The 44,904-nt window shown below is 72.1% G+C and carries 49 protein-coding genes and 2 pseudogenes (1 of these 51 running past the window's edge); 27 read left to right on the forward strand and 24 right to left on the reverse strand.

The window, feature by feature from the left end; all coding sequences use genetic code 11:
• Both ACZ7HT_RS06395 and ACZ7HT_RS06400 read left to right on the forward strand, forming a co-directional pair.
• On the forward strand, window positions 1-261 hold the end of the coding sequence (locus ACZ7HT_RS06395; RefSeq protein WP_471161111.1) for a GlcG/HbpS family heme-binding protein. Its footprint begins 294 nt before the window's first position; 261 of the gene's 555 nt are visible here — the last part of the coding sequence; the start codon falls outside the window, past its left edge; it ends in the stop codon at window positions 259-261.
• Between the two features lie 105 nt (window positions 262-366).
• The gene (locus ACZ7HT_RS06400; protein WP_471160545.1) at window positions 367-804 is read left to right on the forward strand and encodes a glutaredoxin domain-containing protein; all 438 of its coding nucleotides are present in this window, start codon (window positions 367-369) and stop codon (window positions 802-804) included.
• On the opposite strand, the gene sigJ is transcribed toward ACZ7HT_RS06400, so the two are convergent.
• Window positions 755-1,753, reverse strand: coding sequence for an RNA polymerase sigma factor SigJ (gene sigJ, locus ACZ7HT_RS06405; protein ID WP_471160547.1), 999 nt, complete (start codon window positions 1,751-1,753; stop codon window positions 755-757). The two genes, ACZ7HT_RS06400 and sigJ, sit on opposite strands and share 50 nt — an antisense overlap.
• 148 nt (window positions 1,754-1,901) lie before the next feature.
• Between sigJ and ACZ7HT_RS06410 the strand changes: the two genes are divergently transcribed.
• Complete coding sequence (locus tag ACZ7HT_RS06410; protein ID WP_471160548.1) at window positions 1,902-2,318, forward strand: hypothetical protein; 417 nt, start codon at window positions 1,902-1,904, stop codon at window positions 2,316-2,318.
• A gap of 3 nt (window positions 2,319-2,321) precedes the next feature.
• On the opposite strand, the gene ACZ7HT_RS06415 is transcribed toward ACZ7HT_RS06410, so the two are convergent.
• On the reverse strand, window positions 2,322-3,287 hold the full coding sequence (locus tag ACZ7HT_RS06415) for an MBL fold metallo-hydrolase (protein ID WP_471160551.1): 966 nt from the start codon (window positions 3,285-3,287) through the stop codon (window positions 2,322-2,324).
• 217 nt (window positions 3,288-3,504) lie between these two features.
• Here ACZ7HT_RS06415 and ACZ7HT_RS06420 point away from each other — a divergent pair.
• Window positions 3,505-4,059 (forward strand): annotated as a pseudogene (locus ACZ7HT_RS06420) (GNAT family N-acetyltransferase).
• A 4-nt stretch (window positions 4,060-4,063) separates the two neighbouring features.
• On the opposite strand, the gene ACZ7HT_RS06425 reads toward ACZ7HT_RS06420, so the two are convergent.
• The 8 genes from ACZ7HT_RS06425 to ACZ7HT_RS06460 form a co-directional block, all read right to left on the reverse strand.
• Window positions 4,064-4,549, reverse strand: coding sequence for an SRPBCC family protein (locus ACZ7HT_RS06425; protein WP_471160554.1), 486 nt, complete (start codon window positions 4,547-4,549; stop codon window positions 4,064-4,066).
• Between the two features lie 94 nt (window positions 4,550-4,643).
• Window positions 4,644-5,030 carry a VOC family protein gene (locus tag ACZ7HT_RS06430; protein WP_471160556.1) on the reverse strand — a complete coding sequence of 129 codons (387 nt, stop codon included), beginning with the start codon at window positions 5,028-5,030 and terminating at the stop codon, window positions 4,644-4,646.
• Window positions 5,031-5,190: 160 nt separating this feature from the next.
• Window positions 5,191-5,814, reverse strand: coding sequence for a histidine phosphatase family protein (locus ACZ7HT_RS06435; protein ID WP_471160559.1), 624 nt, complete (start codon window positions 5,812-5,814; stop codon window positions 5,191-5,193).
• An 86-nt stretch (window positions 5,815-5,900) separates the two neighbouring features.
• The gene (locus tag ACZ7HT_RS06440) at window positions 5,901-7,127 is read right to left on the reverse strand and encodes a PP2C family protein-serine/threonine phosphatase (RefSeq protein ID WP_471160562.1); all 1,227 of its coding nucleotides are present in this window, start codon (window positions 7,125-7,127) and stop codon (window positions 5,901-5,903) included.
• 101 nt (window positions 7,128-7,228) lie between these two features.
• A complete protein-coding gene (locus tag ACZ7HT_RS06445; protein WP_471160564.1) occupies window positions 7,229-8,422 on the reverse strand; it encodes an MFS transporter in 1,194 nt (397 codons plus the stop codon).
• 294 nt (window positions 8,423-8,716) lie between these two features.
• Window positions 8,717-9,307, reverse strand: coding sequence for a hypothetical protein (locus ACZ7HT_RS06450; RefSeq protein WP_471160567.1), 591 nt, complete (start codon window positions 9,305-9,307; stop codon window positions 8,717-8,719).
• Between the two features lie 125 nt (window positions 9,308-9,432).
• On the reverse strand, window positions 9,433-10,008 hold the full coding sequence (locus ACZ7HT_RS06455; RefSeq protein ID WP_471160570.1) for a GNAT family N-acetyltransferase: 576 nt from the start codon (window positions 10,006-10,008) through the stop codon (window positions 9,433-9,435).
• A 40-nt stretch (window positions 10,009-10,048) separates the two neighbouring features.
• Window positions 10,049-10,471, reverse strand: coding sequence for a MerR family transcriptional regulator (locus tag ACZ7HT_RS06460; protein ID WP_471160573.1), 423 nt, complete (start codon window positions 10,469-10,471; stop codon window positions 10,049-10,051).
• A 55-nt stretch (window positions 10,472-10,526) separates the two neighbouring features.
• Between ACZ7HT_RS06460 and ACZ7HT_RS06465 the strand changes: the two genes are divergently transcribed.
• On the forward strand, window positions 10,527-11,495 hold the full coding sequence (locus tag ACZ7HT_RS06465) for an SDR family NAD(P)-dependent oxidoreductase (protein ID WP_471160576.1): 969 nt from the start codon (window positions 10,527-10,529) through the stop codon (window positions 11,493-11,495).
• Between the two features lie 17 nt (window positions 11,496-11,512).
• Here ACZ7HT_RS06465 and ACZ7HT_RS06470 read toward each other — a convergent pair whose 3' ends face one another.
• Both ACZ7HT_RS06470 and ACZ7HT_RS06475 read right to left on the reverse strand, forming a co-directional pair.
• Complete coding sequence (locus ACZ7HT_RS06470) at window positions 11,513-12,001, reverse strand: hypothetical protein (protein ID WP_471160579.1); 489 nt, start codon at window positions 11,999-12,001, stop codon at window positions 11,513-11,515.
• A gap of 149 nt (window positions 12,002-12,150) precedes the next feature.
• The gene (locus tag ACZ7HT_RS06475) at window positions 12,151-13,266 is read right to left on the reverse strand and encodes an ABC transporter substrate-binding protein (protein ID WP_471160581.1); all 1,116 of its coding nucleotides are present in this window, start codon (window positions 13,264-13,266) and stop codon (window positions 12,151-12,153) included.
• 215 nt (window positions 13,267-13,481) lie between these two features.
• Here ACZ7HT_RS06475 and ACZ7HT_RS06480 point away from each other — a divergent pair, with 215 nt between their 5' ends.
• The 3 genes from ACZ7HT_RS06480 (at window position 13,482) to ACZ7HT_RS06490 (ending at window position 14,955) form a co-directional block, all read left to right on the forward strand.
• Window positions 13,482-14,009, forward strand: a complete 528-nt coding sequence (locus tag ACZ7HT_RS06480) for a hypothetical protein (RefSeq protein WP_471160584.1) — start codon at window positions 13,482-13,484, stop codon at window positions 14,007-14,009.
• A gap of 281 nt (window positions 14,010-14,290) precedes the next feature.
• Window positions 14,291-14,458, forward strand: a complete 168-nt coding sequence (locus tag ACZ7HT_RS06485) for a hypothetical protein (protein WP_471160587.1) — start codon at window positions 14,291-14,293, stop codon at window positions 14,456-14,458.
• 44 nt (window positions 14,459-14,502) lie between these two features.
• Window positions 14,503-14,955 (forward strand): DUF5709 domain-containing protein, encoded by a 453-nt coding sequence (locus tag ACZ7HT_RS06490; RefSeq protein WP_471160590.1) that lies wholly within the window; start codon window positions 14,503-14,505, stop codon window positions 14,953-14,955.
• A 78-nt stretch (window positions 14,956-15,033) separates the two neighbouring features.
• Here ACZ7HT_RS06490 and ACZ7HT_RS06495 read toward each other — a convergent pair whose 3' ends face one another.
• On the reverse strand, window positions 15,034-16,200 hold the full coding sequence (locus tag ACZ7HT_RS06495) for a PucR family transcriptional regulator (RefSeq protein WP_471160593.1): 1,167 nt from the start codon (window positions 16,198-16,200) through the stop codon (window positions 15,034-15,036).
• A gap of 145 nt (window positions 16,201-16,345) precedes the next feature.
• Between ACZ7HT_RS06495 and ACZ7HT_RS06500 the strand changes: the two genes are divergently transcribed.
• The gene (locus ACZ7HT_RS06500) at window positions 16,346-17,833 is read left to right on the forward strand and encodes a long-chain-fatty-acid--CoA ligase (RefSeq protein WP_471160595.1); all 1,488 of its coding nucleotides are present in this window, start codon (window positions 16,346-16,348) and stop codon (window positions 17,831-17,833) included.
• A gap of 51 nt (window positions 17,834-17,884) precedes the next feature.
• Here the strand turns inward: ACZ7HT_RS06500 and ACZ7HT_RS06505 are convergent, their stop codons facing one another.
• Together ACZ7HT_RS06505 and ACZ7HT_RS06510 are read right to left on the reverse strand one after the other, a co-directional pair.
• Window positions 17,885-18,310, reverse strand: a complete 426-nt coding sequence (locus ACZ7HT_RS06505; protein ID WP_471160598.1) for a tautomerase family protein — start codon at window positions 18,308-18,310, stop codon at window positions 17,885-17,887.
• Between the two features lie 28 nt (window positions 18,311-18,338).
• Window positions 18,339-19,040, reverse strand: a complete 702-nt coding sequence (locus ACZ7HT_RS06510; protein ID WP_471160601.1) for an SDR family oxidoreductase — start codon at window positions 19,038-19,040, stop codon at window positions 18,339-18,341.
• A 93-nt stretch (window positions 19,041-19,133) separates the two neighbouring features.
• Between ACZ7HT_RS06510 and ACZ7HT_RS06515 the strand changes: the two genes are divergently transcribed.
• Window positions 19,134-19,616: a winged helix-turn-helix transcriptional regulator gene (locus tag ACZ7HT_RS06515; RefSeq protein WP_471160603.1), complete on the forward strand. Its 483-nt coding sequence runs from the start codon at window positions 19,134-19,136 to the stop codon at window positions 19,614-19,616.
• Window positions 19,617-19,650: 34 nt separating this feature from the next.
• Here the strand turns inward: ACZ7HT_RS06515 and ACZ7HT_RS06520 are convergent, their stop codons facing one another.
• The 4 genes from ACZ7HT_RS06520 to ACZ7HT_RS06535 all read right to left on the reverse strand — a co-directional run bounded on the left by ACZ7HT_RS06520 (window position 19,651) and on the right by ACZ7HT_RS06535 (window position 24,445).
• Complete coding sequence (locus ACZ7HT_RS06520; protein WP_471160606.1) at window positions 19,651-20,862, reverse strand: PucR-like N-terminal domain-containing protein; 1,212 nt, start codon at window positions 20,860-20,862, stop codon at window positions 19,651-19,653.
• 215 nt (window positions 20,863-21,077) lie between these two features.
• The gene (locus tag ACZ7HT_RS06525) at window positions 21,078-22,019 is read right to left on the reverse strand and encodes a hypothetical protein (protein WP_471160609.1); all 942 of its coding nucleotides are present in this window, start codon (window positions 22,017-22,019) and stop codon (window positions 21,078-21,080) included.
• A gap of 44 nt (window positions 22,020-22,063) precedes the next feature.
• On the reverse strand, window positions 22,064-23,695 hold the full coding sequence (locus ACZ7HT_RS06530) for a DUF6801 domain-containing protein (RefSeq protein ID WP_471160612.1): 1,632 nt from the start codon (window positions 23,693-23,695) through the stop codon (window positions 22,064-22,066).
• Window positions 23,696-23,815: 120 nt separating this feature from the next.
• Window positions 23,816-24,445 carry a hypothetical protein gene (locus tag ACZ7HT_RS06535; protein WP_471160615.1) on the reverse strand — a complete coding sequence of 210 codons (630 nt, stop codon included), beginning with the start codon at window positions 24,443-24,445 and terminating at the stop codon, window positions 23,816-23,818.
• Window positions 24,446-25,068: 623 nt separating this feature from the next.
• On the opposite strand from ACZ7HT_RS06535, the gene ACZ7HT_RS06540 reads away from it, so the two are divergent.
• From ACZ7HT_RS06540 to ACZ7HT_RS06600, 13 genes are read left to right on the forward strand one after another with little or no spacing between them, the layout of a single operon-like run.
• Window positions 25,069-26,079: an ABC transporter ATP-binding protein gene (locus tag ACZ7HT_RS06540; protein WP_471160618.1), complete on the forward strand. Its 1,011-nt coding sequence runs from the start codon at window positions 25,069-25,071 to the stop codon at window positions 26,077-26,079.
• Entirely contained in the window at window positions 26,076-26,840 is a 765-nt protein-coding gene (locus tag ACZ7HT_RS06545; protein ID WP_471160620.1) for an MlaE family ABC transporter permease, read from the forward strand. The genes ACZ7HT_RS06540 and ACZ7HT_RS06545 overlap by 4 nt, the downstream gene beginning before the upstream one ends.
• 5 nt (window positions 26,841-26,845) lie before the next feature.
• Window positions 26,846-27,652 carry an MlaE family ABC transporter permease gene (locus tag ACZ7HT_RS06550; RefSeq protein ID WP_073812955.1) on the forward strand — a complete coding sequence of 269 codons (807 nt, stop codon included), beginning with the start codon at window positions 26,846-26,848 and terminating at the stop codon, window positions 27,650-27,652.
• A gap of 1 nt (window position 27,653) precedes the next feature.
• Entirely contained in the window at window positions 27,654-28,907 is a 1,254-nt protein-coding gene (locus tag ACZ7HT_RS06555; RefSeq protein ID WP_471160624.1) for an MCE family protein, read from the forward strand.
• Window positions 28,904-29,959 carry an MCE family protein gene (locus ACZ7HT_RS06560; RefSeq protein WP_471160626.1) on the forward strand — a complete coding sequence of 352 codons (1,056 nt, stop codon included), beginning with the start codon at window positions 28,904-28,906 and terminating at the stop codon, window positions 29,957-29,959. The genes ACZ7HT_RS06555 and ACZ7HT_RS06560 overlap by 4 nt, the downstream gene beginning before the upstream one ends.
• Window positions 29,956-31,005 carry an MCE family protein gene (locus ACZ7HT_RS06565; protein WP_471160628.1) on the forward strand — a complete coding sequence of 350 codons (1,050 nt, stop codon included), beginning with the start codon at window positions 29,956-29,958 and terminating at the stop codon, window positions 31,003-31,005. Before ACZ7HT_RS06560 ends, ACZ7HT_RS06565 begins: the two co-directional genes overlap by 4 nt.
• A complete protein-coding gene (locus ACZ7HT_RS06570) occupies window positions 31,002-32,027 on the forward strand; it encodes an MCE family protein (protein WP_471160630.1) in 1,026 nt (341 codons plus the stop codon). Before ACZ7HT_RS06565 ends, ACZ7HT_RS06570 begins: the two co-directional genes overlap by 4 nt.
• Window positions 32,024-33,277, forward strand: a complete 1,254-nt coding sequence (locus tag ACZ7HT_RS06575) for an MCE family protein (protein ID WP_471160633.1) — start codon at window positions 32,024-32,026, stop codon at window positions 33,275-33,277. Before ACZ7HT_RS06570 ends, ACZ7HT_RS06575 begins: the two co-directional genes overlap by 4 nt.
• The gene (locus ACZ7HT_RS06580) at window positions 33,274-34,551 is read left to right on the forward strand and encodes an MCE family protein (protein ID WP_471160636.1); all 1,278 of its coding nucleotides are present in this window, start codon (window positions 33,274-33,276) and stop codon (window positions 34,549-34,551) included. Before ACZ7HT_RS06575 ends, ACZ7HT_RS06580 begins: the two co-directional genes overlap by 4 nt.
• Window positions 34,548-35,081 carry a hypothetical protein gene (locus tag ACZ7HT_RS06585; protein WP_471160638.1) on the forward strand — a complete coding sequence of 178 codons (534 nt, stop codon included), beginning with the start codon at window positions 34,548-34,550 and terminating at the stop codon, window positions 35,079-35,081. The genes ACZ7HT_RS06580 and ACZ7HT_RS06585 overlap by 4 nt, the downstream gene beginning before the upstream one ends.
• Window positions 35,078-35,887, forward strand: coding sequence for a hypothetical protein (locus ACZ7HT_RS06590; protein ID WP_471160641.1), 810 nt, complete (start codon window positions 35,078-35,080; stop codon window positions 35,885-35,887). Before ACZ7HT_RS06585 ends, ACZ7HT_RS06590 begins: the two co-directional genes overlap by 4 nt.
• A 2-nt stretch (window positions 35,888-35,889) precedes the next feature.
• Entirely contained in the window at window positions 35,890-36,432 is a 543-nt protein-coding gene (locus ACZ7HT_RS06595; RefSeq protein WP_471160644.1) for a hypothetical protein, read from the forward strand.
• Between the two features lie 51 nt (window positions 36,433-36,483).
• Window positions 36,484-37,263, forward strand: coding sequence for a hypothetical protein (locus ACZ7HT_RS06600; protein ID WP_471160646.1), 780 nt, complete (start codon window positions 36,484-36,486; stop codon window positions 37,261-37,263).
• Window positions 37,264-37,272: 9 nt separating this feature from the next.
• Here the strand turns inward: ACZ7HT_RS06600 and ACZ7HT_RS06605 are convergent, their stop codons facing one another.
• Entirely contained in the window at window positions 37,273-37,992 is a 720-nt protein-coding gene (locus ACZ7HT_RS06605) for a TetR/AcrR family transcriptional regulator (protein WP_471160649.1), read from the reverse strand.
• A 120-nt stretch (window positions 37,993-38,112) separates the two neighbouring features.
• Here ACZ7HT_RS06605 and ACZ7HT_RS06610 point away from each other — a divergent pair, with 120 nt between their 5' ends.
• Window positions 38,113-39,336: a saccharopine dehydrogenase family protein gene (locus tag ACZ7HT_RS06610; RefSeq protein ID WP_471160652.1), complete on the forward strand. Its 1,224-nt coding sequence runs from the start codon at window positions 38,113-38,115 to the stop codon at window positions 39,334-39,336.
• 3 nt (window positions 39,337-39,339) lie between these two features.
• On the opposite strand, the gene ACZ7HT_RS06615 is transcribed toward ACZ7HT_RS06610, so the two are convergent.
• On the reverse strand, window positions 39,340-39,666 hold the full coding sequence (locus ACZ7HT_RS06615; RefSeq protein WP_471160654.1) for a cupin: 327 nt from the start codon (window positions 39,664-39,666) through the stop codon (window positions 39,340-39,342).
• On the opposite strand from ACZ7HT_RS06615, the pseudogene ACZ7HT_RS06620 reads away from it, so the two are divergent.
• Window positions 39,642-39,872 (forward strand): annotated as a pseudogene (locus ACZ7HT_RS06620) (TetR/AcrR family transcriptional regulator); the annotation flags it as partial. The gene ACZ7HT_RS06615 and the pseudogene ACZ7HT_RS06620 sit on opposite strands and share 25 nt — an antisense overlap.
• Window positions 39,873-40,114: 242 nt before the next feature.
• Window positions 40,115-41,209: a hypothetical protein gene (locus ACZ7HT_RS06625; protein ID WP_471160657.1), complete on the forward strand. Its 1,095-nt coding sequence runs from the start codon at window positions 40,115-40,117 to the stop codon at window positions 41,207-41,209.
• Window positions 41,210-41,261: 52 nt separating this feature from the next.
• Here ACZ7HT_RS06625 and ACZ7HT_RS06630 read toward each other — a convergent pair whose 3' ends face one another.
• Window positions 41,262-42,005 (reverse strand): GNAT family N-acetyltransferase, encoded by a 744-nt coding sequence (locus tag ACZ7HT_RS06630; RefSeq protein WP_471160660.1) that lies wholly within the window; start codon window positions 42,003-42,005, stop codon window positions 41,262-41,264.
• The gene (locus tag ACZ7HT_RS06635) at window positions 42,005-42,874 is read right to left on the reverse strand and encodes a class I SAM-dependent methyltransferase (RefSeq protein ID WP_471160663.1); all 870 of its coding nucleotides are present in this window, start codon (window positions 42,872-42,874) and stop codon (window positions 42,005-42,007) included. The genes ACZ7HT_RS06630 and ACZ7HT_RS06635 overlap by 1 nt, the downstream gene beginning before the upstream one ends.
• Window positions 42,875-43,060: 186 nt before the next feature.
• Here ACZ7HT_RS06635 and ACZ7HT_RS06640 point away from each other — a divergent pair, with 186 nt between their 5' ends.
• On the forward strand, window positions 43,061-44,521 hold the full coding sequence (locus ACZ7HT_RS06640; protein ID WP_471160665.1) for a N,N-dimethylformamidase beta subunit family domain-containing protein: 1,461 nt from the start codon (window positions 43,061-43,063) through the stop codon (window positions 44,519-44,521).
• On the opposite strand, the gene ACZ7HT_RS06645 is transcribed toward ACZ7HT_RS06640, so the two are convergent.
• Window positions 44,478-44,904, reverse strand: a 427-nt coding sequence (locus ACZ7HT_RS06645) for an HAD family hydrolase (RefSeq protein ID WP_471160668.1), incomplete at its 5' end; no start/stop codon positions are given. The two genes, ACZ7HT_RS06640 and ACZ7HT_RS06645, sit on opposite strands and share 44 nt — an antisense overlap.

Genomic DNA, 44,904 nt, shown 5'->3' on the forward strand with positions numbered 1-44,904 from the left:
GGCGCGGGCCCGCAGTCCTACGAGTCGGCCGTGAAGAAGGCGTACACCGCCGTCTCCTGGAACGCCCCGACCTCCGTCCTCGCGGGCCGTCTCGCCAACGCGCCGACCCTGAAGGACATCCCCGGCACCCTCTTCCTCGCCGGTGGCGCCCCCGTCACCGCCAAGGGCGCCCCGATCGCGGGCATCGGCGTCGCCGGCGCCCCGTCGGGCGACCTGGACGAGAAGTTCGCGCAGGCCGGCGTCGCCTCCCTCGCGAAGTAACACCCCCGCAGACCCCGGCGGTACCCGGCCCCCCGTCCGGGTGCCGCCGGTCTTCGACGCGATCGCGGCCCTGCTCGGGGAGAAGGCTCGGTAGCCTGCGTCACCATGATGCGTGTTTGGTTGCTGCCGTTGTTGTTCGCGCTCTGCGGATCGCTCGTCGCGGCGGGGATGTTCTCCGACGGGAACCCCCTGGGAGCCTCAGCGCTCCTGCTGTTGTTCGTCGTCCTCGCCGTCGCGCACTCGCCCCTGGTCTTCCCGAGGCCGACGGGCGCGCTGGAGGCGCAGCGTCTCAGCGCGGCCGACGGCCGTCCCATCGTCTACTGGCGGCCGGGCTGCAAGTTCTGCCTGCGCCTGCGCCTCCGACTGGGCCGTCGCTCCGGTCAGTTGTACTGGGTGGACATCTGGCGCGACCCGGCCGGCGCGGCGGTGGTGAGGGCGGTCAACGACGGAAACGAGACCGTGCCGACGGTCTTCGTCGGCGGCAGTCCGTTCGTCAATCCCGATCCCGCATGGGTGCGTGAGCAGCTGTCGCCGTCTGCGTGAGGGGAGAGGCGTCCGTCCACGCACGGAGCTTCTCGGGGTTCCGGACGGCCCAGATGCGGCTGATGCGGCCGTCGACGAGTTCGAAGGCCGCCACCGTCACGGTGACGCCGGCGTTCTGGGCGACCAGACCCGGCAGCCCGTTCACCGTCCGCTCCAGGAGCGTGAGCCCGGGGGCCTTGTCGGCGATGTGGACGACGTACTGGGCGATGAGCGCACTGCCCTCGACGGGCCGCAGCGCGGCGCCGACAAGCCCGCCGCCGTCGGCCGTCATCGTGGCGTCGGGGGCGAGGAGGCCGACGAGGGCCTTGATGTCCTTGGCCTCCCACGCCTCCTTGAAGTCCCGTACCAGAGCGGCCTGTCCGGACGGCTGCGCGGCCGGCCTGCCCTCGGCGCGGATCCGTCGGCGGGCCGAAGAGGCCAGTTTCCGGCAGGCCGCGGGGGACCGGCCGACGATCTCGGCGACCTCGGCGAAGGGGTATGCGAAGACGTCGTGCAGGATGAACGCCACGCGCTCGGCCGGCGTCATCGACTCCAGTACGACGAGGAACGCCATGTTCACCGACTCGTCCAGGGTGATCCGGTCGGCGGGGTCGGCCGCCCCGGACCGCCCGTCGTCCGCGCCCAGGCCGGCCCACTCGGTACGGTCGGGCAGCGGCTCCGGGATCCACGCCCCGACATAGCGCTCGCGGCGGGCCCGCGCCGAGCCCAGCATGTCCAGGCAGATCCGGCCGGTCACCGTCGTCAGCCAGGCTCCCGGCGACGCGACGGCCTCCCGCTGCCGGGGCGTCAGGGCGTACCAGCGGGCGTACGCCTCCTGGACCGCGTCCTCCGCCTCGGCCAGTGAACCGAGCATCCGGTAGCCGAGGCTGATCAGCCGGCGCCGCTCACCGGCGACGACGCCGAGCTCCGCCTCGGTCCCGTCGCGGCCCGGCTCGTCGGAGGTGCTCATGGTCGTGCCGGCTCCCTGTTTCAGCGGTTCTCTTCGGTGTGATGGGGATCTCGTTCCTCCGGCGCCTCACCTTTCACGGGCCTGCGTCGTCGGACTGTTCGAGAGAGTACCGAGTCACCGCCGCGAGGCAGAAGAAGAGGACCGAGTGATGGCCACCACCGCGCAGACCACGGCAGTTCAGGGCACAGGCAGCCGCACCTTCCTGCAGGTCTCGATCGCCCTCCAGACCCTGACCCTCTTCTTCCAGGCCTCCACCGCCGGACTCCTTCTGACCTCGTCGCAGGGCGAGGTGCTGCACAGCGTCGGTGCGCGCGTGATGTACGGAGCCACCATGCTGTACGTGCTGGCGGCGATCCTCGCCTGGAAGCCGGGCGGCGGCTCGCCGCGCCCCATCCTGTACTCGACCGGCTTCCTCGTCCTCGCCTCGGTCCAGGTGGTGCTGGGCGTCGCCCACAAGCCCGCCCTCCACGTCCCCCTGGGCGTCCTGATGTTCGGCCTGAGCGTGCTGGCGCTGGGGCGGATCCTCACCGCCCGGCGGCAGGAGCGGTCCCGCACACGCGGGTGAGGGTCAGCGTGGCTCCGCGGCCGGCCACGCGCTCGGGTAGGGCACGCGCAGCGAGTCGGCCGCCACGGGGGTGTGGCCGGCCGCGGCGTGCAGCCGCCCCTCACGCAGGACGATCCCGCCGCCGGAGAGCATGGACGTCACCAGCTCGGTGGCGAGCGCCTCGGGCGTGAGGCGCAGGAGCCGTGCCGCGTCGGTCAGCCACGCGCGCGCGTGGAGGTACGGCTCGACCTCGTCGGCCGGGATGCCGTCACGGATCATCAGCGCGAACGCGAAGATCCGGCGGACGCCGTACCAGACGGCCCCGTCCGGGTCGTCGACGAGCCGCCGGCCCCGGCGCAGGGCGGCGGCGAAGGCGGCCCCGGTGTCGGCCGGGACCGGGCCGTGGGAGGGGAGGATCGCGCGCGGGTCGAGTTCGGCCACCCGCTGGAGGGAGGCGAGCGCGGTGGCCGCCGCGCCGGGCCCGTCGAGGGCGAGGTTGACCCAGCCGACGTCGTAGTCCGACAGCGCGTCGCCGACCACGAGCAGCCGCTCCTCGGGCTGCCACAGAGCCAGGTGCCCGGGCGTGTGGCCGGGGGTGCGGACGACCTCCCAGTCGGTGTCGCCGAGGCGGAGGACCTGCCCGTCGTCGAGCGGCATGTCCACGGTGTACGGGGCGACCGGTTGGTCGAGGTATTCGGCCGCACAACAGCCGGGGTCACGACGGGAGATCGCCTCGGCCTCCGGGGTACCGGCGGCGACGGCCGCGCCGCCGGCCTGGAGGAGCGCGTTGCCGCCGACGTGGTCGGAATGCTGGGGGCACCCCCGGACGGAGTCTGGGGGAGGGTGTTGACGACCAGACTGATCCTCCCCGCCTGGGCACGGGCCCAGGCGGCGGTCTCCTCGGCGTGGCCGACGAACCCGGTGTCGACCAGGGCCGGTTGCCTGCCGTGGAGCAGCAGCGTGTTGGCATCGGGGAAGGGCCGCTGCCACCAGGTCGCCCAGGACGGCAGGGACGCCGGGGAGGACGAGCGCGGGCTCGCCGCCCGGGCCTGCGGGCTCACTGCGCGGGTCCGTTCACGCGGATCGGGCTCTGCTGTCGGCTCGGGTCTTCCACGTGCGCTCCTTGGACGGCGGGTACGGCGAGAAGTACATCAGCAGCCGCATAATCCATCGACACCCCCGACCCCGATGGGGTTGGGTCGGCGGCATGCCAGAGCTGCGAACCGATCGACTGCTGCTCCGCCGCTGGCGGGAGTCCGACCTCGAACCCTGGGCGGCGATGAACGCCGATCCCGAAATCCGGGAGCACCTCGGGGACTTGCTGACACGGGAGGAGAGCGACGCCACCGTGGCCGCCATGAGGGCCGGCTTCGAGGAGCGGGGCTTCGGGTGGTGGGCCCTCGAAGCCCGTGCGACCGGCGCGTTCCTCGGTCGCGCCGGCCTGGACGTGATCGGCGACGACATGCCGTTCTCGGGGGTCGACGTCGGCTGACGCCTCACGCGCTCCGCATGGGGCAACGGGTACGCCACCGAGGCCGCCCGGGCATGTCTGGCCTTCGGCTTCGACGTCCTCGGGCTGCCGGAGATCCTGGCGTCGACGACCGTGAACAACCTGCGCTCCCAGGCGGTGATGCGCAGGATCGGCATGACCCGGAACCCGGCGGACGACTTCGAGGACCCCAGCGTCCCCGAGGGGCCGCTCCGCCGGTGCGTCCTCTACCGGATCCCGGCGGAGCCGCGCACGGCCCACCGGGACACGTGACCCCTCAGACCCCTGTCGTCGCGGTCCGCGCGATGCGCTCCAGGGTGGTGCGCATCCCGGCCCGGTTGAGCGCGATCCGACGGGCGGGGTTCGAACCGGCGAAGACCGTGCCGAGCAGGTCGGCGGCCTTCGCCCGGTACCCGTCGGTCCGCAGGTCCTGCCAGAACTCCGTGAGGCGCGTCCCCGAGCCCTCCGGCTCGAACCGGTAGCCCCAGCGGGCGACCGGGAGCCCGAAGACACTGATGTCGAAGACGAACTCGCTGTCCTGGCTCATCCGGGTCACGCGGCCCTGGGTCGGCCAGAGGAAGGGCCCGCGCCGGTTGAACCCGACGAACCGGGTGCCGGTGCGCGCCGGTGGACGCAGCACCCACACGGACCGGCACTCCGGGCTCCACCGCCCCATGTTCCGCAGGTCCGACACCAACCGGTAGACGACCGCCGGCGGCGCGTCGACGACCGTGCTCTCCTCCAGGCTCCACTGCCGATCCATGGTCCGCTCCCCTCGCACCGTGTGGGACTGACGCCCACCTGCTACTCGCCGGTACGTTAGCGGGCGGGTGCGCCGCCTGTCCCGGGATCCCGGCTCAGCCCTCGACGTCCTGCGGGTACCAGCGCAGTTCGACCGTGTTGCCGTCGGGGTCCTTCACGTAGACCGACTGGGCGGAGCCGCGCGCGCCCCAGCGCGGGACCGGGCCCTCCAGGACGTCGAACCGGCCGGAGTCGATGACCTCCTGCCAGTCCAGCGGGTCCACGACCAGACAGATGTGGTCGACGTTGGACTCGCCGCGCGGACGCGAGAACAGGTCGATGACGGCGCCCTCGTCTATGCGTACGGACGGGAACGACACCTTGCCAGCCCGCCACTCCTCGACCCGCTCGGGCGCGAGGCCCAGGGCGCCGGTGTAGAACTCCAGGGACTTGTCGACATCGGTCACGTTGAGCACGAGGTGATCGAAGGCCTTGACTCGCATGATGGTCTCAGCACCTTTCGGGATTGCGGTCTCGTCTTGATGATCATGGTGACTGTGGTGGCCCCGATCAAGGGCTCAGGGTGTCCGCGATCCGGACGGGACCACTCCGGTGCGCGTCTCCCCGACTCCCCCTACCCCATCGCGGGAGACCGTCACCGCGTCAGACGTGGAGCTCGGCAGGGAAGCCGGTCCAGCGCAGGTCGGCGGGCAGGTGGCCCATGTCGTTGAGGAAGAGGACGGCCGGAGCGCGGCCGGGCGCGTACCGGATGACGGTCAGCGCCGCGTTGCCGTGGTTGATGCCCATCCAGCGCGCCTTCGGGGCTTCGAGGGCCTCGCGGACCAGCCAGGCGAGGAGGAAGTTGTGCGTCACGACGAGCTCATGGCGCGGCTGGTCACCGTCGACGGGACCGGTGAACCGGGCGAGTGCCTCCGCGGCGAGCCCGGGTCCCTGCTCACGCTCCTCGGCCGGGAACCGGGCGAGGAAGCCGAGCATGGCGTCGGCCGATGCGGCCGGCAGCTCCTCGCGTCGAGGCGTGTACGGGATGTAGTCGCCGGCGGGCGCGGACATCCGCAGCGGAACCCCGTCGAGCCGCTCGCCGACCAGCCGGGCCGTCTCCGCGGCCCGGGCCTGCGGGCCGTGATGGATCGCCGTGAGCGGCGCCTCCCGGAGCCGCTCGCCGAGCAGGACGGCCTGGCGGCGGCCCTCGTCCGTCAACGCGCTCTCGTCGTCGGTCGCTTCACCGTGCCGCGCCAGGTACAGGTAGCGGGCGGCCGTCTCCGTCATGCTCGATCTCTCCACCAGGTTCGTGATCTTGTGGACGGGAGGAGGGACGTGGAGCGGCGCCCCGCGGTTCTGCCGAGGGTGCCGGGTCAGAGACGGAGGAGGATCAGGGCCGTGTCATCGGTGATGCCCGTGGGTGGGGTGAGCTCGGCGAGGAGGGTGTCGGCCAGCGCCTCGGGAGGAGCGGCCCGATGGCGGGCCAGGGCGTCGGCGAACCGGCGCAGACCGGTGTCGATGTCCTCGCGGCGGCGTTCCACGAGGCCGTCGGTGAAGAGGGCGAGGACCGCCCCGTCGGTGAAGGCGAGCCGGGCCTGCGGCCGGGACGAGGGCTCGGGGCGGGCGCCCAGCGGGGGATCGGTGGCCTGGTCGAGGAACTCCACGGTCCCGTCGGCGTGGCAGAGGACGGGCGGGGGATGACCGGCGCTGCTGTACGTCAGGTCGTGGCCGTCCCAGTCGATCACGACGGACACGGCAGTGGTGGACTCGGCGCCGGCGACGTCACGCGAGTACAGGTCGAGGACTTCGAGGGCCCGGGCAGGACCGTCGGCGACACGCGAGACGGCCGACAGGGCGCTGCGGAGCAGCCCCATGACACCGGCGGCGCGCAGCCCGTGGCCGACGACGTCTCCGACGGCGACCGCGGTACGGCCGGGCAGGTCGACGAGGTCGTACCAGTCGCCGCAGACGTTGAGCGCCCCGGTCGCGGGCCGGTAGCGCACGGCGGCGTGATGGTGTCCGAGGGGCCGCGGCGCGGGCAGCATCGCCTCCTGGAGGTGCAGAGCCACCTCGCGCTCGCGGGCGTGGGCCAGGCGGAGCCGTTCGTTGACCTCCTGCAGCTCCCTGGCGCGGGTGTAGAGCTCGGACTCCAGGGCCCGGGCGCGGTCCGTGCCGCCAAGGGCGCCACGGGCGTGGATCAGCTCGGTGACCTCCTCGACCCGGTGGAGCAGCAGGGCCACGCTGCCGTCGGGGGCCGGGACGGGGGCGTTGACCGGGCTCCAGTACCGCTCCTGCCACTGTCCGGGCCGGTCGGGGGACTCGACGTCGTACCGCTGCAGCGCCATGGTGTCGGGCTCGCCGGTGGCCAGGACCCGTTCCAGGGAGAGACGCAGGTTGTGCGTGCCGGTGGCGGACGGATCGTCCGGGTTGTCGGGGAAGACGTCGAAGAGATACCGGCCGATGAGCTGCTCGCGCGTCCGGCCGCACATCGACAGGAAGGCCTCGTTGACGTCGGCGTAGACCAGACTCGGGGTGAGCAGTGCGACGGCACCCGGCAGGGCCTGGAACACCGCGCCGTAGTCGATCCCGGGTCCGTTCACGCTTCACCTGCCCGTGCGCCGCGGGTCCAGCCGTGACACTGCCCTCACGATACGCGGGACCCGCCGCGGCGGCCTGCGGGCGGGGCCCGGCCGAGCGACGGTCACGGGGTTCTCGTGGGCACTGGCCGTCGCAGCAGGTACAGGGCCGCCGAGGTGACCAGGACCAGCATGCAGCCGGTGAACACCAGACCGGCCTGCTCCAGGCCGAGCGGCTCGGACAGGAGGCCGACCCCGATGACCGGGATCGAGATTCCCGTGTACGCGACCACGAACAGGGTCGAGATCACCGCCGCTCGCCGGTCCACCGGCGCGGCCGCGGCGACGGCGGACAGCGCCGCGCGGAAGGAGAGGCCCTGGCCGACGCCGCCCACGACGGCGGCGAGGACCACGAGCGCGAGCAGCTCCACGGAGAGCGCCCCCGCCAGGAAGGCCAGTCCGGCGAAGAGGACGGCGCAGCCCAGCGGCAGGGACCGGGACACGCCGAAGCGGCCGACGGCGAGCTGTCCTGCGGTGGAGGAGAAGAAGGCCAGCGCGACGATCAGTCCGCTCACGGCGTGGTCGTCCACGTGCAGGTACCGGGCGAGGAACGCGGGACTGACCGAGGTGAACACCCCGAACAGGGCGAACCCAGCGAAGGACGCGATCGCCGCCGGAACGAACACCGGACGCACCTGCGCGGGCAGCGCGGGCCGTTGTGGCCGTACGGCGCTGAGCGGCAGTGGGTCCCGGACGGTCTCGGGCAGCCGCAGGAGGACGAGGGCCGACACGGCGACCAGGGCGAGGTGCACGGCGAACGGCAGCAGCAGCGGCTCGGGCGCGTACTCCGCGAGCAGGCCGGCGAGCAGGGGCCCGCAGCCCAGGCCGCCCATGTTGGCGGCCGTCGCCACGAGCGTCGCCCGGGCCTGGCCGCCGGGCGGGGCGAGGTCCATGACGTACGCCGTGGCGGCCCCGGTGAACAGGCCCGCCGACAGGCCGGAGAGCAGCCGTCCCGCGTACAGCCAATCCAGTCCGTCGGCGGCCAGGAAGCAGACGGCGCTCGCCGCCGCGAAACCGAGCCCCCAGAACAGCGTCGGCCGTCTGCCGATCCGGTCCGAGGCGTTGCCCGCGAGGAGCAGCGCGCCGATGACGCCGAAGGCGTACACCGCGTACACGACGGTCACCGTCAGCTCGGAGAACCCGAACTTCTCCTGGTAGAGCGGGTACAGCGGGGTCGGCAGCGTGGTGCCGGTCATCCCCACGACGAACACGGCCCCGGCGAGCAGACACCGGAGCCACCCCTGACGATCATCGACCATGCCGCCGACCGTAACCCCGGGGCCCGTCCCCGCCCGGCAACGCGACGCCCGCGACCGGATCGACGACCGTGGTGGACCAAGAGTCCGGCCGGGGGAGATCCGAAGGGCGGACTGTGCGCATGGACAGAGCGACGCGCACGGGCGGCGAACCCGGCCCGGCACCGTACGGACGCCTGCGCGTCGAGACCCGGGACCTCACGCCGGCACACTGGCTCACCGGCGCTCCTGGCCTTCTTCACCCGAAGATGGTGACGGGCCCCCATGTGTGCTCCCTGTCCGAGCACTTCCTGGAATTCACAGCTGGTGGAGCCAGGCGATGAAGAACACGACACCCGCGGCCGACGAGACCAGCAGCGCGAGCACGGGGCCCGCGCCCACCCTGTGGCCCCACATCCAGCCCGCGAGCCGGGAGTGCAGCCGGCCGAGCAGGGCGAGGGCGCCCAGACCGGCGGCCGCGAACGGCACGGCGACGAGGAAGTGCACGACCCACGCCCCGAGCATGCTCGGGCCGCCCCAGGAGTGGTCGTAGGGGCCGTGGTCGACGACGGGGTAGAGCACACCGCGCAGGACGAAAAGGAGCTCGATGCCCACGGGGATCAGGGCCAGAAGCCCGAGCGGCACGCACAGCAGCGCGTGAGCCGTGAGCCGCCACGCGCTTGGCGCCCGGGTCGACGACCGCGCCGCCGCTTCCTGCGCGGCGGCCCGGGCCCACCAGGCCCGCGCCCTGTCCCTACGCCCGGCCGCCACCGCGCCGAGCGTCACCACCGCGGCGGGGAGCAGGGCCGCGGCGTACGCGACCCGGCTCGCGCATCGTGCGGAGACGAAGCGTGAACCGGCGGTCCGCGGCGGCTCGTTGCGGGTGCGTCGCGAAGCAAGGAATGACATGGCCTGTCCCCGATCTCGTGGTCGTCGGCCGCTGCCGACGACCGGAACCGTAGGGAGGAGGCACCGTCCACCACGTCACACCACGGTGCCGAGCGGGGCTCATACCCGGGTAGGGGGTGGCGCGGTCAGTCCTGCCGCCGGAAGTCCAGCATGCAGAAGACCTTGTCGTAGCGGCGTGCGCCGACGGCGACGAAGTCGGGCAGGCGGCCGTACTCGGTGAAGCCCAACGACCGGTAGAGGTGCAGGGCGTTGGCGTTGTCACCGCGGGCGTCAAGGGTGAGGACCTCGATCCCGGCCCGGCGGGCGTCGTCGATCAGGGCCGCGGTCAGCGCCCGGCCGACGCCCAGGCCCTGGCTGCCGGCGTCCACCGCGATCTTCTCCAGGTCGGCGTGCGGCCGATGGGTCGGCCGGGCGTAGCGGAGCCAGTACCCCAGACCGACGATCCGACCGTCGAGGCAGGCGACCCGGAGGGCCGCGTCCCCCGCCCGTACGGCGGAGAGGACGTGGTCCACGAGCTCCGCGACCTCGTCGGCCGTCGGCGGATCGACCCAGCCCAGGGCCGCACCTCCACGGACCAGGTCCGACAGGATCCCGTGGGCCGACTCCGCGAACCGCTCCCGCAGGACCGGGTCGGCCGTCAGCTCCACGGCGTCGAGGACGGCGAGCGGACTGGTCACAGCACGGGGTGCGGCAGGCTTCATGATCGTCAGCCTAACTGCTGCGCGTCAGGGCGTACGTGCCTCAGGCGGTCGGGTCCCAGAGCCCGGCGGCCTCGCCACGGGCGAGGTGCTCCGCGTAGACGCCGACCTTCCAGGCGATGACGGAGCGGCACTCCTCCAGCGCCTGGATCTGTGCGTCGACGCGCTGTCGATGGTCGTCGAGCAGACGCAGGCGTTCCGCCTCGTTCCCGGGGCCGAGCCGCACCAGTGCGGCGAACCGCTTGAGGTCGGCGAGCGGCATGCCGGATTCCCGGAGCTTGACGCAGATCAGCAGCCAGTCCACGTCGAAGGAGGTGTACTGCCGTCGGCCGCCCGACGTGCGGTGGACCGGTCCGACCAGCAGGCCCTCGCGCTCGTAGAAGCGCAGGGCGTGCACGCTGAGTCCGGTCCGCCCGGCCACCTCGCCGATGCTCAGTGGCTTCCCCTGGGTCTCGGCGGTCGTCATGTCACGCAGTCTAGGACTTGATCTAGACCTCGCTCCAGCTCGTAGCGTCGGCGGCATGACCAGCACTGATCAGCGGCCGCTCGGCACGCCCTTCTACGCCACCACCGCCGTCGAGGACGTCATGGACGGCCTGGACCTCTCCGGCATGACCGCCCTGGTGACGGGTGGTTACTCCGGACTCGGGCTCGAGACCACCCGGGGACTGGCGGCCGCCGGGGCCCGCGTCATCGTTCCGGCCCGCCGTCCCGACGCCGCCCGCACCGTCCTCCGGGATGTGGAGGGCTGCGAGGTCATCGCCATGGACCTGGCCGACCTCGGCAGCGTGCGCGCCGCCGCCGCGCGGATCGGCGACCGGCTCGACCGGCTCGACCTTCTGATGGCCGTCGCGGGCGTCATGGCCACCCCGGAGCGACGAGTCGGGCCCGGCTGGGAAAGTCAGCTCGCCACCAACCACTTCGGGCACTTCGCACTCACTGGCGAGCTCTACCCGCTCCTGGCCGCCGCGGACGGCGCGCGCGTCGTGGTCAACAGCTCCGCCGGACACACCCTGACCGACATCCGCCGGCACGACCCGCACTTCCGTACCGGCTATGACAAATGGCTGGCCTACGGCCAGGCCAAGACCGCCAACGCCCTGTTCGCCGTCCACCTCGACGTCCTCGGACGCGATGACGGCGTCCGGGCGTTCGCCCTCCACCCCGGCAAGATCATCACTGGTCTCCAGCGGGAGATGAGCCGCCAGGAGCAGATCGACCGCGGGTGGGTGGACGAGCACGGCAACGTGATCGGCGCCGGCTTCAAGACCCCCTCCGAGGGCGCCGCCACCGGCCTGTGGGCAGCCACCTCGCCCCTCCTCGACGAGCTCGGCGGGCTCTATCTGGAGGACTGCGACGTCGCAGTCGTCTCCGCCCCCGGGCAGCCCATGGACGACGGCGGCGTCCGCGACTACGCCGTCGCCCCCGACGCTGCCGCACGGCTCTGGGAATGGTCCCTCGCGGCGACCGGCACCACCCCGATCACCTGACGAGCCCGCGCTCCGCGTCAGCCCTTGCGCAGATGCCTTCGGCGAGGCCGGCGCGGGCGGACGAGGGTGTCGAGAGCGCCCACGGCCGCACGGACGTGAGCCGGGTCGCCCGGAAGCCTGCCGCCCGCGCACCACCAGGACAACCGCCCGTCCGCCTCACGCGGATGCATGCCGAGGCCGTGCTCGTCACACAGCGGCCAGGCCTGCCAGAGAAGCTCCATGACCGTCTCCTGCGCGGCGTCGGTGACGGCCCACAGGGCGTGAGCGAGCTCGCCCGCCGATTCCGGATCCAGGCTGTTTCCCTGCCATTCGCCGTTGGCCAGAACGACGTAGACGTCCTCGGCCTCGTCCTCGGCGAACCCGGGAAGTCCCATCAGACTCAGGGGCTGTCGGTCCGGCAGGGTCACTGCGAGATCCCGGTTGACGAGCGCGAGAGCCTCGTCCCAGAACGGGTGCGCGCCGGGTGGTATGAGGTAGGAACCGGGCGGACCGAAGAAAGCACTCATGGGGACATCCTGCACGGAGGGCGAGCGCGGCCAGAACGCTTTTCGTCCGGTGTCAGTGCCCTTCCGTACGGTCGGCACCATGGGAATGATCGGGATGACCCTGAGGCCGGCTCCGTCCCGGGCGCCCGGTTCGCCGGGCTCCGCCCCCCTCAGCCGGTGTGCAGGACGCGCAGGCGGTCCGGGTTCGCCGGGTCACGGTCGACGACCTGGACGGGTGCCCACGTCCACTGCCACACGCCGACGCCCGGCGTACGGGAGAACCGGATCGGCCCGCGCGTGCCCTCCGCCTCGACGTGCGGCCACGCCCCGGCGACGGCCGCCCGGTCCGTACCGTGGGCACGGAGCGCCGCGGCGAGGACGGTGACGGTGTCCCAGCCCTCGAAGGCGACGAAGGAGGGCGCTTCGCCCAGCACCTCGCCGAGCTCCTTCCCGACGCGCTCGCCGAGCGGCCCCAGGCGCTCGGGCAGGTAGCGCAGGAACGGGATCCCGGCACCGTCCTCGCCCAGCGCCTCCGCCCATCCGGCGAACTCCGGCTGTCCGGCCGGAGCGCCGATCAGCACCTCCGCGAGCCGCCGGTCGCCCCGGACGGCCCGGACGATCGGCACCGCCGGTTCCGGACTGCCGACCAGCAGGAGGAGCGCCGTGGCCCCGTGGTCGACGAGCGCGTCGCACAGCGCCTCGGGGGTGAGCGCGGTCGTGTCCAGTTCGACGACCGTGCCGCCCCGCGAGGCGAGTTGCTCGCGCAGGATGCGGGTGCCCGTCGCCCAGTAGACGCTCGGCTGGGTCGCCACCGCGATCCGGCTCCGGCCCGCGGCCACAAGGTGGTCCGCGTAGATCCGCCAGCCGCGGGACTGGGCCGGGGCCAGCCGCGCGACCCACTCCGTCGGCTCCTCGGTGAGGGCGTCGAGTACGGCGGAGGAGCAGAGGAACGGCACGCCGAGGGCGTCGGCCCGGGCGGCGGCGGCACGGGCGACGACGCTGTGGTACTCGCCCACCACGGCGGACACGCCCAGGCCGGCCAGTTCGTTCACGGCGGCCGAGGCCCGCTCGGGATCGGCGGCGGTGTCACGGACCAGCAGCTCCAGCGGTCTGCCGCCGATCCCGCCCGCGTCGTTGACCTCACGCACGGCCAGTTCGAGTCCCGCGAGGAGATGTCGGCCCGCCTCGACCCAGCCGGGCCGCGTCAGCGGGACGAGCGCACCCAGGCGGACGGGCGGCCCGTCCACGGGCTCGGTGGCGGCGGACGGAGAAGGCGGCGTGTTCATCGGGGCGGTGTCTCCTGGGGCGATGCGGTCGCGGTCCGCCCGGGTGGGGATGGCGGGTGCGGGCGTACGCGGGTGATCATGCCGAGGGTTCCGCCGGGAGGGAAGGCTCGGCAGGGGAACTTCCCGGACCCTTCGCGCGTTCCGGAGGGCGACCTGATCGTTTTTCACATGTGACGCGGCGGCGCCGAGCCTCCGTCGGGGGAAGTGAGCAACCCATGACCATGGTGGGCCTGTTCTGGATCGCCGAGGGCGATGTGTACGTGGGCGCGAAGCCGGCCGGTTCGGCGCCCGGGGTGCGTCTGACCGGCGACGGCGTGGTTGCGCTCGGCGACGGGCAGGCGGGCCTCCACCTGTGGGAGGAGGTCCGCGCCCTGACGGTGGCCGACGTCCCGGTGAAGTCCCTGAAACGGCAGGTCGGCATGGTCACGGAGGTGGCCATCGACATGGTCATGAACCTGGCCCTGACGCTGGGCCCCGGCGTGCTGGGCGAGGCCCCGCCGTTGATGACGCTCGGTCTGGAGACGGACGACGGCGCGTACGAGCTGAAGGCGTACGTGGCCGCGGCCGTCGGCTACTCCCCGGCCGAGGCCGACCTCTCCCGCGCCCTCCTGTCCCGCCTCACGGACGGCGCCGCGACCATGGCCACGACCTTGGCGGCGATGTCGGAGTGGGGCCGCGCGTGGGAGGGCGGCACGCCCCGCACGGCCCAGCGGGAGGAGCTGCTGCGGGAGTGGCTGGGCTAGCAGGCCGGCACGGCGGGGGCTCGTGTCGCGCCGGACACATCGGGTTGCGCTTGCCCCGGAGGCGGGGACGATGGAATGAAGAACAGGGATTCGACGCCTGTCGAAGGCCCCGCACCAGGGATGTGCGACCCGGACTGACGTGAGGTGCCGCCGGGCGGGGGCTGCGGTCGCTTCGTGCCGCAGGTCCGAGGTACCAGGACGGCCCGGGCCGTCGGTCCCCGTCACGATCGGCCACACGCCCGAAACGGCCGGCATCGACCGCACTCCCCTCAGGAGGCGTCATGACCGAACCCGACGATCCGCTCGGAGTCTGGACGGGTCGGTTGCTCCGGCTCGGCTCGGGCATCTCGCCCGACGACGCCCGGAGGTTCGTGCACGACCTGTACGCGCAGGCACAGTCCGACCTCGACGAGGAGCGGGCGGAGGCCGACTTCGAGCGAGAGGAGTGACCCCGGGCGCGAGCCGTCGTCCCGCTGGAGGAACGGAGTTCCACATGACCGAGCCGGAAGCGTGGGGCGATGACGTCTACCAGCCCGACGGCAGCGAGGTCCAGGAGGACACGGGTGTCCTGGACTACGAGGACACCCTCGAAGGGCCGCTGGGCGACCCGCTCGACGAGGGGTACTCACCACCGGAACGGCCCCGAGGGGTCCAGCACACGGGGGAGACCGCGGCCGAACGGCAGCGCGGCGAATCCCTCGACGAGCGTCTGGCCGAGGAGGAGCCCGAGCCGCCTCTGCCCGACGGCGACGGCCTCGGCGACGCGACGGACACCGACGGGGAGCTCCTGGACGACCAGGTCGGCGGTCGGCGCGCGGGCCGTCTCATGTCCGAGGACGAGGGCGCGCACTCCATCAGATCGGAGCTGAACGCCCGGGACCTCGGCCTCGCCGGAGGCGCGGCCTCCGCGGAGGAGGCCGCGATGCACATCATCGACGAGGAATGACCCCGCGGGGAACGGCCCCGGACGGGTCAGGACGCGCGGGCAACGACCTCGGACAGGTCAGGACGCGCGGGCAACGACTCAGCGCGCCCCCGGATTGCGTACGGCAAGGAGTGCCGCGCCGATGTCCGCCGCCGCTCGGGGATCCGAGAGGGAGCGGCCCGTCAGCTCCTCCACGCGGCGCAGCCGGTAGCGGACGGTGTTGGGGTGGACGAACAGGCTCTGCGCGGCCCCACTGGCCGAACCCGCGGCGGCGAACCAGTGCTCCAGGGTGCGCAGGAGCCGGGAGCGTTCCCCCGCCGGAAGGTCGAGCACCGGCCGGAGGACCACCTCCATCAGGTGCGCCGCCTCGGCCGGAGCCGCGGCGACGACCATGGCCAGCGGATCGTCGTCGAAGCGGGCCACGCCGGCGCCCGTCCCCTTGAGCCCGGCCAGCGCGAGACGCGCGAAGCGCAGCGCCTGAGGCGTGTCCCGCAAGGAGTCGAAGCGCGGGCTGAAACCCACACGGGCGTGCGTCCGGCGCAGGATGCGCAGGCACGTGGTCTCCGCCGCCTCCGTGGGCAGGGCGATCAGGGCGAGCTGCTCGTCCGGCAGAAGTCGCCACGCCGAGGGCAGGTTCGCCTGGCGCAGTGCCGTCTCCGCTCCGGTGAGCGGTTCCTCGCCGGGAGCGCCGGCCTTCGCCGCAGCGACCGCGTAGGGCCCGTGCTCGGGCAGCTCCAGTTCGTGGGCGGCCTCCCACAGTGTGCGGTCCGTGACGACGCCGGTGAACACCGCCGCCACCAGGGCCGAACGCCGCGCCTGCCCCTGGGACGTGAGCTCCGCGGCCGCCTCCCGGTAGGCCACGGCCACCGCTTCCGCGTACAGCCCGGACAGCGCCCAGAACTCCGTCGACTCCGACAGCAGCAGCTCGCCGGACACCTCGGGGCGCGTGCGGGCCTCGGCGAGGATCTCCGTCCACAGGAGTTGCGAGCCGACCCGGTACGCGTGCAGCGTGTCCGCCAGCGGAACCCCCTGTTCGGCGCGGAGCCGTCCCGTCTCGCGGGCCGAACTCGCGTCGGGAGTGCCGCCGAGGCGGAGGTGGGTCAGGATGAGGTCCGCGTTGGCCGTGCAGGAGCGGCGCAGGGAGTCCAGGGGGATCAGCGACTCGTCCTTGTACGCCTCGACGTCCGCGCGGATCCGCAGCGCCATGCGCTCACCCAGCTCCGGAAGCCCTGCCAGAAGCGTCGCCGCCACACCTGAAAGGATCATCTCCGCAGCTTAACGCCCTCGTATTGTTCCGTGGAACAATCCAGGAGGCCCTGCGTTGTCACGTCGGCCATAGGCCGCGACCGTAGGCGCCTGCAAGATGTCGACGATGTAAACAGTCGGTGGTTCCGGGTAACGGAGGCGGGTCATGGCCAATCTGGCAGGGTTCCTCGTGGAGACGGCCGGGCGTCAGCCCGAGCGCCCGGCGCTGCGCCTGGGGGAGCAGGTCATCACCTACGGCGAGCTCGACGAGCGCAGTGCCCGCGCCGCCGCCCTGCTCAGGTCCGAGGGCGTACGTCCCGGGGACCGCGTCGCCCTGATGCTGCCGAACGTCCCCGAGTTCGTCGTGCTGTACTACGGCATCCTGCGCGCCGGGGCGGTCGTCGTTCCGATGAACCCGCTCCTGAAGACCCGGGAGACGGAGTTCCACCTCGCCGACTCCGGTGCGGTGCGCCTCTTCGAGTGGCACCATGCGCCGGGCGAGGGCGCCCAGGGAGCGGCCGCCGCCGGAGTGGCGCACACCGCCGTCGAACCCGCCGCGTTCGCGGCGACGCTGAACCTGCACGAGCCGTCGGCCGAGGTCGCCGACACGGGCGACGACGACATGGCCGTCCTGCTCTACACCTCCGGCACCACCGGCCGCCCCAAGGGCGCCGTCCTCTCCCACGCCGGTCTGCGGCACAACACCGAGGTCAACACCGTCCACATCCAGCGGATGACGCCCGAGGACGTGGTGGTGGGCTGCCTGCCGCTGTTCCACATCTTCGGGCAGATCTGCACCATGAGCGCGGCCGTCCGCAGCGGTGCCTCGCTCGTCCTGATCCCGCGCTTCGACCCGGCAGCCGTCCTGGCGGCCATCGCCCGTGAGCGCGCCACCGTCTTCGAGGGCGTGCCGACGATGTACGCGGCGCTGCTCCAGCACTCGTCGGACGCGGACGTCTCGACGCTGCGGATGTGCATCTCCGGCGGCGCGTCCCTGCCGGTCGAGATCCTGCACGGCTTCGAGCGGCGCTTCGGCTGTCCGGTCCTCGAAGGCTTCGGCATGTCCGAGACCAGTCCCGTGGTCACCTTCAACCACCCCGACCGGCCCCGCAAGGCCGGCTCCATCGGCACCCCCATCCGGGACGTCGAGGTACGGCTCCTCGACGAGAAGGGCCAGGACGTGACCCCCGGCGAGATCGGCGAACTCGCCGTCCGGGGGCCGAACGTGATGAAGGGGTACTGGAACCGCCCGGAGGAGACCGAGGCGGCCGTCCCGGACGGCTGGCTGCGCACCGGCGACCTCGCCCGCGCCGACGAGGACGGCTACCTCTACATCGTCGACCGCAAGAAGGACATGATCATCCGCGGCGGCTACAACGTCTACCCGCGCGAGATCGAGGAGGTCCTCCACGAGCACCCGGCCGTCGCCCTCGCCGCCGTGATCGGCATCCCGCACGCCGAGCTCGGCGAGGAGGTCGCGGCCGCGATCGTGCTGCGCCCCGGTGTCCAGGCCCTCCCCGACGAGCTGAGGGAGTACGTCAAGGACCGCGTGGCGGCGTACAAGTACCCGCGCAGGGTGTGGCTCGTGGACGCGCTGCCGCTCGGCCCCAGCGGCAAGATCCTCAAGCGGGAGATCACCGCACCCGTGGGGTGAACCCCCTTTCGGCGGCTGTGCGCCCGCTCCTCGCGGGCGCACGGCCCGCGGTCAGTAGGGCGTCGCCGCGTTCTGCTCCGCCCACCGCCGTTCGGTGTCCGAGCCGCCCGGCGGAGGTACGAGCCCGTTGATCATCCAGAGTTCCTCGCTGGTCTCGTCGACGTGGAACTCCCAGTGGAGACCGGCGTGCCGTTCCAGGTGGGGGTGCAGCATCTCCCTGATCCAGCGGGCGGTCCTGCGCCTGCTGTCCTGGTCGGGATTGCGCCGGGCGATGTGGTCGATGGCGATGCGGACCCCGGCGGGGGAGGGTTCCCCGCCGACGTGGAAGTCCTCGGGCCGCGTCTCGTGGAACAGCGTGACCACGTAGAAGCGGGGCAGGCCCGCCTTCTCGTAGTGGTCCGCGATCGTCGACGCGAGCCGGTGCTTCTCCTCGGCGGTGAAGATCCCGGGGGTGTGGTGAACGGTCCACAGGGGCATGGCGGTTCTGCGCTCCTTCGTGAGGGGGTCAGCCGGCGGCCGGGACGACCAGGTGTTCCACGGGTCCGGACAGCGCGGACTTGACGGCGACGCTGACCTCGTCGGCGAGCACCTCCGTGTCCCCGGCCTCCAGGCCGTCGACGATCCGCGCGGCCACGTCGGCCGGCTTCGCCTTGCTCCGCTCGATGGCGGAGACCATGTCCGTGTCGATGAATCCCGCGTGCACGCCGACGACGTGCGTGTGCTGCGGGGCGAGTTCGAGCCGGAGCGAGTTCGTCAGTGACCACGCCGCCGCCTTGGAGGCGCCGTACGCTCCGCTGCCCGCAAGCCAGGACAGTACGGAGTGCATGGTCACCAGCGCCCCGCCGCCGTTCCCCGCGAGGACCGGCGCGAACGCCCGGGCCACCCGCAACGGCCCGAAGACGTTGACGTCGAACGTCTCGGACGCCTGCGCGAAGTCACCCGTGAGCAGGGGAGCGGGGTGCAGGACCCCGGCGTTGTTGAACACGATCTCGGCGTCGGCGGCGAGCTCCGCGAGGGCGGCCACCGACTCGTCCGAGGTGACCTCGAGCGCGACGGGCACCACCCGGGGGCGCTCGTCCGCGTACGCCGAGCGGCCGGTGGAGTACACCTTGGCCGCCCCGCGTGCCAGCACTTCGTCCACCAGCGCGGCGCCCAGCCCCCGCCGCCCGCCGGTCACCACGACCACCTTGCCCGCCACCGTCACCACGGCACACTTCCCATCTGACTAACGACCTCGTTAGTCAGATGCAATCACGATAGGCTGGGTAACGCAAGCATTAGTTACGCGGGGCGGGTGGCGATGAGGTTCGAGAAGCGATTGAGCGACCGGGACGCGTGGTCGATCGGCGACGGGTGCTCGGCCGGCCGGGTGCTCGACCTGCTGAGCACCCGGACGGTCTTCATGGTCGTACGGGAGTGCTTCTACGGCACGACCCGGTTCGAGGACTTCGTGACCAGGATCGGCACCTCCGCGCCCTCGGTCTCCCGCGCGCTCAAGCAGCTGGAGTCGGCCGGTGTCGTGGCGCGCACCCCCTACCAGGAGCCCGGGCGGAGGGCGCGCGACGAGTACCGGCTGACCGGGGCCGGCGAGGACCTGCTGCCGGTCTTCCTCTCGCTGATCCGGTGGGGTGACACGTACCTCCAGGACGGCCACCCGCCGCTGGCCTTCGTCGACGCCGACAGCGGCCGCCCGCTGAGCGTGCGCGTCACCGCCGACCCGGCACCCGATCCGTCCTCCGACGACATCGAGATCCGCGTCCACCCCGACTGGCGCCGCGACTGACAGCGGCCCCTCTCCAGGGGAAGGCGTACGCGGATCAGTCCGGCTGCTTCCCGCCGTGCAGGTGGAGCGAGCGCAGGGCCGCTTCCAGGGCGAACCGGTGGTCGGGATCGAGGAGCCGGTCGCCGAAGTGGTTGTCCAGGTTCCGCAGCCGGTAGCGCACCGTCTGGGCGTGTACGCCGAGCAGCTCGCCGACCTGTTCGGCGGGGGCCCGCGTGGAGACGTGGACGCGCAGGGTCTCGATCAGCCGCTCGCGCCGGGTGCCGGACAGCCCGTCGAGCGGGGCCAGTTCGCGCGCCGCGAGATGGGCCGTGAGGGCCGGATCGGACAACAGCCACAACGTTGTCAGATGCTCCTCGCAGTGCACGAGGGGAGCGTCCGCGACGATGCCGTCGTCGATGAGGGCCAGGACCCGCCGGGCCCAGCGGAGGGAGTGCGCCGCCTGCACCGGCGGCACGGTCAGGCCGACGACGGCGGCGGTGCCGGCCAGGGCGGAGTCGAGCATCGCGAGGCGCTGCGGGGTGAGCGGTCCGGGGATCAGCAGGTGCGGCTCGGGGAGGGTGAGATCGGCCAGGACGTCCCGGTCGAGACCCGCCTGGACGAGCTCGGCCACCGGGGGGCGTAACGCCACCATCGTGCACGCGGAGGGGAGCTCCCAGGACGCCTCCTGGCAGAGCTCGGCGATGGTCGCCCGGGGCAGCGGCGGGCCCGCGACGACGAGGTGGAGGAGCTGTCTTCGTAACGCCACCACGTCGGAGACGGCCCGGGCCTGGACCATGAGGTACCCCTCGCGGGAGAGGGCCTCCAGCTCGTCGACGTAGGCGAAGAGGGCGTCGGCGAAGGCCAGGATCAGCGTCGGGGAGAGGTTGTAGGTGCGCCCGATGCTCTTGGCCCTGCGTAACGCGATGCGCGCGCCCAGCCGGTAGGCGCCCTGCAGGGTGTCGAGGTCCCGGCCCTCGTAGGCCTCCACCCGGCCGAACTTCCGCAGCAGTTCGTCGCGGAGGGCCGAGTTCCGCCCCGGGTCCGCGACCCGCTCGACGAAGGCCGCGAGGGCCTGCTCGACACCCTGGCGGATCGCGTCCGAGTGGGGCCCCTTGAAGAGATGGGCGTACACGGGGTACGCCCGCTGGACCTCCACGCCGATCTCCTTGATGAGGCCCGGGATCTCCGGTCTCATCAGGGCGGCGAACTCCCGGGGAAGCGGATCGAGGGGCTCGCCGACGTTCGGTGACTGTGCGATTGCGGGCATGGACCGATCCCTTGCTCTCCTGCGCGACCGGTGGGGAGCGGCGGTGCGGCGCCCTCCCTCGTGGGGTGGGCGCCGCCATGGCCGTCAGGTGCGTACCAACGGGGACTGCCGAAGCTAAATCAACTGCTGTGTGCTGTACACAACTTGCGCAAGAGTTGGTGTCCCCGGAGCCCGCAGGGCGCAGGAGTAGGCCGGGAATCGCCCCTGGGTGGCCGTTACTTGACGGCCGAGTGCCAGCTCCGCGAGAAGATCGTGCCGGCGTCGGGGGCGGCGACCCCGGGGGCGAAGAGGCCGGTCAGATAGGTCTGGGTGTTGTCGAGGGTGATGCTGTTCCGGCCGGCGGCGGAGGGCAGTCCGGTCTTGAGGTTGACCGCGCCGTTGACCAGGCCGAGACCGAGGCCGCAGCCGCTGGCCCCGGGGACGGCGAAGGTCTTGTCGGCCTGGGTGGAGCCGAGGAGGTTCAGGCGGCTCATGTCGCCCTCCTCGTTCGCGGTGCCGTCTCCGTCGAAGCGCTCGACGGAGAAGTCCGGGGCGGTGAGGTTGCTCGGGCGCAGCACGATCGGGTTCGACTTCGTGCCGATGTAGCAGTTGCTGCCGAGGAACGGGTTCTGGAGGTGGATGCGGACCGGGATCCGCACGATCGGCATGTCGGTGAGGACGCCCGCGATCTGGTCGAACTCCGAGGGCGTGCCGACCGATTCCACGGTGGCGGTGATCCTGTTGAGGTCGGCGTCCGACAGCTGCCGGCAGATGTCGGTGATGAACGGGATGTCGCTCGGACACATCAGGCCGAGCAGGCCGCCGGGCACGGTGGCGGAGTCCGCGATGAGCGAGCCGGCGGGCGGGGGGACGACGGTGTTGGTGCCGTCGGCGTTCTGGATCACGCCGATCTGGAGGTTCGTCCTCCCGGTGACGACGGTCGTGTTGCCGAGCTTGATGGAGCCGCTCGCGGACGAGGACGACACGCACTGCGGCGACTTGTCGAGACCGTCGGTGGCGACCATCGCGGGGGCGTCGACGGGGCAGCGGTCGAACGGCGCCCAGCCGCCGTTCAGCTGCGGAGCTGCCGCGGTCGCCGTGCCGATGGAGACGAAGGCACCGAGCGCGGTCAGCGCGGAGAGGGCGGCGAGTCTCGTGCGGGAGGAGACGAGGGACATGGCGGAGGCCTTCCGTCGAGGGGTGGGGGACAGGGTGGGTCGGTTCAGCGTTCGGGCTTGGGGACCACGTACGGCTGGCGGTCCTCGGTGCACTGGCCCTCGGTGGGCACGTCGACACCCACGGCGCAGGTCTGGCCCTGGATCTGCTTGATGTAGTTGCCGGGGCCGGAGATGGAGGCGGTGAGGAGCCGGTCGAGGTTCTCGCCGCCGGCGCCGCAGCCCTTGAAGGCGGGGATGGTCACCTCGCCGGTGAGCGGGCCGCCGCCGGTGAGGACGTAACCGGTGGCGTCGGTGCCGTTGATGAGCTGTCCCTTGCCCAGGAGTACGAGGTGGTCCCCGGGGTACTTGGCGGGGTCGGGCTCGGGGGAGGTGAGCGGCTTCTCCGTGCGGCAGGAGGGACCGACGTCGAGGCGCGTGCCGTTGACCCGGACGTCGAGCACGCGTAGGACGAGACGGGCGCGGACGTAGGTGTCCGAGAGGTTGTCGGGGAAGGCCAGGAGGACGTCCGAGTCGACGGTCAGGGGCCCTGACTGCTCCAGGACCATGGTGGCCGTGGCGGGCGCGAAGCCGAACGTCAGGAAGGTGGCCTTGAACGGCGGGGTCTGCTTGCGCCCCTGGTAGGAGAGGTGTCCCGTCGACGGAGTGAGGAGGTGGAAGCTTCCGTCCGGCCGGGGGTCGAAAACCGGCTCGCCCTGCTCGATCAGGACACACGACACCGGAATGACGTTGGCGCCGTTCAGCTTCCGCACGTTGGAGTAGCCGGTGATGTACGCCGAGAGCGAGTAGGGGGTCGGTTTCTCGGTCACGCAGGGCGGTGCGGCCGGCCGGGCCGCCGGGGTGCCCGGCGTGTTCTCGTCGGTGGCCCTCAGACCCTTGCCCGCCTGCTGTCCGATGCGCGGGCCCTTCGGGGCGCGGCCCGTCCCGTCCGCCGTTCCCGGCCGCACCGGGACCGTCCGTCCCGTGGGGGAGGACGGCATGGAGGAGGGGGCGGAGGAAGGGGGCGCCGAAGGGGCGGACGGCGACGCGGGTGGGGTGCTCGGTTCCGCGGTGTCGGTGCCGACCGGGATCGTGGCGAGCGGCGCCCGGCCCTCCGGGGCCTGCCCCGGGACGCACGTGACGGAGACGGACGCGGGAGCGGTGGGCGTGGCCTCGGCCGTGCTCGGGGCGAGATCGAGGGCGAGACCCTCGGCGGAGAGGGTCAGATCGCCGGCGGTGTCCGTCGTCAGGGTCGGCACGCCACCGGTCGTGGTGAGCACGAGAGGCCCGTCGGCGGGGACGTCGACCGACTGCGCCGTACCGCTCCACGTGGTCTCCGCGCGCTGCGCGTTCTGGGCCACGCCGACCGCCAGCCGTGACTCGGCCCGTACGGTGGCGCCCCTGAGTGCGATGAGGTCGGCGACGGCCGCCGCGGGAAGTTCCACCGTCGTGGTGACGTCGGTCGGCCGGATCTCCTCGCCCACGGCCGCCCGTTCGGGGAAGGCCGCCGTGATCCGTACGTTCACCGGCTGCGGTCCCGACGGCAGGGTGCACACGTAGGGCAGCGCGGCGTCGACCTTGAGCGTCCCGACCGCGACGGCCGCCGCCGGAAGCAGGGGGGCGAGCGCCACGAACGCGGCGATCGTCGCGCCGCGCGCGCGGGCGCGGGAGGAACGAGGGGTGGGCCGTGGGCCTTTCATCTGGTGCTCCGCTCGGGTCGTTCGTGCGCCGACAGGGGAAGGAGGCCGGCGAAGGGTACGTACAGGCCCGCGTCCGCCCGGCCGGGATCGCCGGCCGGGCGGACGCGGGTTCCTGCGCCCTTACGGGTTGGAGCCGACGATCGTCGGGATCGCGGTGCCCGCCTTGAAGAGGTACGTGCCCTTGAAGGTGGGCTTGGCGCCGACCGGGACGGCCGAACCGCAGCCGGTCGACGAGACGACGGTGAGCTCGCCCGCCAGGCTGTTGACGGCGAGCGCGCCCGTCGAGTTGGTGTACGTGCCGGACGCCTTGCCCGTCACGCGGAAGACACAGGCGCCGACGGTCACCTTGGCGTCGACGTTGCCGACGTAGCCCTTGGTGACGCCGGTCGCGGCCGTGTAGTCCTGCGCCACGATCGTCCACGGGGTGGTCGCGACGGTGGTCACGGGGCCCAGCACGCTGGTGCAGGGCGTCCCGGTGGCGCCGAAGGCGATGGAGTTGATGGTGCCGACGGTCGCCGGGTTGCCGGTGGTGCTCGCACCCGTGCCCGCACCGTTCGACTTCGTACACGTCATGGCGATGCCGTTGACGCTGAGGACGATGTTCCCGCTGTTGACCGCGGTGATGCTGGCCGGGGACGGGCTGACGGTCCAGACCGTGGAGGCCACCGCGGACGCGGGGCTCATGGTCAGGGCGAACGCTGCCGAGGCGGCGCCGGCGACGACGGCGAGGTTTCTGATCGGCTTCTTCATGGCTCTGGGACTCTCCTTGGGGATTGACCGGCAGAGGGTGGCCGCGGTGGGGGTCGAGCGGCCGGCGGCCCCGCATTTCTCGGCCGCGAAACCAGACGTTACTTGCGGGAAACTTAGCTGAACAATGGCGCAGTCCAAGATTCTTTGAAGAGCTTGAATTGCCTGTCAAGTGGGTGAGCGGTGGCGTGAATCCCCTTGGTTCCGGGGTGCGTAATGTCGACATTTATGATCGATCAGACAAGGCGGGGAGGCGGATTCTCGCTCACTGGCCGGTCGGGGGTCCGGTGGCTCCACCCTGCTGCTCTGGCCGGTGACAGATCGGTGGGCTGAATTGTCTCTCGGCTGATAAAAACCCCGGCGCTTGATTTCAGCCCGCGAAAACTCCGGATCCGGTATTGCCGTGAGAGGTTACTCGGCCGTAACGTTCCCCGAGCCGACGCTCGGCCGCAGGTCGGCGCCGCACTCTGTCTCCGCGGAGACAAGAACCGAACCCGACTTTGTCTGCACGGTGACAAACGCCTGAGCGGATCAAGGGTTTTGCGCCACACCTATTGTCCGGGTGATCGTCCCCGGTTTAACGTGCGCCCGCAGCGCACGCCCGACGCACGCTTGCTGGAGGTGGGATGGGAATCGAAGTAGTCGTTGAGGGTCTGACCATGTCCTTCGGCAAGCAGAACATCTGGCAGGACGTCTCGCTGACCCTGCCGGCCGGAGAGGTCAGCGTCATGCTCGGCCCTTCCGGCACCGGGAAGACCGTCTTCCTGAAATCGCTCATCGGGCTCCTCAAGCCGCAGCAGGGCCGTGTCCTCATCAACGGGGTCGACATGGTCAGCAGCCCCGAACGGGACATCTACGAGACCCGGAAGCTCTTCGGCCTCATGTTCCAGGACGGCGCCCTCTTCGGCTCCATGAGCCTCTTCGACAACATCGCCTTCCCGCTGCGCGAGCACACCCGCAAACGGGAGTCCGAGATCCGGCGCATCGTCATGGAGCGCATCGAACTCGTCGGTCTCCTCGGCGCGGAGGACAAGCTGCCCGGCGAGATCAGCGGCGGCATGCGCAAACGCGCCGGACTGGCCAGGGCGCTCGTCCTCGACCCGCAGATCGTGCTGTGCGACGAACCGGACTCCGGACTCGACCCCGTCCGCACCGCCTACCTCTCCCAGCTCCTCATCGACCTCAACGCGCGGATCGACGCGACGATGCTGATCGTCACCCACAACCTCGACATCGCCGCCACCGTCCCCGACAACATGGGGATGTTCTTCCGCCGCAGGCTCGTCACCTTCGGCCCCCGCGAGGTCCTCCTCACCAGCGAGGAACCGGTCGTGACCCAGTTCCTCGCCGGCCGCCGCGAAGGCCCCATCGGCATGTCCGAGGAGAAGGACGCCGCCCTGCTCGCCGCCGAGGCGGCCGGCCCCGCCGCCCACCCGACGGCGCCCCGCGTCATCGTCCCGCAGCTGGAACCCTCGCCCGGCCTCCCGCCCCGCGCGGCCGTCACCCGGCGGCGCGAGCGCGTCCTCGGCATGCTCGACCAGCTCCCGCCCGCCGCCCGCGCCGCCATCCGCGACACCTACGCGCACACCGCCGCGGCGCCCACCCTCACCCTGCCGGCCCTCGGGAGCGGCTCGTGATCACCGGCGCGCTGCGGCAGACCGGCCGCCTCTTCGCCCTCGCCGCCGAGGTGAGCCGGGCCGTCTTCCGGCGGCCCTTCCAACTCCGGGAGTTCGTCGAGCAGTTCTGGTTCGTCGCCAGCGTCACCATCCTGCCCGCCGCGCTCGTCTCCATCCCCTTCGGCGCCGTCATCGCCCTCCAGGTCGGCTCACTCACCCAGCAGCTGGGAGCCCAGTCGTTCACCGGCGGCGCCAGCGTCCTCGCCGTCATCCAGCAGGCCAGCCCCCTCATCGTGGCCCTCCTGATCGCCGGCGCCGGCGGCTCCGCCATCTGCGCCGACCTCGGCTCCCGCAAGATCCGGGAGGAGCTCGACGCGATGGAGGTCATGGGCGTCTCGCCCGTCCAGCGGCTCGTCGTCCCCCGCGTCCTCGCCACCATGGCGGTCGCCGTGCTCCTCAACGGCATGGTCTCCGTCGTCGGCACCCTGGGCGGCTACTTCTTCAACATCGTCCTCCAGGGCGGCACCCCCGGCGCGTACCTCTCCAGCTTCTCCGCCCTCGCCCAGCTCCCCGACCTCTACATCAGCGAACTCAAGGCCCTGATCTTCGGGTTCATCGCCGGGATCGTCGCCGCCTACCGCGGGCTCAACCCCCGCGGCGGACCCAAGGGCGTCGGCGACGCCGTCAACCAGTCCGTCGTCATCACCTTCATGCTGCTGTTCTTCGTGAACATGGTGCTCACGGGCATCTACCTGCAGATCGTCCCGCCGAAGGGAGGCTGAGACCGATGGCCTCCCCGTTCGTCTGGCTCGACCGGTCCGGTGACCAGCTCCTGTTCTACGTACGAGCCCTGCTCTGGATCCCGCGCACGCTGCGCCGCTACCTCAGGGAGGTGCAACGGCTGCTCGCCGAGGTCGCCTTCGGCTCCGGCGGCCTCGGCGTCATCGGCGGCACCATCGGCGTCATGATCGCGATGACGCTGTTCACCGGAACCGTCGTCGGCCTCCAGGGCTACGCGGCCCTCGAACAGATCGGCACAGCCGCCTTCACCGGCTTCGTGTCCGCCTACTTCAACACCCGCGAGATCGCCCCGCTCGTCGCCGGACTCGCCCTCTCCGCGACCGTCGGCGCCGGCTTCACCGCCCAGCTCGGCGCCATGCGCATCAACGAAGAGGTCGACGCCCTCGAAGGCATGGGCATCCGCTCCATGCCGTACCTGGTCACCACCCGCATCATCGCGGGCGTCGTCGCCATCGTCCCGCTCTACGCGGTCGGCCTGCTCTCCTCCTACCTGGCCTCCCGCTACGTCACGGTCCTCTTCAACGGCCAGTCCCAGGGCACGTACGACCACTACTTCAACCTCTTCCTGTCACCGACGGACGTCCTCCTCTCGGTGCTCAAAGTGCTGATCTTCAGCGTGATGGTGATCATCGCCCACTGCTACTACGGCTTCCGCGCCTCCGGCGGCCCCGCCGGCGTCGGCATCGCCGTCGGCCGCTCCGTCCGCAACGCCATCGTCCTGATCAGCGTCACCGACTTCTTCCTGTCGCTGGCCCTCTGGGGCGCGACCACGACCGTGAAGGTGGCGGGGTGAGATGAGCGACTCACGTGCCGAGACCCTGCGCCGCCGGTTCGCCGGCGTCGTCTTCCTGCTCGTCCCCGTCCTGCTCGCCTCGCTGGCGGTCGCCGTCTACGACAAGGACTTCACCGCATCCGACCCGATCACCGTCGAGACCGGCAGCGTCGGCAACGAGATGCACCTCGGCGCCGAGGTGAAACTGCGCGGCGTCGTCATCGGAGAGGTCCGCGCCATCGACGCCATCGACGGCGGAGCCCGCCTCACCCTCGCCCTGCGGCCCGGCACCCTCCGCCACGTCCCCTCCGACGTCCGCGCGCAGATGCTCCCCACGACCCTCTTCGGCGAACGGTTCGTGGCCCTCGTACCGCCCGCGAACGCCTCCTCGCGGCCGCTCGGACCCGGAGACGTCATCCCGGAGGACCGGTCGAGCAACGCCGTGGAACTCCAGCAGGTCCTCGACAACGTCCTCCCGCTGCTCACCGCCGTCCAGCCGCAGAAACTCTCGGCGACCCTGTCCGCCGTCTCCCGCGCCCTGGAGGGACGCGGCGACAAGCTCGGCGAGACCCTCGCCCGGCTCGACGCCCACCTCCGCGAGTTCAACCCCCATCTGCCCGCCCTCACCCGCGACCTGAAAGAGCTCGTGAAGGTCAGCCACCTCTACGCGGACGCGGCCCCGGACATCGTCACGGCGCTCACCGACTTCACCACCACCAGCGGCACCCTCGCCGAGAAGGAGGGCGAGTTGGCCGGCACCTTCGGCGCCACCACCCGCACGGCCCAGGACGTGACCGCCTTCCTGCGGCAGAACAGGAACAACATCATCCGGCTCAGCGCCACCAGTCGGCCCACCCTGAACCTGCTCGCCGAGTACTCCCCGTCCTTCCCCTGCACCCTGCGCGCCCTCGCCCAGTTCGTGCCCGCGATGAACAAGGCCCTCGGCAAGGGCACGAACCAGCCCGGACTGCACGTCGAGGTGACCACCGTCCCCTCCCGCGGCGCCTACGTCCCCGGCCGCGACACCCCCTCGTACGGCTCCGGCGGCGGCCCGCACTGCTACCCCGTGCCCTACCTCGGCATCCCGGCCGCACCCGCCACACAGGCGTCGGCCGCCGCCGACCAGCAGCTCGGGCCCGCCAACTCCCCGCAGGAGAACGACCTCGTCAACGAACTGCTCGCGCCCGCGGCCGGGAAGCGGCCCGGCGACCTGCCGGACTGGAGCAGCCTGCTCGCCGGCCCGGCGTTCCGCGGCGCGGAGGTGACCCTCCGATGACGACGCGCCCCGCCCACACACGACGACGCGGCCTGACCGGGACCGTCCTGAAGTCCCTCGCGTTCGTCCTGGTCACCGCCCTCGCCACCACCGTCCTCGGCTTCAGCATCGCCAACACCGGCGTCGGCTCCGCCACGCGCTCCTACAAGGCGCTGTTCACCGACGTCACCGGGCTCGTCACGGGCGACTCCGTGCGCATCGCCGGAGTCAAGGTGGGCGAGGTGACCGACGTACGCGTCGTCGAACGGCGCACCGCCCAGGTCACCTTCACCGTCCGCGAGGACCGCTCCCTGCCCCGGTCGGCCACCGCCGCCGTGAAGTACCTCAACATGGTCGGGCAGCGGTACGTCTCCCTCGGCCAGGGCACCGGCGACCTCAGCGGCACCCTGGGCGCCGGAGACACCATCCCGCTCGACCGCACCACCCCCGCGCTCGACCTGACCCTGCTGTTCAACGGATTCAAGCCGCTGTTCGAGGGACTCTCACCCGCCGACGTCAACGACCTCGCGGGCTCCCTCGTGCAGGTCCTCCAGGGCGAGAGCGGCACCGTCGACAGCCTCCTGCGGCACATCGGCTCCCTCACCAGGACCGTCGCCGCCAAGGACAAGGTCATCGGCGAGGTCGTCACCCACCTCAACACCGTCCTGAGCACCCTCAACAACCGCGAGGCCGCCTTCGGGGACCTCGTCGTCACCCTCCAGAAGCTCGTCACCGGCTTCAACACCGACCGCAAACCCCTCGGCGAGGCGGTCAAGGCCATCGGCGACCTCACGACGACGACCGCCGGACTCCTCCAGGAGGGCCGCGCCCCCCTCAAGAAGGACATCCGCGAACTCGGCCGCCTCTCGGGCACCCTCGGCGACCACACCCCCGCCATCGAGGCCTTCCTCGCGAACACCCCCGGCAAGATGTCGGCCCTCGCCCGCCTCTCCTCGTACGGATCGTGGTTCAACCTCTACCTCTGCGAGGCGCGCGTGAGCGGCGTGGGAACGTCCGACGGCTCCAAGCCGCCCACCGGCATCGCCGTGACCGAGACGAGGTGCCGCGGATGAGCCCGCGCGGCCGGATCAAGCCGGTCAAGGAGCGCAACCCCGTCGCCGTCGCCGTCGTCGGCCTGATCGTCCTGGCCCTCCTGGCCGCTCTCGCGTACAACGTGGAACGGCTCCCGCTCGTCGGCGGCGAGACCGCCTACAGCGCCGACTTCACCGAGGCCGCCGGACTCGACGCCGGCGACGAGGTCCGCATCGCCGGGGTCAAGGTCGGCAAGGTCACCGAGGTCGCCCTCGACGGGCCCAGGGTCAAGGTGACCTTCGAGGTCGGCGACGCCTGGATCGGCGACCGGTCCACCGCCGCCATCGCCATCAAGACCCTCCTCGGCGAGAAGTACCTGGCGCTCGACCCGCTGGGCTCCGCACCCCAGGACCCCGGCACCCGCATCCCGCGGTCCCGCACCACATCCCCGTACGACGTGACGCAGGCCTTCCAGGACCTCAGCGGCACCGTCGACGCCATCGACACCGAGAAGCTCGCCGAGAGCTTCGAGACGATCTCCGCCACCTTCAAGAACTCGCCCCCGCACGTACGCCACGCCGCCACCGGCCTGTCCGAGCTGTCGAAGTCCGTCTCCAAGCGCGACACCGAGCTCGCCCGGCTCCTGGAGAACAGCAAGAAGTTCACCAAGACCCTCCAGGACAAGAAGTCCAGCTTCGAGATCCTCCTGGAGGACGGCGGCTCGCTCCTCGGCGAGCTCAGGAAGCGCCGCGACGCGATCCGCGCCCTGCTCAAGGGAAGCCGGGACCTCGGCACCGAGCTCAGCGGCGTCGTCGGCGACAACGACAAGCAGCTCGGCCCCACCCTCAAGGCCCTCAGCCGTGTCACCGGCGTCCTGGAGAAGAACAGCGGCCGGCTCGACAAGACGCTCGCGCTCCTCGGCCCGTACTACCGGCTCGTCGGCAACACCCTCGGCAGCGGCCGCTGGTTCGACGCCTACCTGTGCGGCGTGGTGCCCCGCACCTATCTGCCCGAGGCCTCGCAGCCCAAGACCGGATGCCTCCCGCCGAAACAGACGGCGACGGCCCAGGGGAGCGGTGAACGATGACCAAGCCCAGAAAGCCCCTCGTCGCCGGGCTCGCCCTCGCGGTGCTCGCGGCCTGTGGCCTCGTCGCCGTCCGCGTCCTCGACGACGACGGCCTCCGCGTCACCGCCTGGTTCGACCGGGCCGTCGGCATCTACGCCGGATCCGACCTGCGCGTCCTCGGCGTCCGGGTGGGCGAGGTGGCGTCCGTGGAGCCGCAGGGCACCCGCGTACGCGTCGAACTCCGCCTCGACGAAGGCGTACGCGTCCCCGCCGACGTACGTGCCCTCGTCGTCGCCCCGAGCATCGTCGCCGACCGGTACGTCCAGCTCACCCCCGCCTACAGCAGCGGCCCCACGCTCGGCGACGGCGCCCAGCTGCCCGCCTCCCGCAACCGCACCCCCGTCGAGATCGACCAGCTCTACGACTCGATCACCGAACTGAGCAAGGCGCTCGGCCCCGGCGGCGCCAACTCCGCCGGAGCCCTCTCCGCACTCCTGGACACCGGCGCGAAGAACCTCAAGGGCAACGGCACGGCCATCGGCACCTCCATCGAACAGTTCGGCAAGGCCGCCAAGACCCTCGACGGCAGCAGCGAGAACCTCTTCGCCACCCTCGGCCAGCTCCAGACCTTCACCACCATGCTCAAGAACAAGGACGGAGACGTCCGCACCGCACAGGAACGCCTGGACGAGGTCGTCGGCTACTTCGCCGAGAACAAGGACGACCTCGCCGGCGCCCTCAAGGAACTCGGCAAGGCCCTCGTCCAGGTCAAGACCTTCATCAAGGACAACCGCGGCGAGCTGAAGAAGAACGTCGACCGGCTCGTGCCCCTCACCCAGACCCTCGTCGACCAGCGGGCCTCCCTCGCGGAGGCGCTCGACGTCGCCCCGCTCGCCGCCGGCAACGTCGTCAACGCGTACAACAAGAACACCCGCACCCTCGACGGCCGCGCCGACCTCAACGAGATCAGCATGGGCGGACCGCTGCTGCCCCTGCCGGTCACCGGAGCCTCGTCGGCGAGCCCCGGAGAGGGGGAGCGATGACCACCCTGCCCTCCCGCAAGGCCCTCGGCGCCGGAGCCGTCGGAGCGGTCGCCCTCGGCCTCGGTATCGCCGTCGTCCTCGGCGCCGTCCCCGCGAACCCCCTCCGCTTCGACGGCATCGAGGACCTCCCGCTGCCCGGCGGCGCCGACCTCGGCTCCCACCCCTACACGGTCACCGCCGAACTCGACGACGTCCTCAGCCTCGTGCCGCAGTCCGCGGTCAAGGTCAACGACGTCGCCGTCGGCCGTGTCACCGCCATCGAGCTGGGCGGCACGGGCACCGGCACCAGCACCTGGACCGCCCGCGTCACCCTGAAGATCAACGGCGACGTCCGGCTCCCCGCCGACGCCGGCGCCCGTCTCGAACAGTCCAGCCTCCTGGGCGAGAAGTACATCCAGCTCGTCGCCCCCCGGAAGGACAACGGCGGACGCCTCACCGACGGCAGCGTCATCCCCCTCGCGCGCACCAACCGCAACACGGAGGTCGAGGAGGTGTTCGGCGCGCTGTCCCTGCTGCTCAACGGCGGCGGCGTCAACCAGCTCAAGACCATCACCCGGGAACTCAACGCGGCGCTCGGCGGCCGCGAACCCGAGGTCCGCTCGATGCTCACCCGCGTGAACACCCTGGTCACCAACCTGGACGCGCACCGCGGCGACATCACCCGCGCCCTCGACGGACTCAACCGGCTCTCCGCCACCCTCGCCGACCGCAAGAAGGACGTCGACACCGTCCTCACCGGCCTCTCGCCCGGCCTGAAGACCCTGGAGAACCAGCGGGGCTCCCTGCTGACCATGCTCCGCGCCCTCGACACCCTCTCCGGAGTCGCCGTCAGCACCATCGACGCGAGCAAGAAGGACATGGTCGCCGACCTCAAGGCCCTCGCCCCCACCCTGACGGCCCTCGCCGACGCCGGGGCCGACCTGCCCGCATCCCTGCAGGTGCTCCTCACGTATCCGTTCACCGACGAGGTCATGCGCGGCATCAAGGGCGACTACCTCAACACCTATCTGCACCTCGCGGCCACCCCGGGGACCGAGGTCATCCCGCCCCTCATCCCCAGGACCGACCCCACCCCTACCCCGTCCCCGCCGAACCCGGACCCGGACCCCGACCCGGATCCGGAACCGCAGCCGGACCCGGCCTCGCGCGGCGGAGCCGGAACGAACCGCGACACCCAGAGCCGGCGGTCGGCGCTGCCGCTGCCCCCGGTCACCACGAGCACCCCCACGGACGGAGGCGACAAGCGGTGATCACCCGCACCGTACGGCTGAAGAACCTCGCGTTCCTCGTCATCGCCGTCCTCGTCCTCGGCTTCGTCGGCGTCCGCTACGCCGACCTCGGCCGCTACGCCGGAGTCGCCGACCACTACACCGTCCGCGTCCACCTCGCCCGTACGGGAGGCCTGTTCACCCACTCCGACGTCACCTACCGCGGCGTCTCCGTCGGCCGCGTCGGTGCCATCGACCTCACCGCCGACGGAGTCGTCGCCGAACTCCGCATCAAGAACTCGGCGCCCTCGATCCCCGCCGACGCGCGCGCCGTCGTCGCCGGACTCTCCGCCGTCGGCGAGCAGTACATCGACCTGCGCCCCGAGAGCGACGGCGGTCCCTACCTCGCCGACGGCTCCCGCATCGAACAGGCCGACACCGAGGTGCCCGCACCCGTCACCGACGTCCTCGCGAGCATCGACGACCTCAGCCGCTCCGTACCCCTCGACTCCCTGCGCACGGTCGTCGACGAACTCGGCAAGACCTTCGAGGGACACGGCGACGACCTCCAGGTCCTCCTCGACAACGGCAGCCGATTCGTCCAGGCCGCCGACCGCTCCCTGCCGGCCACCACCCGGCTCATCGACGACGGCGAGGTCGTCCTGCGCACCCAGGCCGACGAGAGCCGCGCCATCCGCGACTTCGCCACCGGCGCCCGCGACCTCGCCGCCACCCTCAAGGGCTCAGACGCCGACCTGCGCCGCCTCCTCGCCGTCACACCCGATGCGACCGGTCAGGTCAGCGGCCTCCTGCGCGACCTCGACCCGAGCCTCGGCGTCGTCCTCGCCAACCTCCTCACCACCTCCGAGATCGCCGTCACCCGGCAGCGCGGCACCGAGGAACTCCTCGTGAGGTTCCCCGCCGCCGTCTCGGCGGGAGCCACCACCGTCGACGGAGGACACGTGAACTTCGGCATGGCCGTCACCTTCTTCAAACCACTGCCCTGCACCTCCGGATACGGCGCCACGCGCTACCGCAACGGCCTCGACCTGGGGACCGCGCCCGCCCTCAACACCGGCGCCTCCTGCACCGCCCCTGCCTCCACCGGCGTCAACGTGCGCGGCTCCGCCCACGCCCCCACGAGCGGCGCCGTGCCCACCCCGGCCCGGCCCGGCTCCCTGCCCTCCGGCACCGCGCGCACCACGACCACGGGCACGCAGACCGCCCTGCCCGGCGCGCTCGCCCTGCCCGGCCAGACCGGCGGCCCGACGGACATGGCCGGACTCCTCGGCCTCGGCACGGGGAGTACGCGATGAGGCGGTCCAAAGCCCTGAGCACCGGCGCCCTCGTCGTCGCCCTCGGCTTCTGCGGCACCGGAGCCTGGACCTACGCCCAGGCCCGCACCGACGAGGAGCTCGCCTTCGGCCGGGAACGCGACAACGCGCTCGCCGAGGGCCGCAGCCGCCTCACCGTCCTCAACACGCTCGACGCCTCGACCCGCGAACGCGCCGAAGCGGGCATCCGGGCCTGGCGCGACGCGTCCACGGGCCCTCTCAGCACCGAACTCGGCCGCACCGAGCCCACGGTGGGCGCCTCGGCCCGCGCCACGGTCACCGAGGCGGCGCTCACGGCGCTCGACGCGAGGGCCGGTACGGCGAAACTCATCGCGACCGTACGCGTCGACGTCACCCCACGCGGAGCCGCCACCGCGACCACCGACCGCAAACGCCTGGAGGCCGTCCTGACCCGCACGGACGAGAACACGTGGAGGGTCGCGGCACTGAGCGCGGTCCCGGTCGCGGGGGCGGAGCAGGGCGAGACGGGCAAGGAGGGCGGGGACGAGTGACGCGACTGCTGCGCAAGGCGAAGGGCGGAGACGCCGGGCCGGCCGGGGGAGAGACACCGGAGGCCGCCGCGGACGACCGGCCGGAGGCGGAGGGTCCCACGGAGGCGGAGACCGTGGATGCGGACGCGGCGCAGCCCGCGAAGCCGGTCGGGGCGGAGACCACGGACTCGGGGGCGACCCAGGCCGCGGAGCCGGGCGCGGCGGCGCCCACCGCCGCGGAGACCCCGGATCCGGGCCCGAAGCCGGCGACGGACCCGGACGACCAGGACCCCGGCAGGGCCCCCAAACGCCGTTCCGCCGTCCCCCGGCGCAAGTGGCGCAAGGCCGCCCTCGTCGGCGTCCTCACCGGCCTCCTCCTCGGCGGGAGCTGGTTCTTCCACGCCGCCCACCAGCTCCGTTCGACCCCGGCGGCGCGCAACCACGCGCTCACCGACACCGCGACGACCGACCGCGTCAGCGGCGACGTGGCCGAAGGCCTCGCCCGGGTCTTCTCCTACACGCCCGCCGACACCGACGCCGCGGAGCGGTCCTCCCGCACCGTGCTCGCCGGGCGCGCCGCCCGCCAGTACGGCGACCTGCTCGCCCAGGTCCGTACGAAGCTGGTCGGGCAGCGCATCACCCTCTCCACCCAGGCCGTCCGCACCGGGGTCGTCGAACTCGACGGGGACAGCGCGCGCCTGCTCGTGTTCCTCGACCAGACCTCGCGCCGCGACAAGGGCGCCGCAACCTCCGCCGCCGCGCAGCTCACCGTCACCGCGAAGTACCAGGGCGACCGGTGGCTGATCGTCGACATCAAGGCCCGCTGACGATGCGCGGGAGACGGGAGAACCCCATGACGCACCGGCCGGCACTGGCCGTGGCCCTCGTGCTCACCCTGGTCGCGGGCGGCTTCGCGGCCTGGGAGGGCCGGAGCTGGTACGCGGCGGCGCACGACGACTCCGCGGCGTACGCCGCACAGCGCGACCGGGTGCTCGCGGCGGGGGAGCAGGCCGTGCAGAACCTCAACACGCTCGACCACCGGCGCGTCGACCAGGGTCTCGACCTCTGGGAGACCTCGACGACCGGCGAACTGCACCAGCAACTCGTCGACGGCCGCGAGGAGTTCACCAGCCAGGTGAAGACGGCGAAGACGGTGACCACGGCCCGGGTGCTGTCCGGCGCCGTCACCGAACTCGACGACCGGGCGGGGCGGGCCCGACTGCTCGTCGCGCTGCGCGTCACCGTCACGACGCCCGACAGCAAGAGCACGGAGAAGGACAGCCGCATGCTCGGCGAACTCACCCGCGCCGACGGCCAGTGGAAGCTCAGCGGTCTGGGGCAGGCCGCCGTGGGCGGCACGGCGACCGGCTGACCGGACCGTCCCCCTACGCGAGAGCCGCAAGGACCCGAAAGGACACGCACGATGCCGACGCCCCGTCACCACCTCAACCGCCAGCGCCGCCGCCAGGCCCTCGCCGACCAGACGGCCGTCGCGTCCAGGGCCCCTGCGCCGGTCGGCCTCCTGACCGAGCCCGACTCGGGTCCCCGGCGGCGACCGGCGGCGAAGCCCGTACGAGAAACGACGGGAGCGCCGAGGGAGGAAGCCGTCCCGGCGGCGCAGGACGAGTCCCCGGCCTCGAAGGGCGGGGCGCGCCGCCTCGCCCCGCTGGTGGTCCTCTGTGTCCTGACCCTCCTCCTCGGAGGCTTCGCGGGGTGGGCGCACAGCAGGGCCGGAGCACTGCGGGACGACCCCGCGCGCGGCAACACGGCCCTCACCGACCTCGCCCGAACCAGCGAGATCAAGGGCCAGACCGCCACGGCCGTCGCCGCGCTCTTCTCGTACGACCACGCCGACACGGCTCCCTTCGAACGCGCCGCGAAGACCCTCCTCACCGGCAAGGCCGTGGCCCGGCACCGGACGCTGTTCGCCGGGGTGCTCGCCCAGGCGGCCCAGCAGAAGACCGTGATCACCACGACGGTCACCGACAGCGCCGTCGAACGGATCGACGGTGACCGGGCCCGGGTCCTCGTCTACGCCGACCAGAGCAGCGTGAGCACCGCCGGTACCGGCAAGGCAGGCACGGGGAAGCAGAAGCCGAAGGCACAGGACCAAGGCGTCTACGCGGGCGCCATGTTCGCCCTGGACGTCGTGCGCCGCGACGGCCACTGGCTCGTGGAGGACATCGACACCTTCGGCCGCTGATTCCGCCGGCTACTCCTGGGACCTGGGCTTCGTCGCGCGCAGCCGGGCCTCCGCCCTGCCCAGGAGCGTGTCCAGGAGGACGGGATAGGCGCTGTGGTTCATCCGGTCCGCGAGCAGGTGCGCGGTGGCGGCGATGTGGGGATGGGTCTCGGCGGGCAGCCGGGCGTAGGTGGAGGTCCACATCTCCTCGTCCGCCTCCCTGACCTCGTCCTTGACCGCCAGGGCCCCCGCGTCCAGAGCGGCGAAGGCCAGGGCCAGGTCGATGAAGGCGTGGTACACACCCACGGCGTCCGCGTCGTCGAAGCCGGCGCCGCGCAGAATGCCGAGGATCGTCTCGTCCACCGCGATCTCCCGGGGGCGGCCGGTGACGCGGCTGGCGGTCAGCACGGCCGCCTGGGGGTGGGCCAGGTAGGAGGCGTGGATGGCCAGCCCCAGCGCGCGCAGATCGGCGCACCACCGACCGGTGGCCGTCCAGCCGTCCAGGGCCCGCCCCATCAGTTCTTCGCCGATGGCCCGGGTCAGCCCGTCCAGGCCGGAGAAGTACCGGTACACGGTGCTCGGGTCGGCGCCGAGCGCGGCACCCAGCCGGCGGGCGGTCAGTCCGGCGATCCCGTGTTCGCGCAGCATCCGCAGCGCCGTCCCCACGATGAGCTGCTCCGACAGGACGGTGCCTTGCCGGGTCGGCCGCCGTCTGCGTCGTTCCGCCTCCGGAACCACCTTCTTCGGCATCGCGCCACCGCCTCGTCGCTCCTTATGCCAACGCCGTAGACCTTAACCGCTGGGGGCGTGTTCCATCGAGACGTCCCCGGGCGTTCGCCCGGAGACGGACTCGACGAATGGGTGTGTGACATGCGTGTACTTCTCGTGGGTGCGGGCGGCGTCGGAACCGCCGTCACCCGTATCGCGGCCCGCCGTGACTTCCTGACCCACATGGTCGTCGCCGACTACGACCCCGCTCGTGCGGAGGCCGCCGTCGCCGCCCTCGACGACCGGGAGGGCCGGTTCAGCGCGCGCCGCCTGGACGCCTCCGACGAGGCCGCGGTCCGTGCCCTCCTCGTCGAGGAGAACTGCGACGTGCTGCTGAACGCGACCGACCCCAGGTTCGTGATGCCGCTCTTCGGCGCGGCACTCGCCGCGGGCGCGCACTACGTCGACATGGCGATGTCGCTGTCCGTGCCACACCCGACCGCCCCCTACGAACAGTGCGGGGTCAAGCTCGGTGACGAGCAGTTCGCCCTGGCCGGGGCCTGGGAGAAGGCCGGCCGGCTCGCGCTCGTCGGCATGGGCGTCGAGCCGGGCCTGTCGGACGTCTTCGCCCGCTACGCGGCCGATGAACTCTTCGACGAGATCGAGGAGATCGGGGTCCGCGACGGCGCGAACCTCACCGTCGAGGGGTACGACTTCGCCCCCTCCTTCAGCATCTGGACCACCATCGAGGAGTGCCTCAACCCGCCCGTCGTCTACGAGAAGGACCGCGGCTGGTTCACCACGGCACCCTTCAGCGAGCCGGAGGTCTTCGACTTCCCCGAGGGCATCGGCCCGGTGGAATGCGTGAACGTCGAGCACGAGGAGGTCCTGCTGATGCCCCGCTGGGTGGACGCGCGCCGGGTGACGTTCAAGTACGGCCTCGGCGACGACTTCATCGCGAAGCTGAAGACCCTCCGCGACCTGGGGCTCGACTCCACGGCGAAGGTCACCGTCCCCGGCGAGCACGGGCCGGTCCAGGTCTCCCCGCGCGACGTGGTCGCCGCCTGCCTGCCCGACCCCGCCACCCTGGGCGACCGCATGAAGGGCAAGACCTGCGCGGGCACCTGGGTCAAGGGGGTGAAGGACGGAAAGGCGCGCGAGGTGTATCTCCACCACGTCGTCGACAACGAGTGGACGATGCGCGAGTACGGATCCCAGGCCGTGGTCTGGCAGACCGCCCTCAACCCGGTGATCGCCCTGGAGCTCATCGCCGGCGGTGAGTGGAAGGCGAGCGGCGTCCTCGGCCCCGAGGCACTGCCGCCCCGCCCGTTCCTCGACCTGCTCGGCGCGTACGGATCGCCGTGGGGTCTCCGCGAGGAGCGCTGATCGTCACCGCGGCGTCCTGGCCGTGCGCTTTTCGAGGCGGGTGCCGGAGCGAAGGGTGATCGACATCAGGTCACCGGGGGCGTCCAGTTCCAGGCGGTGCCAGCGGCCGCGGGGGACGATCACGGCGGTACCCGCCGGCAACCGCACCATGTCCTCGGCGTCGCCGGGTGTGTCGGGACGGAAGCAGACGCGGACACCGCCGGTCGGGCAGCACACCGCTTCCTCGGCCTCCGGGGGCATCTCCCCGTGGCCGGCGTGCACGTCCGCGTCGGTCTCCAGGTGGAACGTGGCGATCTGCCAGGCGCCTCGACGACTACGCCGCACGGACACTGCGCCGCCCCGAACTCCCCGCCCGCCCTCGCGAGCGGGTCGTCGTCGCCGCGATCCACGAGGCGCTCGCCGCCTGCGCCTGGATCGTGGAGGTGCTGACCGCCGACGACCTGGTGTCCACGACCGCGCTGTGGTTCGTCGAGCAGATCGTCGACGGCCTCGTCGCATGCGGCCTCTCCACCGACCGGGCCGTTCACGATGACCGCCGAGGACACCTACCTGGGCGGGCTCCGGGCCCTGGCGGACGGCCTTCTCGCCACCCGCTGACGACGATGTGGGCCCGGAGTCCGCGCTCCTCGAAGCGGGCGTCATCCGGCACCGCGACGCGGCCGACGGACCGTCACGCACGGGGCGCCGATCCGGCCAAACTCCCGTCACCACAGGGCCCGTTCGGGACGGCAGTGCGACGATGGCCCGCGGCAAGACCTGTCGAGGAGCGGAGTGCAGCGTGACCGATCGACACGTGAGTTCGGCCGTGATGACCCACCCCGTCCGTCTCGGTCAGGCGCAGGAGCTCGTCGAACGGCTCCGGCTCGACCGGCTGGCCCTCGACCCCGACCCGGACGGCCCGCCCTCCGCTCTCCGCACCGCACTCGTCGCCTGGTCGGCCGCGGCGCCGGGGGCCGGCCACCACCTCGTCGTCCAGGACGACGTCGACGCCCCCGCCGAGCTCCTGGAGATCGTCGCGCGGGCAGCCGACCGCTTCCCCGACGAGGCCCTGGTCTTCTACACCAACTGGCACGCCCGCAACGGCGCCGCCGCCCGCCTCGCCGCCCTCGCCGGCGCCTCCTGGGTGCGGGCCGTCCCCGACGAGTTCACGCCCTCCCTGGCCGTCTGCCTGCCGACCGCGACCGCCGCCGCCTTCCGCGCCTTCGCCCGCGACAGCGAGGAACGCCACGACGACGAGCTGTTCACCGTCTTCTTCCGTGGCCGCGGCCGGATGAGCCTCCTCGCCGTACCGAACATCGTCGAGCACATCGGCACCAGCAGCATCAACGGGCACGCCGCCCAGGGCATCCGCCTCGCCGTGTGTCCCACCCCGGCCGCCGACGCCGCGACCCTCCTCGCCGGGGGCCGCGTCCTGGAGGAGCCGGGCTGGGTCCCGTACATGCGGTACGGCGAGGGCTACATCCGGCTCGTCGGCCAGGAGAACGGCCCCGACGGCGGACGCGGCCACCACCGGTGGACCGAGGCCCTGCCGGCGACCGGACTCACGGAGGCGACGGTCCGTGCCGCCAGGGAAGCGCACCTGCCGGAACGGCTCACGGAAGAAGTGGCCCGCACCTTCGGAAGGCCCTTCGCCGAGGAGCTGTGGACCCACTGCCTGCTCCTCGGCCGGCAGGCCGCCCACGCGGCCCGCCGCCTCGGCCCCGCTGCCGACGTGCCCGCCGACGCCCTCGACCGGATGCGGCACTCCGCCGTCGCCACCGCGGGGCCCGCCGGACTTCCGCCCGAGCGCCGCCCGGAGGCGGGACCGGACGAGGTCCGCGCGATGACGGCCCTGGCCTGGAGCGCCGTCCGGGCGGGTGAACGACTCGGATGACCAGGGCCTGTCCGCCGGATCGCGGCCCCGGCCGTGATCCGCCGGACCGGCCCTAGGCCCGGTGGGTGATCCACACCCCCGGCTCCCAGTACGCGCCGCGGTCCCGTTCCCGGTCCACCAGGAGCGGGGCGAGGCCGCCCGGGAACACGTACTCCCCGTCCTCCGGGAAGGCGAGACCCGTCCACTCCTGCCACTCGGCGACCGTCCCGGTGATCCGTGAGGAGTACGCGGAAGCCGCCGCGATCGTGCCGCCCGCGCCCACCTGCGTCCGGATCCACGGGTCGAACGGGGTCCCGTCGTCCCGGATCCAGGCCGCGTACTGCTCGATCGGCACCAGCGGATACCGCTCCTTCCAGGTGGGCCGCACCGGCACCAGCACCGTCCCGAGCGCGGCGCGCCGGGCCGTGTCCGCCATCGCGTCGAGCAGCACCTTCGACAGGCCACGCCCCTGGTGGTCCGCGGCCACCTCGATCCCGAGCGCGCACAGCGCCCCCGGGGTCCGTCCGGCGTCGCGGTCCGCGAAGGCCCGGGCGATCGTGTCGTCCAGGCCCGGGCCCAGGTCCTCCGCCGTGCCGTCCCACGTGCGGGGCAGCGAGCGGCCCGCGCCCGCGATCACGTCGAGCTCGTCGTCGTACAGGACGAACTGGAACTCCGGGAAGTCCGTGAACAGCCGGTCCCAGTAGTCGCCGTTGATGTCGCCGTGCAGGTTGTACTCGGGCACCACGCCGGCGAACCGCTCCGGGATGCGGTCCCACAGCTCGGGCCGCTCGCTGTGCCGGACCAGGATCAGCGCCATCAGTCCTCCCCGGCCCGCTCGGGCACCTCGACGTCCCAGACGACGACGATCGGCAGACCGTCCCAGGCGGCCCGGGCCGCGTCCCCGATGGCCTCCTCGTAACCGCCGGGCGCGAGACGCCCGTTGAACAGCGGCTCGTGGCAGGCGCGCACCCGCAGCCCCGCCGCCGCGAAGGCCTCCAGGTAGTGGCTGAGCAGATGGACGTGGTTGCGGACGAAGGCGAGTTCCTCGGCGTCGCGAACAAAGAGACACTGCCCCTGGAGGGTGATCACGAACGGGTGCATGTCCGTGACCACGATCCGCCCGCCCGGCCGCACCACGCGCGCCAGCTCCGCGACGGCCTGGGTGACGTCGTGCAGGTGCGTCATCGCGAGCGAGCAGACGGCGAGGTCGACGGAGTCGTCGTCGAGCGGCAGCTTCTCCAGGTGCCCGACGCGGAGATCGGCCTGCGGGGAGTGCGCCCGGGCCTTGTCCAGCATGTGCGGTGACTGGTCCACGCCGATGACCCGGTGGCCGCGCGAGATGAGCGTCCGGGTCTGCCGCCCGGTGCCGCAGGCCGCGTCGAGGGCGATGCCCGGCGCGAGGCCGTCGAGGATCTTCCCGACGACCGGTTCCTCCACCTCGATGTACGAGCTGGGCAGCGAGTCGTACACCGCCGACCAGGCCGCGTACCCCTCCGCCGCGTCGAGTTCGCTGACGGTGGCGCCACCGTCCGGCAGCTTCTCCTCGACGGGCTCCGCGGACGCGAAGCGGCGGATGTCCTCCACCCGCTCGCGGAGGAAGGTCTCGTCGCCGTCCACGGCGTTGCGCAGCAGCGCGAGCCCCTGGATTCCCAGCACCAGTTCCCGTACGCGGAATTCACCGCTCATGCGAGCCCCTCACCGATCGGTGGACGATCACGTCATCACTGTCGGATTCCGCACTACCCCGCCCGGCGTGCCGGAATACGACATCACGTCCGCGTGGCCGAAAAGCGGGTCCGAATGGCCGATTAGAGGCACCGTTGTCGCGCGTGTGCACGGCTGCCTAGCATGACCGTCGTGATCGAAGGATATATGGGACGAGAAAGCGTCACCCTCGGCGGGGAGATGACCCTGCACATCTCCACCGACGCCCCCCGATTCCGCCTCCGCTTCTACCGGCTCGGCGACACCCTCGCCTTCGTCGGAGAATCCGGGGAATTCCCGGGAGGGATGCATCCGGCCCCCGACCACCCCGACGGATTACCCGGGCGTGCCTCGCCCGCCGACGACTGGGAATGGCCGCCGCTCACCCTTCCCGTACCCGAGGACTGGAACCAGGGAATCCACCTCGTGGAATTCGTCGAGTGCGGGGCGCCGGGCGGGAGCGGAAACCCGGCGGTCCTCGACCCGGGGTACCTCGAAGGGCACGCACGGGAGTTCTTCGTCGTCCGTCCCCGTGTTCCCGGCAGCCGCTCCCGCATCCTCTACAAGAAGTCCACCTTCACCCGGCACGCCTACAACCGCTCCGACCGGCCCGGACTCGAACGGGCCGTCAGCCTCTACGACCACCCCGTCCACCGGCCCGGCGGGGCCGGCGAACCCCGAGGTCACAAGGTCAGCCTCCACCGACCCGGCGGAGTGATCGACCTCGCCTACTGGGACGCCCCTTTCATCGGCTGGCTGGAGCGCCACGGCTACCCCGTCGAGTACGCCACCGATCTCGACCTGCACGAGGACCCCGGCCTCCTCGCCTCCTACGACCTCCTCCTGAGCGTCGGCCACGACGAATACTGGAGCGAGCGGATGCGCGCGCACGCGGAGGCCTTCGTCCGCGACGGCGGGAACATCGCGTTCCTCAGCGCGAACACCTGCTGGTGGCGGATCCACCCGACCGACGGGAACACCGCGTTCGTCTCCGACACCGACCACCACGTCGGCGAGGAATACCCGCACCTGCCCGCCACCGACCAATGGTGGACCCCTTCCCCCGACGGCGTAGGGAATCCCGAGAACTCCCTCACCGGCGTGAGTTTCCGCAACGGGGGAATGTGGGCCGCCGCAGACTGGCCGGGCGACCGTCCCCGTTCCGGATACACCGTGCAGCACACCGGCCACTGGATCTACGAAGGCACCGGATTACGCGACGGAAGCGACGGAGGAAACCCCGACCGGCTCGGCGCGGACACGTCCCTGATCGGATACGAGGTCGACGGCGCCGCCTACGCCTACGACGACGCCGGATTCGCCCGCGCCACCGGCGAGGACGGAACCCCGGAATCCTTCCTCATCCTCGGAATTCACGTCCTCGAACCGGTGCACGACGACTTCCACCACTTCAAGTGGGGCCATTGGAACACCGTCGTCCGCGAGGAGACCATCACCAGCCCCCACGCCGCCACCATGGGCCTCTACACGGCACCGGGCCCCACCGGCGGCACCGTCTTCACGGCCGGCACCACCGACTGGCCCGTGGTCTGCGGTCACGAACAGGACCCGGCCGTCGTCCGCGTCACCCGCAACCTCCTCGACCGGCTGCGCCACCGCCTTCGATGAGCTCCCGCAGCCCGGCGATCCGCGCCGCCCCCTCGGGAAGGGGCGGCGCGATCCCGTCCACCGCCCGGTCCGGCCGCCACAGATGCACCGCCCGCATCCCCGCCGCCAGCGGACCGAGCACATCGGGCACCCACATGTCCCCGACGAACAGCACCCTGTCCGCCGGCAGACCGCACCGGTCGAGCACCGCCCGGTAGATCAGCGGATGCGGCTTGCGGGCCCCCGCACGCGCGGAACCCACCACCACGTCGACCGCGTCGCCGAGGGCCCCCTCTGTGAAGGGGTCCTCCAAGTCCCAGAAACAGTTGGAGGACACACCCACAAGAAGCCCACGCCCGCGCAGGGCCGTCAAAAGATCCCCTACGTCACCAAACAAGGCGAGA

This window comes from Streptomyces sp. NPDC037410 (genome assembly GCF_055602235.1).

What these genes read in the sequence shown, in the direction of transcription:
- ACZ7HT_RS06400 (WP_471160545.1), top strand. Translation starts at nt 367, where the DNA reads ATGATGCGTGTTTGGTTGCTGCCGTTGTTGTTCGCGCTCTGCGGATCG.
- sigJ (WP_471160547.1), bottom strand. Translation starts at nt 1,753, where the DNA reads ATGAGCACCTCCGACGAGCCGGGCCGCGACGGGACCGAGGCGGAGCTC.
- ACZ7HT_RS06410 (WP_471160548.1), top strand. Translation starts at nt 1,902, where the DNA reads ATGGCCACCACCGCGCAGACCACGGCAGTTCAGGGCACAGGCAGCCGC.
- ACZ7HT_RS06425 (WP_471160554.1), bottom strand. Translation starts at nt 4,549, where the DNA reads ATGGATCGGCAGTGGAGCCTGGAGGAGAGCACGGTCGTCGACGCGCCG.
- ACZ7HT_RS06430 (WP_471160556.1), bottom strand. Translation starts at nt 5,030, where the DNA reads ATGCGAGTCAAGGCCTTCGATCACCTCGTGCTCAACGTGACCGATGTC.
- ACZ7HT_RS06435 (WP_471160559.1), bottom strand. Translation starts at nt 5,814, where the DNA reads ATGACGGAGACGGCCGCCCGCTACCTGTACCTGGCGCGGCACGGTGAA.
- ACZ7HT_RS06445 (WP_471160564.1), bottom strand. Translation starts at nt 8,422, where the DNA reads ATGGTCGATGATCGTCAGGGGTGGCTCCGGTGTCTGCTCGCCGGGGCC.
- ACZ7HT_RS06450 (WP_471160567.1), bottom strand. Translation starts at nt 9,307, where the DNA reads ATGTCATTCCTTGCTTCGCGACGCACCCGCAACGAGCCGCCGCGGACC.
- ACZ7HT_RS06455 (WP_471160570.1), bottom strand. Translation starts at nt 10,008, where the DNA reads ATGAAGCCTGCCGCACCCCGTGCTGTGACCAGTCCGCTCGCCGTCCTC.
- ACZ7HT_RS06460 (WP_471160573.1), bottom strand. Translation starts at nt 10,471, where the DNA reads ATGACGACCGCCGAGACCCAGGGGAAGCCACTGAGCATCGGCGAGGTG.
- ACZ7HT_RS06465 (WP_471160576.1), top strand. Translation starts at nt 10,527, where the DNA reads ATGACCAGCACTGATCAGCGGCCGCTCGGCACGCCCTTCTACGCCACC.
- ACZ7HT_RS06470 (WP_471160579.1), bottom strand. Translation starts at nt 12,001, where the DNA reads ATGAGTGCTTTCTTCGGTCCGCCCGGTTCCTACCTCATACCACCCGGC.
- ACZ7HT_RS06475 (WP_471160581.1), bottom strand. Translation starts at nt 13,266, where the DNA reads ATGAACACGCCGCCTTCTCCGTCCGCCGCCACCGAGCCCGTGGACGGG.
- ACZ7HT_RS06480 (WP_471160584.1), top strand. Translation starts at nt 13,482, where the DNA reads ATGACCATGGTGGGCCTGTTCTGGATCGCCGAGGGCGATGTGTACGTG.
- ACZ7HT_RS06485 (WP_471160587.1), top strand. Translation starts at nt 14,291, where the DNA reads ATGACCGAACCCGACGATCCGCTCGGAGTCTGGACGGGTCGGTTGCTC.
- ACZ7HT_RS06490 (WP_471160590.1), top strand. Translation starts at nt 14,503, where the DNA reads ATGACCGAGCCGGAAGCGTGGGGCGATGACGTCTACCAGCCCGACGGC.
- ACZ7HT_RS06495 (WP_471160593.1), bottom strand. Translation starts at nt 16,200, where the DNA reads ATGATCCTTTCAGGTGTGGCGGCGACGCTTCTGGCAGGGCTTCCGGAG.
- ACZ7HT_RS06500 (WP_471160595.1), top strand. Translation starts at nt 16,346, where the DNA reads ATGGCCAATCTGGCAGGGTTCCTCGTGGAGACGGCCGGGCGTCAGCCC.
- ACZ7HT_RS06505 (WP_471160598.1), bottom strand. Translation starts at nt 18,310, where the DNA reads ATGCCCCTGTGGACCGTTCACCACACCCCCGGGATCTTCACCGCCGAG.
- ACZ7HT_RS06515 (WP_471160603.1), top strand. Translation starts at nt 19,134, where the DNA reads ATGAGGTTCGAGAAGCGATTGAGCGACCGGGACGCGTGGTCGATCGGC.
- ACZ7HT_RS06520 (WP_471160606.1), bottom strand. Translation starts at nt 20,862, where the DNA reads ATGCCCGCAATCGCACAGTCACCGAACGTCGGCGAGCCCCTCGATCCG.
- ACZ7HT_RS06525 (WP_471160609.1), bottom strand. Translation starts at nt 22,019, where the DNA reads ATGTCCCTCGTCTCCTCCCGCACGAGACTCGCCGCCCTCTCCGCGCTG.
- ACZ7HT_RS06530 (WP_471160612.1), bottom strand. Translation starts at nt 23,695, where the DNA reads ATGAAAGGCCCACGGCCCACCCCTCGTTCCTCCCGCGCCCGCGCGCGC.
- ACZ7HT_RS06535 (WP_471160615.1), bottom strand. Translation starts at nt 24,445, where the DNA reads ATGAAGAAGCCGATCAGAAACCTCGCCGTCGTCGCCGGCGCCGCCTCG.
- ACZ7HT_RS06540 (WP_471160618.1), top strand. Translation starts at nt 25,069, where the DNA reads ATGGGAATCGAAGTAGTCGTTGAGGGTCTGACCATGTCCTTCGGCAAG.
- ACZ7HT_RS06550 (WP_073812955.1), top strand. Translation starts at nt 26,846, where the DNA reads ATGGCCTCCCCGTTCGTCTGGCTCGACCGGTCCGGTGACCAGCTCCTG.
- ACZ7HT_RS06555 (WP_471160624.1), top strand. Translation starts at nt 27,654, where the DNA reads ATGAGCGACTCACGTGCCGAGACCCTGCGCCGCCGGTTCGCCGGCGTC.
- ACZ7HT_RS06560 (WP_471160626.1), top strand. Translation starts at nt 28,904, where the DNA reads ATGACGACGCGCCCCGCCCACACACGACGACGCGGCCTGACCGGGACC.
- ACZ7HT_RS06565 (WP_471160628.1), top strand. Translation starts at nt 29,956, where the DNA reads ATGAGCCCGCGCGGCCGGATCAAGCCGGTCAAGGAGCGCAACCCCGTC.
- ACZ7HT_RS06570 (WP_471160630.1), top strand. Translation starts at nt 31,002, where the DNA reads ATGACCAAGCCCAGAAAGCCCCTCGTCGCCGGGCTCGCCCTCGCGGTG.
- ACZ7HT_RS06575 (WP_471160633.1), top strand. Translation starts at nt 32,024, where the DNA reads ATGACCACCCTGCCCTCCCGCAAGGCCCTCGGCGCCGGAGCCGTCGGA.
- ACZ7HT_RS06585 (WP_471160638.1), top strand. Translation starts at nt 34,548, where the DNA reads ATGAGGCGGTCCAAAGCCCTGAGCACCGGCGCCCTCGTCGTCGCCCTC.
- ACZ7HT_RS06595 (WP_471160644.1), top strand. Translation starts at nt 35,890, where the DNA reads ATGCGCGGGAGACGGGAGAACCCCATGACGCACCGGCCGGCACTGGCC.
- ACZ7HT_RS06600 (WP_471160646.1), top strand. Translation starts at nt 36,484, where the DNA reads ATGCCGACGCCCCGTCACCACCTCAACCGCCAGCGCCGCCGCCAGGCC.
- ACZ7HT_RS06605 (WP_471160649.1), bottom strand. Translation starts at nt 37,992, where the DNA reads ATGCCGAAGAAGGTGGTTCCGGAGGCGGAACGACGCAGACGGCGGCCG.
- ACZ7HT_RS06610 (WP_471160652.1), top strand. Translation starts at nt 38,113, where the DNA reads ATGCGTGTACTTCTCGTGGGTGCGGGCGGCGTCGGAACCGCCGTCACC.
- ACZ7HT_RS06630 (WP_471160660.1), bottom strand. Translation starts at nt 42,005, where the DNA reads ATGGCGCTGATCCTGGTCCGGCACAGCGAGCGGCCCGAGCTGTGGGAC.
- ACZ7HT_RS06635 (WP_471160663.1), bottom strand. Translation starts at nt 42,874, where the DNA reads ATGAGCGGTGAATTCCGCGTACGGGAACTGGTGCTGGGAATCCAGGGG.
- ACZ7HT_RS06640 (WP_471160665.1), top strand. Translation starts at nt 43,061, where the DNA reads ATGGGACGAGAAAGCGTCACCCTCGGCGGGGAGATGACCCTGCACATC.